The sequence below is a fragment of the Neobacillus fumarioli NBRC 102428 genome (assembly GCF_001591485.1).
In the GTDB taxonomy this organism is placed as follows: Bacteria; Bacillota; Bacilli; order Bacillales; family Cytobacillaceae; genus Neobacillus; species Neobacillus fumarioli.
On sequence record NZ_BCUZ01000001.1, the window covers coordinates 57,672 to 111,404 of the forward strand.

Annotated in this window: 53 protein-coding genes (1 of these 53 cut by a window edge); 2 read left to right on the plus strand and 51 right to left on the minus strand. The window is 41.4% G+C overall.

Going from position 1 to position 53,733, the window contains the following annotated elements; translation table 11 throughout:
* From ylqF to BFU02S_RS00365, 21 genes are all read right to left on the minus strand, one after another.
* Positions 1–491 carry the 5' portion of a ribosome biogenesis GTPase YlqF gene (ylqF, locus tag BFU02S_RS00265; protein WP_066365016.1) on the minus strand. It extends 382 nt beyond the left edge of the window, so 491 of the gene's 873 nt are visible here — the first part of the coding sequence; its start codon is at positions 489–491; the stop codon falls past the left edge of the window.
* A gap of 36 nt (positions 492–527) precedes the next feature.
* Complete coding sequence (gene lepB, locus BFU02S_RS00270; RefSeq protein ID WP_066365017.1) at positions 528–1,088, minus strand: signal peptidase I; 561 nt, start codon at positions 1,086–1,088, stop codon at positions 528–530.
* Positions 1,089–1,265: 177 nt separating this feature from the next.
* Positions 1,266–1,610 (minus strand): 50S ribosomal protein L19, encoded by a 345-nt coding sequence (gene rplS, locus BFU02S_RS00275; RefSeq protein ID WP_066365018.1) that lies wholly within the window; start codon positions 1,608–1,610, stop codon positions 1,266–1,268.
* 138 nt (positions 1,611–1,748) lie between these two features.
* Positions 1,749–2,492 carry a tRNA (guanosine(37)-N1)-methyltransferase TrmD gene (trmD, locus tag BFU02S_RS00280; RefSeq protein ID WP_066365024.1) on the minus strand — a complete coding sequence of 248 codons (744 nt, stop codon included), beginning with the start codon at positions 2,490–2,492 and terminating at the stop codon, positions 1,749–1,751.
* Positions 2,489–3,007 carry a ribosome maturation factor RimM gene (gene rimM, locus BFU02S_RS00285; RefSeq protein ID WP_066365026.1) on the minus strand — a complete coding sequence of 173 codons (519 nt, stop codon included), beginning with the start codon at positions 3,005–3,007 and terminating at the stop codon, positions 2,489–2,491. Before rimM ends, trmD begins: the two co-directional genes overlap by 4 nt.
* A 7-nt stretch (positions 3,008–3,014) precedes the next feature.
* On the minus strand, positions 3,015–3,404 hold the full coding sequence (locus BFU02S_RS00290; protein WP_066365027.1) for a YlqD family protein: 390 nt from the start codon (positions 3,402–3,404) through the stop codon (positions 3,015–3,017).
* Between the two features lie 73 nt (positions 3,405–3,477).
* Positions 3,478–3,708 carry a KH domain-containing protein gene (locus BFU02S_RS00295; RefSeq protein ID WP_066365029.1) on the minus strand — a complete coding sequence of 77 codons (231 nt, stop codon included), beginning with the start codon at positions 3,706–3,708 and terminating at the stop codon, positions 3,478–3,480.
* 15 nt (positions 3,709–3,723) lie between these two features.
* Positions 3,724–3,996 (minus strand): 30S ribosomal protein S16, encoded by a 273-nt coding sequence (rpsP, locus tag BFU02S_RS00300; protein WP_066365031.1) that lies wholly within the window; start codon positions 3,994–3,996, stop codon positions 3,724–3,726.
* Positions 3,997–4,127: 131 nt separating this feature from the next.
* Positions 4,128–5,480, minus strand: a complete 1,353-nt coding sequence (gene ffh, locus BFU02S_RS00305) for a signal recognition particle protein (RefSeq protein WP_066365034.1) — start codon at positions 5,478–5,480, stop codon at positions 4,128–4,130.
* A 12-nt stretch (positions 5,481–5,492) separates the two neighbouring features.
* The gene (locus tag BFU02S_RS00310; protein ID WP_066365158.1) at positions 5,493–5,825 is read right to left on the minus strand and encodes a putative DNA-binding protein; all 333 of its coding nucleotides are present in this window, start codon (positions 5,823–5,825) and stop codon (positions 5,493–5,495) included.
* 86 nt (positions 5,826–5,911) lie between these two features.
* A complete protein-coding gene (gene ftsY / locus BFU02S_RS00315) occupies positions 5,912–6,901 on the minus strand; it encodes a signal recognition particle-docking protein FtsY (protein ID WP_066365037.1) in 990 nt (329 codons plus the stop codon).
* A 17-nt stretch (positions 6,902–6,918) separates the two neighbouring features.
* On the minus strand, positions 6,919–10,485 hold the full coding sequence (gene smc, locus BFU02S_RS00320) for a chromosome segregation protein SMC (protein ID WP_066365040.1): 3,567 nt from the start codon (positions 10,483–10,485) through the stop codon (positions 6,919–6,921).
* Between the two features lie 54 nt (positions 10,486–10,539).
* Positions 10,540–11,277 (minus strand): ribonuclease III, encoded by a 738-nt coding sequence (rnc, locus tag BFU02S_RS00325; protein ID WP_066365042.1) that lies wholly within the window; start codon positions 11,275–11,277, stop codon positions 10,540–10,542.
* A gap of 158 nt (positions 11,278–11,435) precedes the next feature.
* Positions 11,436–11,669: an acyl carrier protein gene (gene acpP, locus BFU02S_RS00330; protein ID WP_066365045.1), complete on the minus strand. Its 234-nt coding sequence runs from the start codon at positions 11,667–11,669 to the stop codon at positions 11,436–11,438.
* A 144-nt stretch (positions 11,670–11,813) separates the two neighbouring features.
* Entirely contained in the window at positions 11,814–12,557 is a 744-nt protein-coding gene (gene fabG / locus BFU02S_RS00335) for a 3-oxoacyl-[acyl-carrier-protein] reductase (protein ID WP_066365048.1), read from the minus strand.
* Positions 12,554–13,501 carry an ACP S-malonyltransferase gene (gene fabD / locus BFU02S_RS00340; protein WP_066365059.1) on the minus strand — a complete coding sequence of 316 codons (948 nt, stop codon included), beginning with the start codon at positions 13,499–13,501 and terminating at the stop codon, positions 12,554–12,556. The genes fabG and fabD overlap by 4 nt, the downstream gene beginning before the upstream one ends.
* Positions 13,502–13,513: 12 nt before the next feature.
* Complete coding sequence (gene plsX, locus BFU02S_RS00345) at positions 13,514–14,518, minus strand: phosphate acyltransferase PlsX (protein ID WP_066365061.1); 1,005 nt, start codon at positions 14,516–14,518, stop codon at positions 13,514–13,516.
* A gap of 12 nt (positions 14,519–14,530) precedes the next feature.
* Positions 14,531–15,097: a transcription factor FapR gene (gene fapR, locus BFU02S_RS00350; RefSeq protein WP_066365159.1), complete on the minus strand. Its 567-nt coding sequence runs from the start codon at positions 15,095–15,097 to the stop codon at positions 14,531–14,533.
* A gap of 261 nt (positions 15,098–15,358) precedes the next feature.
* Positions 15,359–17,416 (minus strand): ATP-dependent DNA helicase RecG, encoded by a 2,058-nt coding sequence (recG, locus tag BFU02S_RS00355; RefSeq protein ID WP_084360938.1) that lies wholly within the window; start codon positions 17,414–17,416, stop codon positions 15,359–15,361.
* Positions 17,417–17,589: 173 nt separating this feature from the next.
* Positions 17,590–19,272, minus strand: a complete 1,683-nt coding sequence (locus BFU02S_RS00360) for a DAK2 domain-containing protein (RefSeq protein ID WP_066365063.1) — start codon at positions 19,270–19,272, stop codon at positions 17,590–17,592.
* A 14-nt stretch (positions 19,273–19,286) separates the two neighbouring features.
* Positions 19,287–19,652, minus strand: a complete 366-nt coding sequence (locus BFU02S_RS00365; RefSeq protein WP_066365065.1) for an Asp23/Gls24 family envelope stress response protein — start codon at positions 19,650–19,652, stop codon at positions 19,287–19,289.
* Between the two features lie 288 nt (positions 19,653–19,940).
* Here BFU02S_RS00365 and rpmB point away from each other — a divergent pair, with 288 nt between their 5' ends.
* Positions 19,941–20,129 (plus strand): 50S ribosomal protein L28, encoded by a 189-nt coding sequence (gene rpmB, locus BFU02S_RS00370; protein ID WP_066365066.1) that lies wholly within the window; start codon positions 19,941–19,943, stop codon positions 20,127–20,129.
* 177 nt (positions 20,130–20,306) lie between these two features.
* Here rpmB and spoVM read toward each other — a convergent pair whose 3' ends face one another.
* The 17 genes from spoVM to BFU02S_RS00455 form a co-directional block, all read right to left on the minus strand.
* Positions 20,307–20,390 carry a stage V sporulation protein SpoVM gene (spoVM, locus tag BFU02S_RS00375; protein ID WP_038541024.1) on the minus strand — a complete coding sequence of 28 codons (84 nt, stop codon included), beginning with the start codon at positions 20,388–20,390 and terminating at the stop codon, positions 20,307–20,309.
* A gap of 104 nt (positions 20,391–20,494) precedes the next feature.
* Positions 20,495–21,145 (minus strand): thiamine diphosphokinase, encoded by a 651-nt coding sequence (locus BFU02S_RS00380; protein WP_066365069.1) that lies wholly within the window; start codon positions 21,143–21,145, stop codon positions 20,495–20,497.
* A 52-nt stretch (positions 21,146–21,197) separates the two neighbouring features.
* On the minus strand, positions 21,198–21,842 hold the full coding sequence (rpe, locus tag BFU02S_RS00385; RefSeq protein WP_066365071.1) for a ribulose-phosphate 3-epimerase: 645 nt from the start codon (positions 21,840–21,842) through the stop codon (positions 21,198–21,200).
* 2 nt (positions 21,843–21,844) lie between these two features.
* Positions 21,845–22,726: a ribosome small subunit-dependent GTPase A gene (rsgA, locus tag BFU02S_RS00390; RefSeq protein WP_066365073.1), complete on the minus strand. Its 882-nt coding sequence runs from the start codon at positions 22,724–22,726 to the stop codon at positions 21,845–21,847.
* Positions 22,727–22,783: 57 nt separating this feature from the next.
* The gene (pknB, locus tag BFU02S_RS00395) at positions 22,784–24,763 is read right to left on the minus strand and encodes a Stk1 family PASTA domain-containing Ser/Thr kinase (protein WP_066365075.1); all 1,980 of its coding nucleotides are present in this window, start codon (positions 24,761–24,763) and stop codon (positions 22,784–22,786) included.
* Positions 24,764–25,516: a Stp1/IreP family PP2C-type Ser/Thr phosphatase gene (locus BFU02S_RS00400; protein ID WP_066365078.1), complete on the minus strand. Its 753-nt coding sequence runs from the start codon at positions 25,514–25,516 to the stop codon at positions 24,764–24,766.
* Between the two features lie 4 nt (positions 25,517–25,520).
* Positions 25,521–26,609 (minus strand): dual-specificity RNA methyltransferase RlmN, encoded by a 1,089-nt coding sequence (gene rlmN, locus BFU02S_RS00405; RefSeq protein ID WP_066365081.1) that lies wholly within the window; start codon positions 26,607–26,609, stop codon positions 25,521–25,523.
* A gap of 5 nt (positions 26,610–26,614) precedes the next feature.
* A complete protein-coding gene (gene rsmB, locus BFU02S_RS00410; protein ID WP_066365085.1) occupies positions 26,615–27,964 on the minus strand; it encodes a 16S rRNA (cytosine(967)-C(5))-methyltransferase RsmB in 1,350 nt (449 codons plus the stop codon).
* Between the two features lies 1 nt (position 27,965).
* A complete protein-coding gene (gene fmt, locus BFU02S_RS00415) occupies positions 27,966–28,910 on the minus strand; it encodes a methionyl-tRNA formyltransferase (RefSeq protein WP_066365089.1) in 945 nt (314 codons plus the stop codon).
* Positions 28,907–29,392, minus strand: a complete 486-nt coding sequence (def, locus tag BFU02S_RS00420; protein ID WP_066365093.1) for a peptide deformylase — start codon at positions 29,390–29,392, stop codon at positions 28,907–28,909. The genes fmt and def overlap by 4 nt, the downstream gene beginning before the upstream one ends.
* Positions 29,393–29,462: 70 nt before the next feature.
* The gene (gene priA / locus BFU02S_RS00425; RefSeq protein WP_066365096.1) at positions 29,463–31,874 is read right to left on the minus strand and encodes a primosomal protein N'; all 2,412 of its coding nucleotides are present in this window, start codon (positions 31,872–31,874) and stop codon (positions 29,463–29,465) included.
* Positions 31,861–33,084, minus strand: a complete 1,224-nt coding sequence (coaBC, locus tag BFU02S_RS00430; RefSeq protein WP_066365099.1) for a bifunctional phosphopantothenoylcysteine decarboxylase/phosphopantothenate--cysteine ligase CoaBC — start codon at positions 33,082–33,084, stop codon at positions 31,861–31,863. Before coaBC ends, priA begins: the two co-directional genes overlap by 14 nt.
* 167 nt (positions 33,085–33,251) lie before the next feature.
* A complete protein-coding gene (rpoZ, locus tag BFU02S_RS00435) occupies positions 33,252–33,476 on the minus strand; it encodes a DNA-directed RNA polymerase subunit omega (RefSeq protein WP_066365102.1) in 225 nt (74 codons plus the stop codon).
* Between the two features lies 1 nt (position 33,477).
* Positions 33,478–34,092 (minus strand): guanylate kinase, encoded by a 615-nt coding sequence (gmk, locus tag BFU02S_RS00440; RefSeq protein ID WP_066365105.1) that lies wholly within the window; start codon positions 34,090–34,092, stop codon positions 33,478–33,480.
* A 12-nt stretch (positions 34,093–34,104) separates the two neighbouring features.
* Complete coding sequence (remA, locus tag BFU02S_RS00445; protein ID WP_066365107.1) at positions 34,105–34,365, minus strand: extracellular matrix/biofilm regulator RemA; 261 nt, start codon at positions 34,363–34,365, stop codon at positions 34,105–34,107.
* 62 nt (positions 34,366–34,427) lie between these two features.
* Positions 34,428–35,303 (minus strand): YicC/YloC family endoribonuclease, encoded by an 876-nt coding sequence (locus BFU02S_RS00450; RefSeq protein WP_066365108.1) that lies wholly within the window; start codon positions 35,301–35,303, stop codon positions 34,428–34,430.
* Positions 35,304–35,374: 71 nt separating this feature from the next.
* Positions 35,375–38,053, minus strand: coding sequence for a calcium-translocating P-type ATPase, SERCA-type (locus BFU02S_RS00455; protein WP_066365111.1), 2,679 nt, complete (start codon positions 38,051–38,053; stop codon positions 35,375–35,377).
* 192 nt (positions 38,054–38,245) lie between these two features.
* Between BFU02S_RS00455 and BFU02S_RS00460 the strand changes: the two genes are divergently transcribed.
* Positions 38,246–39,958 carry an Rqc2 family fibronectin-binding protein gene (locus BFU02S_RS00460; RefSeq protein WP_066365113.1) on the plus strand — a complete coding sequence of 571 codons (1,713 nt, stop codon included), beginning with the start codon at positions 38,246–38,248 and terminating at the stop codon, positions 39,956–39,958.
* A 71-nt stretch (positions 39,959–40,029) separates the two neighbouring features.
* Here BFU02S_RS00460 and pyrE read toward each other — a convergent pair whose 3' ends face one another.
* The 13 genes from pyrE to BFU02S_RS00525 form a co-directional block, all read right to left on the minus strand.
* A complete protein-coding gene (gene pyrE / locus BFU02S_RS00465) occupies positions 40,030–40,662 on the minus strand; it encodes an orotate phosphoribosyltransferase (protein ID WP_066365116.1) in 633 nt (210 codons plus the stop codon).
* The gene (gene pyrF, locus BFU02S_RS00470; RefSeq protein WP_066365118.1) at positions 40,659–41,375 is read right to left on the minus strand and encodes an orotidine-5'-phosphate decarboxylase; all 717 of its coding nucleotides are present in this window, start codon (positions 41,373–41,375) and stop codon (positions 40,659–40,661) included. Before pyrF ends, pyrE begins: the two co-directional genes overlap by 4 nt.
* Positions 41,347–42,288 carry a dihydroorotate dehydrogenase gene (locus BFU02S_RS00475; RefSeq protein ID WP_066365121.1) on the minus strand — a complete coding sequence of 314 codons (942 nt, stop codon included), beginning with the start codon at positions 42,286–42,288 and terminating at the stop codon, positions 41,347–41,349. Before BFU02S_RS00475 ends, pyrF begins: the two co-directional genes overlap by 29 nt.
* Positions 42,285–43,055, minus strand: a complete 771-nt coding sequence (locus BFU02S_RS00480; RefSeq protein ID WP_066365124.1) for a dihydroorotate dehydrogenase electron transfer subunit — start codon at positions 43,053–43,055, stop codon at positions 42,285–42,287. The genes BFU02S_RS00475 and BFU02S_RS00480 overlap by 4 nt, the downstream gene beginning before the upstream one ends.
* On the minus strand, positions 43,052–46,258 hold the full coding sequence (gene carB / locus BFU02S_RS00485) for a carbamoyl-phosphate synthase large subunit (protein ID WP_066365126.1): 3,207 nt from the start codon (positions 46,256–46,258) through the stop codon (positions 43,052–43,054). The genes BFU02S_RS00480 and carB overlap by 4 nt, the downstream gene beginning before the upstream one ends.
* Positions 46,251–47,339: a carbamoyl phosphate synthase small subunit gene (locus tag BFU02S_RS00490; RefSeq protein WP_066365128.1), complete on the minus strand. Its 1,089-nt coding sequence runs from the start codon at positions 47,337–47,339 to the stop codon at positions 46,251–46,253. The genes carB and BFU02S_RS00490 overlap by 8 nt, the downstream gene beginning before the upstream one ends.
* Positions 47,336–48,622, minus strand: coding sequence for a dihydroorotase (gene pyrC / locus BFU02S_RS00495; protein ID WP_066365129.1), 1,287 nt, complete (start codon positions 48,620–48,622; stop codon positions 47,336–47,338). The genes BFU02S_RS00490 and pyrC overlap by 4 nt, the downstream gene beginning before the upstream one ends.
* Positions 48,582–49,523, minus strand: coding sequence for an aspartate carbamoyltransferase catalytic subunit (locus BFU02S_RS00500; RefSeq protein ID WP_066365131.1), 942 nt, complete (start codon positions 49,521–49,523; stop codon positions 48,582–48,584). Before BFU02S_RS00500 ends, pyrC begins: the two co-directional genes overlap by 41 nt.
* 157 nt (positions 49,524–49,680) lie before the next feature.
* Positions 49,681–50,997, minus strand: a complete 1,317-nt coding sequence (locus BFU02S_RS00505; protein WP_066365134.1) for a solute carrier family 23 protein — start codon at positions 50,995–50,997, stop codon at positions 49,681–49,683.
* Between the two features lie 163 nt (positions 50,998–51,160).
* On the minus strand, positions 51,161–51,703 hold the full coding sequence (gene pyrR, locus BFU02S_RS00510; RefSeq protein ID WP_066365143.1) for a bifunctional pyr operon transcriptional regulator/uracil phosphoribosyltransferase PyrR: 543 nt from the start codon (positions 51,701–51,703) through the stop codon (positions 51,161–51,163).
* 177 nt (positions 51,704–51,880) lie between these two features.
* Positions 51,881–52,786, minus strand: coding sequence for an RluA family pseudouridine synthase (locus BFU02S_RS00515; RefSeq protein ID WP_066365144.1), 906 nt, complete (start codon positions 52,784–52,786; stop codon positions 51,881–51,883).
* Positions 52,758–53,264 carry a signal peptidase II gene (lspA, locus tag BFU02S_RS00520; protein WP_066365146.1) on the minus strand — a complete coding sequence of 169 codons (507 nt, stop codon included), beginning with the start codon at positions 53,262–53,264 and terminating at the stop codon, positions 52,758–52,760. The genes BFU02S_RS00515 and lspA overlap by 29 nt, the downstream gene beginning before the upstream one ends.
* Positions 53,265–53,335: 71 nt before the next feature.
* Positions 53,336–53,617, minus strand: coding sequence for a hypothetical protein (locus BFU02S_RS00525; protein WP_066365148.1), 282 nt, complete (start codon positions 53,615–53,617; stop codon positions 53,336–53,338).
* Positions 53,618–53,733: the final 116 nt, after the last annotated feature.

A 53,733-nucleotide genomic window follows, 5' to 3' on the forward strand; every position in this document is an offset into this window, starting at 1 on the left:
CCAACTTTAATCCATTGTTGTGATCTGGTTACACCCGGAGTATTTCCAGTTTTAGCGATGTTTCTTTTCACCAAGCGGTTGATCAGCGTTGATTTACCCGAATTAGGAATTCCAACAATCATTGCCCGAATCGCTCTCGGTTTTACTCCTTTAGCTTTTAACCGGTCAAATTTTTCCTGCAAAATTTCCTTTGACACTTGCACAATTTCCTTTAGCCCTTCCCCAGCTTGAGCATTTACAGCCAACGATCTGAATCCTTGTCCAGCAAAAAAGGAAATCCATTCCTTCGTCACCTCTTGATCAGCCATATCAGCCTTATTTAATAAAACAAGCCTCGGCTTGTGATGGATAATTTCATCAATCATCGGATTTCTTGATGAATACGGAATTCTGGCATCGATCAATTCAAAAATAATATCCACTAATTTTAATTTTTCCGTGACTTCTCTGCGGGCCTTGGCCATATGGCCGGGAAACCATTGAATCGTCAAAGTGCCACCTCCTTTAAAAGCGTAAGCTTTAAAAAACTATTCTGCCGTTACAATATGTGCATCTTTTGGCGGCCAATAAACAATACTTGCCTTACCAATGACTTTGCTCATTGGAATAGCACCAATATGACGGCTATCTTTGCTGAAACGGCGGTTATCCCCCATGACAAATAATTCACCCCGCGGTACTGTATCTCGGCCAATTTTCTCCTTTAATGTAAACGGCTCAGTCAAAGGACCGTCTGTCACTTGTTTTTTATACTCATCCAAATAGGGCTCTTTATATGCTTTTCCATTTATATACAAAGTATCTTTTTTATACTCTAGTCTGTCTCCTGGAAGTCCAATAACTCGCTTTATGTAATCTTTGCCTTCAGGGGCATGAAAGACGATGATGTCAAAACGATGCGGTTCGCCGATTTTATAAGCAAGCTTATTCACAATCATTCTGTCTTGATTCTTTAATGTCGGCATCATTGAAAGACCGTCAACTACAATCGGTGCAAATAGAAACCAGCGGATTAAGCCTGCCAGGATCACAGCAATCACTAGAGCTTTCGTCCATTCCCAAAGTTCATTTTTCTTTTTTTTCGCCATCCATAGTCCCACCAATCTTTGCATAAAAATATCCTATAGGGTTATTGTACATAACTTGAGGTCATTTAACACAATGGGAAAGTCGTTTTAATAAAACTTTAATAAAAAAAGCATTTAAGAGACTATATTCAGATGTATAAAAAAAGAGCTTGCATCGCAAGCTCTTTTTTGTGCAAATTAACGAATTTCTTTAATACGAGCTTTTTTACCACGAAGGTTACGCAAGTAGTAAAGTTTCGCACGACGGACTTTACCGCGGCGTACTACTTCAAGCTTCGCAATTTTTGGTGTATGCAGCGGGAACGTACGCTCAACGCCTACCCCATAGGAAACTTTACGAACAGTGAAAGTTTCACTGATTCCACCACCACGACGCTTAATCACAACACCTTCGAACAACTGAATACGCTCGCGGGATCCTTCGATAACTTTCACATGTACACGTACAGTGTCACCAGGGCGAAACTGAGGAAGGTCAGAACGTAGTTGTTCCTTTGTGATTTCTTCAATTAGTTTATGCATCGTTTTCAACTCCTTCCAACAGATGCTCATGCAAAGACTCTCTAACATGCAGCGGAACATCGTTTTAAGACCAAATCTGACAACGGTCAGCTTAAGTCACAAGAAGTATAATAACATAATTGCTCGGCAATCGCAATACTACTCCAATTCTTTTTTTATTTCTCTCAACCATTTTTCTTGTTGTTCTGTCAGTTCTATTTTATCTAATAGATCAGGTCTTCTTGACAGTGTCCGTCTCAATGCTTCTTTATTGCGCCATTCTTCGATCAGCTTATGATTGCCTGACAGCAGTACCTCTGGCACCTTCATTCCTCGAAAATCTGCCGGTCTTGTATAATGCGGATGCTCTAAAAGTCCGGTGCTGAAAGAATCTTTCATATGTGATTCCTGATTTCCCAATACTTCCGGAAGCAGCCGGACAACACTGTCAATAACCACCATCGCTCCCAGCTCACCTCCAGTCAGTACATAATCGCCAATTGAAATTTCATCAGTGACAACATATTGGCGGATTCGTTCATCATACCCCTCATAATGGCCGCAAATAAAAATGAGATGCTCCTCTTTGGCCAGTTCCTCCGCGATACATTGCTCATAGCGCCTTCCCTGAGGGCAAAGAAGAATTACCCTTGGATTTGTTTTTCCCGCGTTTTCTTTCAAAGCGGAAACTGCATCAAAAATCGGCTGTGGAGTTAATACCATGCCGGCTCCGCCTCCATATGGGTAATCATCTACTGAGGCATGTTTGTTATCAGCATATTCGCGAAAATTGATAACATTGTATTGAACTACCTTTTTTTCAACTGCTTTATGTAAAATGGAGTGACCCAACACCCCGGTAAACATCTCTGGAAACAATGTAAGGATATCAATTAGCATCATGACAGCAGCCCTTCCATCGGTTCAATGACAACTACTTTTTCTTGCACATCCACTTTTTTGACCACGTCGTGAATATAAGGAATCAATTGTTCTTTTCCGTTTTTATCTTTTACTACCCATACATCATTCGCTCCAGGAGTCAGGATTTCGATGATTTTGCCAATTTCCTCCCCGTCTGTGGTCACCACCATGCAGCCGATGATTTCATGAAAATAATATTCATCTTCGGCAAGCTCGCTTAATTGTGATTCCGGTATTTTCAAAATACCATCACGAAATTTCTCAACCTCGTTAATGTTTTCATAGCCTTCAAACAGAAGCAAATCAAAATTTTTATGTTTACGGTGCTTCTTAACCACTAACTCAATGGGAGTTGCGGATTTTGGCATAAATAAAAACAAATGATTTCCTGTTTTATAGCGTTCCTCTGCAAAATCTGTCTTTGAGATAACCCGGACTTCACCATGTATGCCATGGGTGTTGACAATCTTTCCGACATTAAACCATTTTTCCATCTTTTGTTCACCTTCTTATTTCCTCAATGATGCCATCTTTGATTATAATAACAGGCTGCCCGCTTATAGCATCCCAATGATCTCCAACTTTTATATCTACTAGAGCTTGCATTTCAGTTTCTTTTAACTCACTTCCAATCGGAAGAATATGTAATTGTTCGATTTGAAAATCAATCAGCTTTACTTTTTCACGGCGCAAGCTAATTTCTTTTTCAAATTGTACTTTCAAGGAACCTGGTGAAAAGGTTTTGGTGTTTTCCAATCGCTTCATTTCAAAATGAAGTTGGTCGCACTCTTTCTGCAGTTGAAGTTTTCGCGCATGATAGGTTTCAAAGAGTTTTGCCTTGCTTTTCTCTGTTAAAACCTGCTTCACCACAACAGTTTGAATAATCTGCATATTATTTCCCCCTATAGGCTTTTTATACAAAAAAGGGAGGATTATTGTTCCTCCCTTTCTCTGATGCAAAAAGCTATTCACCAATTTCAAGAAAAATTTTCTTATGTTGTGATGATCCTGCTGCATAAACAACAGTTCTAATGGCCTTTGCAACACGCCCTTGCTTGCCAATTACTTTTCCCATATCGGTCTTGTGAACGTAAAGACGATAAACGACTTTTGCGTCTTCTTCAAATGTTTCAACACGAACTTCATCGGGAACATCGACAAGCGGTTTTACAATCGTTTCGATTAATTCCTTCATGGGCCTGCCAAAAAATTATTTGCTTAATTTTGCATTATGAAATTTTTCCATGATGCCTTGTTTAGAGAACAAGTTACGTACTGTATCAGATGGCTTTGCACCATTTTGCAGCCATTTTAGCGCTAATTCTTCGTTAATTTCTACTAATGCTGGATTAGCGACTGGATTGTAAGTACCAACTGTTTCGATGAAACGTCCGTCACGTGGAGAACGAGAATCTGCTACTACAATACGATAGAAAGGGGATTTTTTAGCTCCCATACGTTTTAAACGAATTTTTACTGCCATTTTAATAAAGCACCTCCGATTAGTTTCACACAAGATAGTATAATATCAAGTCTTTTATAATTTGTAAAGTGTTTTTTCTTTACACACAGTATTTCCAATATTTCACGCTAATAAAACTAATAATCCAATAATCAAAACGGATTAAATGGAAATTTAAACCCGCCTTTTTTCTTGATCTTTTGTTGCATGCCCGTCATTTGCTTCATCATTCTTTTCATATCCTCAAACTGCTTCAGCAGGCGGTTTACTTCCGGGACAGTACGGCCGCTACCCTTGGCTATCCTGCGTTTACGGCTTGAATTCAGAATTTCGGGATGAAGCTTTTCTTCTTTTGTCATAGATCTAATGATCGCCTCTACATGGGCAATCTGTTTCTCTTCAATTTGTATATTGTTTATTCCTTTAATTTTGTTTGCCCCAGGAAGCATCTTAAGCAGTTCATCAAGTGGACCCAGTTTGCGGACCTGGCCAAGCTGCTCCAGGAAATCATCAAGAGTAAATGTGGCCGTGCGCATCTTCTGCTCTAATTCTTTAGCTTTTTCTTCATCAACAGATGCCTGCGCTTTTTCAATAAGGGTCAGCACATCACCCATCCCTAAAATCCTGGAGGCCATCCGTTCAGGGTGAAACGGCTCCAAAGCATCCATTTTTTCTCCGAGACCGACAAATTTAATCGGAGTTTGCGTTACAGCGCGGATGGAGAGAGCTGCCCCGCCTCTTGTGTCGCCGTCAAGCTTCGTTAACACAACTCCGGTTAACCCGAGAGTGTCATTAAAGCTTTGCGCAACATTAACGGCATCCTGGCCTGTCATGGCATCGACAACAAGAAAAATTTCATCAGGTTTGACCAGTTCTTTTATATCTTTCAGCTCGTTCATCAATGCTTCATCTACATGAAGGCGGCCGGCTGTATCAATTAACACATAATCATGATGTTCTTCTTTTGCCTTGGCAATTGCCTGTTTCGCTATTTCCACCGGACTGACTTGATCACCAAGAGAAAACACCGGCATATTGAGTTGTTTCCCCAGCGTCTCCAACTGCTTAATGGCAGCGGGACGATAGATATCAGCAGCCACTAACAGAGGTTTTCGATTATATTTCTTGCGAAGCAAGTTCGCCAATTTCCCGGTTGTTGTGGTTTTCCCTGCCCCTTGCAGACCGACCATCATAATAACGGTAGGAGGCCTGCTTGCGACAGCAATCTTGCTTTGCTCTCCGCCCATTAAAGCTGTTAATTCTTCATTAACGATTTTGATAATTTGCTGCCCAGGGGTCAGGCTCTTTAAAACTTCCTGTCCGACAGCCCGTTCACTTACTTTTTTGACAAAATCTTTGACAACTTTAAAGTTTACGTCCGCTTCTAATAATGCAAGGCGAACTTCCCGCATCATTTCTTTTACATCTGCTTCAGAAACTTTCCCCTTGCCGCGGATTTTCTGAATGGTACTCTGCAGTCGGTCGGCTAATCCTTCAAACGCCATTTGTGCCGCCTCCTAATCTAAGTTTTCAATCTTGGCAATAGTGTCTAACATTACCTGTTTTGATGGATGCACTTCTTCAAGCAAGTCTTTGAGTTGGTTTAAAAGGTTCGTACGCTCTTGGAATTTTTCAAATAAACGCAGCTTTTCCTCATACTCCTCGAGCATTGCTTCGGTACGCTTTATATTATCATACACAGCCTGTCTGCTGATCTCATATTCTTCGGCAATTTCCCCAAGTGAGTAATCATCCAAATAATAGAGAGACATATAGCTTTGCTGCTTTGGTGTTAACAACGAATTATAAAAATCATAGAGAAAATTCATTCGTGTTGTCTTTTCAAGCAACATAGGTCTCCTCCCTGTTGTAAAGTGAAAAGCCTTTACAATGAAGTTTACACAGCTTGCCATTCCCTGTCAAGAAAAGCTCATCATCATTCTTCAGCTTTTTCTACTTGCTCTGCAAATAACCCGTAGACATACTTTTCTGCATCAAATTCCTGCAAGTCATCCATTTTTTCTCCCAGCCCAACAAATTTAACAGGAATTTCTAATTCATTTCGTATCGCCAGGACGATACCTCCTTTGGCGGTTCCGTCCAACTTTGATAAAACGATACCGCTGACATTTGTCGCTTCTTTAAAGGTTTTCGCCTGAATCAGGGCATTCTGGCCTGTTGTCGCATCAAGAACAAGCAGCACCTCATGCGGTGCCCCGGGAATTTCCCGCTCAATGACCCGTTTTACCTTCTCCAATTCCTTCATCAAGTTTACTTTATTTTGCAGTCTTCCCGCTGTGTCACAAAGCAATATATCTGCTTTACGGGATTTAGCCGCTTGAATGGCATCGTACATCACTGCTGCCGGGTCAGAACCCTCACCATGTTTAATCGTTTCAACGCCGACCCGTTCTCCCCAAACCTCAAGCTGTTCGATCGCACCGGCCCGGAACGTATCTCCTGCAGCCAGCAGCACTTTCTTACCTTCCGTTTTAAATCTATAAGCAAGCTTGCCAATTGTAGTCGTTTTACCGACACCATTTACGCCGACAAATAAAATGACTGTTAATCCATCCGGCTGAATATTTAGCGCAGAAGATTGTTCGCCTGCAGAATTATAGATATTTACCAACTTCTCAGAAATGACACTTTGCATTTCCTCTGGATCTTGAATGTTCCGCCGCTTTACTTCCATCTTCAATTCATCAATTAATTCCATTACTGTTTCAAAGCCGACATCTGCCTGAATCAGGATCTCCTCTAATTCTTCAAAAAAATCTTCATCGACTTTGCGGTATCTTGCAATTAAGTCATTCACTTTGCCGGAAAAGCTGTCCCTTGTTTTCGTCAAACCTTCCTTAAACTTTTCGGTAACGGAATCTGTCGATTTTGTAATCTTCTCTTTTAATTTCTTAAAAAAACTCATCGTTTCACTTCCTTTAATTATGATTCTACCAGTTCCTTTGTGTCCTCCAGCCGGACAGATACGAGTTTGGAAACTCCTGATTCCTGCATTGTTACACCGTAAAGAACATCTGCTCCCTCCATCGTTCCTTTCCGGTGTGTGATCACAATAAACTGGGTTTCGGAGCTGTAGCGTTTTAAATATTGGCTGAAGCGGTGGACATTTGCTTCATCAAGTGCCGCTTCTACCTCATCCAGAATACAGAACGGAACAGGGCGTACCTTTAAAATGGCAAATAATAGAGCAATTGCTGTTAAGGCACGTTCTCCTCCCGATAGCAGCCCGAGATTTTGCAGTTTTTTCCCTGGAGGCTGGGCGACAATTTCGATACCAGTATTTAAAAGGTCATCAGGAGCCGTTAAAATCAGATCCGCTCTCCCGCCGCCAAATAGCTCACGGAACACTGGTTCAAAAAATGTGCGAATCCCTTGAAAAGTCTGTTCAAAGCGCCGCTTCATTTCCTCATCCATCTCTTCAATTACTTGAAAAAGGGTATCCTTTGCTTCCTGTAGATCTGATTTTTGCTCGGTTAAAAACTCATACCGTTCTGAAACCCGTTCATACTCTTCAATTGCGCCAATATTGACATTACCGAGTTCCTCAATAGCAAGTTTGATTAACTTGACCTTTTTGCGGGCTTCTTCGGGCGATACAGTTAATGGATACTGCTCTTTTGCCCCTTCAAAAGATAATAAATACTCTTCTCTCAAATGGGCCAGCCGGTTTTCTAGCTCTACATCCAGACGGTTAAGCTTCACTTCTTCGTCCTTTAAGACAACTGTTAAACCTTTATGAAGCCGTTTCAGTTCTTTTGCTTCTAGCTCTAGGTCCTCTAGAGCATTATTAAGTAAAAGGCGTTCCTGACGTCTTTCGGTAATTAATTGGATCGTCGCCTCTTTATCCTCTTGTTTTCGTTTGGCTTCTTCTTCTAAGTTCAGCTCTCCAGTCTGACTATTGGTCATTTCAGCAGATAAAAGCTCGAGATCTTCTTTAATTATCTCAAGTTTTTGTTCACTTTCGTGTAAATCCTGCTGTGTTAGAGTAAATCGTTCTTTCAAATGCAAGAGCTGTTCATTTTTCGAAGCGAAATCAACTTTTAGTTCGTTGATTTCATTAATCAGTGTTTCCTTCGAAGTTAAATCCTTAGTTTTCTGTTCCGTTAAGATTGTAATTTGACGTTCAAGCTCGGCAATTTTTAGTATGCTGGCTTCCATTGCTCTAGATATTTCTGCTTTTCGATTGATAAACGTTTTTCGCTCACTGGAAAGTTGTTCTTTTTCCAAATCGTAAATGGCAAGCCGATCATTTATATTTTTTTCTTCAAGCTCGGCTTCACGAAGATCACCCTTAATGGTTTGTTCTGAGAGCCTTAACTGCTCCCCCTCTTTGCGCAGGTCTTCAAGCTCTTTTTCCGCCATTTGAACTTTTTCTTTCAGCGTTTTAACTGCCCGCTCTAATTCAGCAGTTTTCTCCTCCATGATCAAAAGCTTGCTTTTTAAATCTTCGAGCTCCGTTTTTCTTGATAACAATGAGGATGATTTTTGCTTAACGGCTCCCCCGGTCATGGAGCCTCCGGGATTTACAATATCACCATCAAGCGTTACGACACGAACACGGTATTGCAACATTTTAGCTAGTTCATTCGCGCCTTTTAAGTCTTTGGCGATGATGACATTGCCAAGAAGATTGTTCATGATTTCAAGATATTTTTCGTCAAAAAGAACGAGGCTGACCGCACTTCCAACGAAGGCAGGGTGCCCTGCAACCACCGAGATTTGAGAGCTAGCGAGCGAACGTCCTTTCATAATGCTTAAAGGAAGAAATGTGGCCCGTCCAAATCCATGCTGTTTCAAATATTGAATGGCTGCCCGGCCGTTTTCCTCTGTATCGACTACAATATGCTGCAGGGCTCCGCCTAAGGCTGTTTCAATAGCTGTTTCATATTGTTTTGGCACCTTTACCAGCTCGGCAACAGCCCCTTCAATTCCCTTTAGCTTTGTCTTTCGCGCCTTTAAAACTTCCTTGACACCTTGAAAGAAACCGGAGTAATCTTCTTCCATTTCCTCAAGCATTTCTTTTTTGGACTTGACCTGCTGCAGAAGATGATAGGCTTCATATAATGTTTTTTCCTGTTTTTGATAATGATTTTTTACGTTCTCAGCTTTGCGCTGCTGCTGGCGGAACATAACCACCTGATCAGCCAGCCTATTTTGGATTGCTTCTAACGCTGCCTGAATTTCCGCTTTTTTATTTAATACTTTTCTTCTTTCTTGAAGAAATTTTTCATTTTCCTCATTAAGGCGCAAATTTTTCCGGTCTTGCTGCTTTAACTGTTCCTCAATATGTTTTAAGTCATTTTTTGCTCGGGCCTGTTCATTTAAGAGTTCAATATACTCCCCTTTTAAGCTTTCAATTTTTTCATCCATATTTTCAGAAAAGAATTGAAGCTTTTCGTTTTTTTCCTTTAGTTTTGTTTTTAATGCTTTTACTTCCTTCTCGGTCCGGCTGATTGCCTCCTCCTGTGAATCTCGATTTTTTTTAAGAAGAGCGATGCGCTCGGTTAACTCGATAATGGATTGCTGTAACTGTTCTTTATTTTGCGCAGCATTTTTCTTCCGTTCTTTTAGAACTTCCTTCCGTCCCTCAAGCTTTTCCAGTTCTTCACTGGCACGAAGCAAAACATTTTGCAAATCAGTAATCGATTCATCTAAAGCGGCTGTTTGGTCCCTCGTTTCAACGATTTTTGCCTCTTTCAATTGCAGTTCAGCTAAGAGGCTAAGTTCCTTCTGCTGATATTCTTCTAACTGTTTGGAAAGCGCCTCCCATTTTTGATTCAGTTCTTCAATTTCAAATACGGTTAAAGCGACTTCAAATTTTTCAAGTTCTTCCTTTTGGTCTAAATAATCCTTTGCAATTGAAGCTTGAATTTTCAACGGTTCTACTTGGCTTTCCAATTCATGCAAGATATCGTTGACACGATTTAGATTATCCTGGGTTTCAGCCAATTTCATTTCAGCCTTTTTCTTGCGTGTTTTGTATTTTAGAACACCGGCCGCTTCCTCAAAGATCATCCGTCGGTCCTCTGCTTTACTATTTAGAATTTCCTCCACTTTTCCTTGGCTGATAATTGAAAAAGCTTCTCTTCCCAAGCCGGAATCCATAAATAAGTCAATTATATCCTTGAGCCTGCATGGTTGTTTATTAATGAAAAAATCACTATCACCCGAGCGGGAGACTCTTCTTGTCACACTTACTTCATTGTAATCAATTGCCAGACCCTGATCCTGATTATCTAATGTCAACGTCACTTCAGCAATATTTAGCGGTTTTCGGGAATCACTGCCGGCAAAGATAATGTCTTCCATTTTACTGCCGCGAAGAGATTTTGCTGATTGTTCCCCCAATACCCAGCGAATCGCATCGGTAATGTTGCTTTTACCGCTTCCATTGGGACCGACTACTGCTGTAATTCCGGGGACAAAATCTACACTAATGCGATCTGCAAAAGATTTAAAGCCAATTATGTCCAACCGTTTTAAAAACATGCTATTATCCTCCCTAAATGCCCGGGATTTCTCCTCTTTAACATTTTGTCAATTCTAAGTTGTTTTTCCTTGCAACACTTCTAAGGCCATTTGTGCAGCATGCTGCTCCGCTTCCTTTTTCGATTTTCCTGTACCAATCCCCAGCTCTTTCCCATTTAGTGTAACCTTGGAAACAAACTCTTTGTTATGGGCTGGGCCTTTTTCCTGGAGAACACGGTATTCAATCACACCTGTTCCATCCCGTTGGATCAGTTCCTGCAATTGACTTTTAAAATCCATCACATGAGAAAAAGCACCGGCATTGATTTTCGGAAATACGATCGTTTGAAGGAAGGTGATGACGGTCTCCAAACCTTGATCCAAATAAAGAGCCCCTATAAAAGCTTCAAATACATCGGCAAGCAGTGCAGGCCGTTCCCGCCCGCCCGTCATTTCTTCCCCCTTGCCCAATAAAATTAATTTGCCAAATTCAAGTTCATTGGCAAATGATACAAGTGAAGGTTCACAGACAATAGCAGCCCGCAGTTTTGTCATCTCTCCTTCCGACATCGTCGGATACTTTTTAAAGAGAAATTGCGATACTGTCAATTCCAAGACAGCATCCCCTAAAAATTCAAGGCGTTCATTATCTTCAAATATTCTCTTCCGATGCTCATTCACATAGGATGAATGAGTAAATGCTTGTTTTAATAATTTTACATTTGCAAAACTGATTCCAATAGCTTTTTGAAAATCTTTAAATTGATTTTCTATTTTATGAAGTTCCTTTTCCCGATCATTTTTTCGTATCATCTTTCTCCACCTTGTGTAAAATATACCCCTTTTTACTGTTAGTTTAAGTAAATATTTATCAAAACGCAAAGAAACTTGGCAGTATGGAAATCCGCCAAGTTCTATTTTACAGAATAAAGCCCCGTTTGAAAACGGAGCTTTGAATGAATCTAACGAGATTACTTGTGGCTATTTATGTAGTTCACAGCATCACCAACTGTGCTAATCTTTTCAGCATCTTCGTCAGAAATTTCCATGTCGAACTCATCTTCTAATTCCATTACTAGTTCCACTACGTCAAGGGAATCAGCACCAAGATCATCTTTAAATGAAGCGTCAAGCGTAACTTGAGATTCATCTACTCCCAAACGGTCAACGATGATTTTTGTAACGCGTTCTAATACCTCTGCCATGCTACTTCACCTCCCCTCAAGCTATTATAGAGTATTTTCATAAATAATACACCATATATTTATAAAAATTGTCCAGCGCCTATGAGCTCGATGGTCTACAGCCAATCCGGCAAGACTCACGCCCCTGAGAATGCGCTTTTCAATCTACATAACCATTCCGCCGTCAATATGCAGTGTTTGCCCAGTCATATAAGCTGCATCGTCTGATGCAAGGAACGAAACGGCTTTAGCAATATCTTTTGGTTCGCCAAAGCGGGAGAGCGGAATCTGCTTTAGCATTTCAGCTTTAACTTCTTCTGGCAGTTTGTCCGTCATATCGGTTGTGATGAACCCTGGAGCAATTGCATTTACCGTAATATTGCGACTTGCGAGTTCTTTTGCTGCCGTTTTCGTTAACCCAATGACTCCAGCTTTAGCTGCTACATAATTCGCTTGGCCAGGGTTTCCGTTGACCCCGACAATGGAGGCGATATTGATAATCCGTCCTTGGCGTTGTTTCATCATTTGCCGAGTTACAGCTTTTGTGCAAAGGAAGACGCCTTTCAGATTAATGTTTATAACATCATCCCATTCTTCCTCTTTCATTCTCATTAATAAATTATCTTTCGTAATCCCGGCATTATTAACAAGAATATCAAGTTTGCCAAAAGTGTCAATTACAGCCTTTACCATATCAGCCACTTCAGAGGAATTTGAAACATCACATTTTACTGCGAACGCTTCCCTGCCAAGTGCTTTAATTTCATCTACGACTTCATTTGCTTTTGCTTCACTACCCGAGAAATTTACTGCTACATTTGCTCCCTGTCTTGCCAAATCAAGAGCAATTTCCCGGCCGATTCCCCGCGATGCCCCGGTTACAAGAGCTGCTTTTCCTTCTAAATTCATAGATTTTCCTCCTTTAGTGCTTCAATGACGGCTTGGGCGCTTTCTTCATCTGAAACAGAATAGGTTTTAACAGATTTATCAATCTTTTTAATCAGTCCTGAAAGAACTTTTCCCGGACCAATTTCAATAAAGGTGTTGACACCCAGGGCAATCATTTTTTCCACAGAATCCTCCCAAAGAACCGGAGAATAAAGCTGCTCGACTAATTTATCCTTGATTTCGTTAGCGGAAACCATCGGTTCAGCCGCCACGTTGACAACAACTGGAATGGCAGCATCTTTCATCGATGTCTGATCTAAAACTTCACGCAATTGGTCAGCAGCCGGTTTCATTAATGGAGAATGGAATGGACCGCTGACTTCAAGCGGTAAAACCCGCTTTGCTCCTGCCTCTTTTGCCTTGGATCCTGCGAGCTCAACACCCTTGCGAGTACCGGAAATAACAATCTGACCGGGGCAATTTAAATTTGCAAGAGATACAGGAAAACCAGATTCTGTTATTTCATTTGTGACATCAGCCAATTTGCCTCGATCAAGCCCTAAAACAGCTGCCATCGTACCTTCGCCATTTGGAACAGCATTTTCCATGAACTCGCCGCGTTTTCTTACTGCATATACTCCTTCTTCAAACGTAAGGGCACCAGCAGCAACAAGTGCAGTATATTCTCCAAGGCTGTGACCCGCTGTATAGTCCGCCTTAATTCCTGATTGTTTAAAAAACTCTAAGATCGCAATACTGGTTGTTAACAGTGCCGGCTGTGTATTAATTGTCAGTGTTAATTCTTCTTTTGGTCCTTCAAAAATCAGCTTGCTCAAAGAAACATTTAATGTTTCATCAGCCTTTTTAAAATAGGCCATTACCTCTGGGTGCTTTTGTGCGAGGTCTTTGGCCATCCCTACTGTTTGCGAGCCTTGGCCAGGAAAAACAAAAGCAATTTTACTCATTCTCGACTCCCCTTACTGTTCAATTTTTGCAGAATTTGCTTCTTCTACCGATTTTCTAATTAAGTCAACAACATGATTGGCAACCATTTCTCTCGTTTGTTTAATGGCAATAAAAATAGATTGGGCATTGGATGATCCGTGGGCTTTAATAACTGGAGCCTTTAGGCCAAACAAAGCGGCACCGCCGTATTCGGAATAATCCAATTTTCCTTTCAACTGTTTTAGATTTGGCTTAAGAATTGCAGCACCTAATTTACTTGTAAAACTGCTCATTAATGATGACTTAAGCATTTTCATAATAAATAGTGCGGTTCCTTCCAGCGTTTTAAGCACCATGTTTCCGGTGAAGCCGTCTGTCACGACAACGTCAGCAGCACCATCAAGCAGATCTCGTGCTTCTACATTGCCGATAAAATTAAGATCTGCATTTTTTAATAGATCAAAGGCAAGTTTCGTGAGCTCATTGCCTTTCTTTTCTTCCGTTCCAATATTTAATAGACCTACCCTCGGATTTTTAATGCCTCTTACTTTTTCACTGTAAATGGAACCCATGATGGCGTATTGCTGCAAATGTTCCGGTTTGGCATCTGCATTTGCCCCGACATCCAAGAGCAGGAATCCTTCTCCGCCAATGGTAGGCAGTGTAGGCGCCAATGCCGGGCGATCAATCCCCTCAATTCTGCCTACTATAAATAGACCAGCTGCCATTAAAGCTCCTGTATTTCCCGCCGAAAGACAGGCATCAGCCAATCCGTCTGCTGCCAGCTGTGCTGTCAGAACCATGGACGCTGTTTTTTTGCGTCGAACCGCTTTTACCGGTTCATCAGTTCCAAGAATCAGTTCTGTCGTATGTAAGATTGAAATTCTTTCGTGGGCTGTTAAGATTTCGTTTATTTTTGCTTCGTCCCCTACAAGGGTGATATGTAAATCGGGAAATGTTTGAACGGCTTTCATAGCGCCTAAAACAATTTCTTTAGGTGCGTGATCCCCGCCCATTGCATCTATTGCAAGTTTCATTTAACTCATCCTTTAAAGATTTTTTGACCGGTACATTTCAAACTTTCCAACAAAGACAAGTTCATTATTGACAAAACTTGATACTTCTACAAATGTCCTGCCGGTTTTCTCATCAATCTTTGTCACTTTTGCTTTGGCAATTACCCGTTCATGCAATTTCACAGACCGTTTAAATTGCAGATTTGCTTTTGCCGTTAATGCCAATTCATCGTTAATGACAGCAACCGCAAGTGAGTTGGCCTGGGCAAAAACATGATGGCCCCTGGCAATTTGGTTGCGTTTAAATACATGTTCTTCTTTGACATCAAATATGGAAATGGCGCTTTGATCTAATTCTATATCAATAATTTCTCCAATTACTTCATCAATTGGCAGCGAACGAACCTCACTTTCGAAGCGTTTTTCTGCTACCGTTTTAATCCGTTCCCGAAGCTCCGGAATTGACAGTTCTAACCGGTCCAAGCGGATAGTCTGTACACTTACTTGAAATTTCTCTGCCAGTTCTTCATCGGTAACAAAGGGATTTTCTTTTATTGTTGCGGTTAATAATTGCTGGCGCTCTTTCTTGCTTCTTCGCATCATATACACCGTCCGAGCTCTTATGACTAGGTACTAAGAGTAGTATATAAGTTAAGATAGCAGATTGCAAGAAGAAAAAGCGAAGTATAAAGTTGACTTCGAAAATTATCCAGCTCCACAAGAAATGCTTCGACAACATCAGCATCGCACGCCTAGCTCCTCGAGACAAAAACCAGATGCACTAAAAGTCCAAAAACCAGACTTTTAGTGCAGAAAAACATTTGCCTGTCGGGGCTGACCAAGGCGCTTGCGCTTTTCCTTTTAGTCCAGCTTTTCTCCCGATAATACGCCAGATTCTTCAAGCTGTTTTCTTAAACTCAAATAATCAGGGGAAGTCCAGAAGGCTTCTGATTGAATCAATATAGCAGCATCGTTCCTGGCTGTTTCAAGTGCACGGTAATCATGGACCATGTCCGCTATTTTAAATTCAGGAATACCGCTTTGTTTTTTCCCGAAGAAATCACCGGGTCCTCTCAGCTCCAAATCCTTTTCACTTAAAACAAAACCATCATTCGTTTCAGTCATAATTTTCATGCGTTCCTGGCCGACCTCTGATTTTGGGTTGGCCAGCAAAATGCAATAGGATTGGTCACTGCCGCGCCCAACACGTCCGCGCAACTGATGAAGCTGTGATAAACCAAAGCGCTCAGCATCATAAATGACCATGATGGTAGCGTTTGGAACATTGACCCCTACCTCTACAACGGTCGTTGAAACTAGAACTTGAACTTCATTTGTACTGAATGCCTTCATGACCGCATCTTTTTCATCAGAACTTAAGCGCCCGTGCATAAGGCCTACCTTAAAACGGTTTTGGTAGTACATGCTTAAATAGGCATGGACATCAATTGCATTCTGCACGTCCAATTTTTCCGACTCCTCTATTAATGGACATATGCAATAGGCCTGGTGCCCTTTGACCAACTCTTTCTCAACAAAGGCCAGAACCCGTTCCAGCATTTCCGGCTTTGCCCAGTAGGTTTCAATTGTCTTTCTTCCTGCCGGCATCTCGTCAATAATCGATACATCCATTTCCCCAAAGACCGTAATTGCCAATGTTCGTGGAATCGGAGTAGCAGTCATAAATAGTACATCGGGGTTCTCCCCTTTTTCTCGTAAAACACGGCGCTGCTCAACGCCGAAACGATGCTGTTCATCTATAATCACCAGACCAAGATGGTTAAATGTTACCTCATCCTGAATCAGAGCATGCGTCCCAATTAAAATATCAATCTTTCCTTCCATTAATGCCTCTAAAATTTCTACTCGCCGTTTTCCTTTAATGGAACTAGTCAAAAGCGCACACCGAACAGCAAAAGGTTCCAACAGTCGGGTTAAAGACTCGGCATGCTGCTCAGCTAAAATTTCCGTCGGAACCATTAAAGCACCCTGAAATCCTGCGGTTACAGCTGCGTATAGGCATATGGCGGCAACAACCGTTTTTCCAGAACCTACATCCCCTTGTAATAATCGGTTCATGCGATAAGGAGATTTCATATCCTTTAAAATTTCATTTACGACACGCTTCTGTGCATTCGTTAACGGAAAAGGCAGGTTATCAATAAAATCTTGCAATTTTTTTAGATCATAACATAGACTAATGCCTTGTGAATGTTCTCGTTCAAACTTTCTCAACCCTTGCATTTTTAACTGAAATAGTAAAAACTCCTCATAAACAAACCGTCTTCGTGCCTGTTTAATATCTTCTTGACTGTTTGGAAAATGCATCGCCTTAATTGCATCATGGCGGCCCATTAGACGATATTTCTTCAGTATCGAAGAGGGAAGAGTTTCTTCAATAAAACCTCCATATTGCTGTAAGGCCAGTCCAATAAATTTCCGCATTCCTTTTGTCGTTATTTTCCCTTTTAAGGAATATATCGGTTCGAAATCATTTTGTTTTCTATTTGGGCCAATTTGCAGTTCATTTGCTGTAATGGTCTGCCTGTGGGCATCCCATTTTCCGGTTACAGTAACAATTTCACTCATTTTCACTTTATTTTTTAAATAGGGCTGATTAAAAAAGACAGCCTTTATCAAATACGTTCCGACCAGCAATCTGATCGTAAGCTTCGACTTCTTCCTGCCATAATAGATAAGAGAAGGTTCACTATGAACCTTCCCTTCCACGGTTATTTTCTCATCATGCGGAACCTCTGTTAGGTCGCGCAGGCGGTAATCTTCATAACGATAAGGAAAGTATTCCAATAAGTCTTGGATCGTCACAATCTTCATTTCCGAGAGCATTTCGGCAGTTTCTGCTCCGATTCCCTTTAATACTGTTACAGATTGGTTAAGTTGTGAATTCACTTCTCTCATGCCGGCATCCCAAAGTTCCTGGTTTTTATCACTTAATCGTCGGGACAACCGCCAACCCTCCCTGTGCTGTTTCTTAATAATCTTAAATATATCAATGGAAAATGAATTATGGTAATAAAAAAAGAAGGGGCTTGCACCTTGCAATTCAAGTCCCCTTCTATTGTAGCCGTTCCCTATTCAATTGAAAAGATATAAGAATATAATGGCTGCTTGCCATTATGCACCTCAATTTCAACATCAGGGAAATGCACCGTAACAAATTGCCTAAGCTTGGCCACTTCTTCTTCCGCAATATCATCCCCATAAATAATAGTTAAGATTTCAGATTCGTCATCCATCATTTGCGTAAGCAAGTCTTCGGCTGCTTTTCTTTTGTCTTTGTTCTTTACTATAATTTTCCCATCGAATATCCCTAGAAAATCATCTTTTTCAATATCTAGACCATCCATTTGAGTATCGCGGACAGCAAAGGTAACTTCCCCTGTCTTAACGTGTGCAAGTGCCCTGTTCATAGCTGTTTCATTTGTTTCTACATCCCGGCTTGGATTAAACGCCATTAGCGCAGAAAGCCCTTGGGGAACCGTTTTGGACGGAATAACATGAATTTCTCCTTCCTCCACTTCTGCAGCCTGCCTTGCCGCCATAATAATGTTTTTATTATTGGCCAAAATAAATACCTTTTTCGCATTAACTTCCTGCACAGCCTTTACAATATCCTCTGTACTTGGATTCATTGTTTGGCCGCCTTCAATAACCGAATTAGCTCCCATGCTTTTAAATAATTCCGTAATCCCAGCTCCCATTGAAACTGCAACAATTCCATACTCGCATTCCTCTTCTATCCTTCGTTTCCGTTCTGCAACAAGAGGAGTTTGCGACTGGCCGACTATGCCAGTGTGCTGCTCGCGCATGTTTTCAATCTTCATATTGATTAAATCGCCATATTGCTGGCCAAAAGTTAGTACCTCGCCAGGTTGTTCTGAATGAATATGAACTTTTACAAGCTCATCATCCGCCACGACCAGCAATGAATCGCCAAACTTACTTAAGCCGCTTCTAAATGTTTCTTCATTAAACGGCAGGGTCGACCGTTTATCCGGCGTAAACTTTACCATAAACTCCGTACAATAACCATATTCAATATCTTCTGTATTCATATGGCTTTGGGCACTTTTGCGATGCTGGGCATTTACCAATTCCTCCATTGAAGGAAGAAGTTCAGGTGAATCGGAAAGCTTTTCTCCCCTTAGCTGTGCAAGAAACCCTTCGTAAACCAAAACCAGCCCCTGTCCACCGCTATCGACAACCCCGACTTCCTTTAATACGGGAAGAAGATCGGGAGTACGTCTTAACGATGCTTTTGCTTCTTTTAAAATTTCCTCCATGATGACGATAAGATCATTGGAATATTGAGCCGCCTGGGTGCCTTTTTTTGCTGCATCTTTCGCCACTGTTAAAATTGTGCCTTCAACCGGTTTCATGACTGCTTTATAGGCAGTTTCTACTCCGGCCTCAAAAGCTTGAGCAAAATCTTTCGCATTAATTTTATCCTTCGATTCGATTGATTTCGAAAAACCGCGGAACAGCTGAGAAAGGATCACCCCAGAGTTGCCCCGGGCTCCCATCAAAAGACCTTTGGAAAAGTGAGCTCCAACCTTACCTATATGTTCCTGTACATGTTGTTTTACTTCCTTGGCCCCGGAAGTCATAGATAAATTCATATTCGTACCAGTATCACCGTCCGGGACGGGGAAAACGTTTAAGGCATCTACCATTTTTGCATTGACCGCCAAATGGTTAGCAGCTTGAATAATCATTTCAGCAAAACGTTTTCCATCTAAAGATGTTATAGACACTAAAAGCTTCCTCCTTACAACGGATTCGTGACACGGACTCCCTGAACGTAAATATTTACTGAATCAACGGCAAGTCCAACTGTTTGATCTAGCGTATATTTAACTTTTGATTGCACGTTATGGGCAATCTCGGAAATTTTTGTTCCATAACTGACAATAATGTACATATCGATATGTAATTCGCTATTCTCCTGACGGACGATGACCCCTCGGGCAAAATTTTCCCGCCTTAATATTTCTGAAATACCGTCCCTTATTTGATTCTTTGATGCCATGCCAACAATACCATAACATTCGATGGCAGCTCCTCCGGCGATGACAGCAATTACTTCATTTGAAATATCAATTTGGCCGTACTTTGTTTTTAGTTCCACAGACATTTATTCCTTCCCCCTTTGGAAATATGCTCTTTGATTACAGTCATTTTACTATAGTCACCGTAATATGGAAAGTTATTCTTGTTTGATTACCAGTACAGTTACTAAAAGATAATGTGTCAAGGATTTTTTCTTGAAAGCTTTGGAAACACCTATTGCAATTCAATTCTTTGTATGATAAATTATAAAGGTATGTTTAGGCGCATAATAGGGCCGATCATTATTTTTACAGATGAAAACATCTGTTATTCTTTTTATGCAAAGCTTTTAGCGGTTAAGGAGGGAAAACATATGCCACGTAAATGTGTTATAACTGGAAAGAAGACTTCATCTGGTAACTCACGTTCTCACGCTATGAACGCAAGCAAGCGTACATGGGGTGCCAACCTGCAAAAAGTGCGTATTCTTGTTGATGGGAAGCCAAAACGTGTTTGGGTTTCTGCAAGAGCGTTAAGATCTGGTAAAGTCGAAAGAGTATAATCTTTACGGGGCATCCTGAAAACAGGATGCCCTTTTTAGCTTTGATTTTATCCCGAGGAGATAGGCGCTAAGCTGGACAATTTTCGAAGTCGTACTACTTATTTTTAAATGAAAAGCACCCATTGTGGGTGCTTTATGTTTATGATAAGGTATTTTGGATTTCAAATATTTATGTTTCTATTCGTTTTTCTTAAACACACCAATCATTGCCCGGACAATCCCGCCTAAAAATTTTGGCAGCTTAATTGTATAAAATTTCATACTGTCCCTCCTCACAAATCTCACGTCTCGCTTCTCTCTTGTCACGATTTTCGTACGCCTTACCATATTATTCAAACGAACGAAATCAGTACCTTCAAGCAAGCCTATTCATCACGGCTTCTTATCACTATTAATATGCCTTCGGAAAATGAAAAAGTACCATAATCATTGATAAGTTCATTACTTATACATAATGTTGAACCGAGAGAAATATGACGGTTTTTCAAAGGATATTTAAACCCTTCGAGGGTGAGATTTGAAACATGTTGAGTTAACGGGACAAAAGATATGTAAGTTTCGCTTTTCTTTTTCTTTAGTTTATGGACTCCCGGCCCTGCCAAAAACACCGTATTAAAACGGTCAATAAGGTAAATGTCTGCAGGGTGATTTGTCTGAAGCGGGGGATATAATAGCTGAACATTGGCTAACATATGATCCATTCTTCCCCCGGTTGCCCCAAAGAGCCGGATGGCCTCGGGGTTTTGGGCCAAAGCCCAGTTTAATGCCAATTCCATATCTGTTTCATTCTTTTCCGGCTTATACCGCTTCATTTCTGCAACAGTATTTTCAATCAATGTGAATTCTTCCGGTGAAACAGAATCAAAATCACCAAAGGCAATTTTGGGTGTAATCCCTCTGTTTAACAGGTGAAAAACACCGCGATCAGTACCGGCCCATATAACGTTTTCTTCATTATAATCATGTAAATCAGGCAAAAGATGTTCCGGGCCGCCTCCAAGTATATTAATAATCATAATAATGACTCCTTTAATAGTTAAAAAGCCGGTGTTGAGCCGGCTTTCCTAATTATCCCCTTATGGTTGAAATGGCTTTTTCATAATCCTCTGTATCATAAATCGCTGACCCTGCTACAAGGACGTTTGCGCCGGCTTCAATGCATTTTCTTGCTGTTTCGGAATTGACACCGCCGTCTACTTCGATTTCGATGGATGCCCCTTTTTCGTCAGCCATTTGTTTTACTTGTCTAATTTTATTGAGAACTTCCGGAATGAATTTTTGTCCGCCAAATCCAGGATTGACCGACATTAGTAATACTAAATCAACATCCTTGATGATATGCTGGATTGTATCGACTGGTGTAGCCGGATTTAATACCACTCCGGCCTTCACCCCTAATGATTTTATTTTTTGAATGGTACGGTGAAGATGTCTATCAGCTTCGACATGGACTGTTAAATAGTCTGCCCCTGCCTTTGCAAAGGCTTCAATATATTGGATGGGATTTTCGATCATTAAATGCACATCAAGCGGAAGCTTTGTAATGGGACGAATGGCCGATACAATCAATGGGCCAATCGTGATATTGGGCACGAAATGGCCATCCATCACATCTACATGAATGTAATCGGCTCCTGCTTTTTCAACTGCTAAAATTTCTTCCCCTAATTTTGAAAAATCAGCGGAAAGAATGGATGGTGCTATTTTTACCATAGTTAATACCTCGGCTTTCGATCTTTAATTTCCTTTAGAAAATCCAGATAATGTTCATAACGATATGTTGGAATATACCCCGACTCTACTGCTTGCTTGACCCCGCATTTTGGTTCACTAAGGTGCAGGCAGCCGCGAAATTTACAATGTTCACTCGCCTGCTCGAGTTCGGGAAAACAAGAAGTTAACTCATCTGCTTCAATATCGGTGAAGTCCAAAGAGCTGAACCCAGGTGTATCTGCAACAAGGCCATTGCCAATTCTGATTAATTCAACATGTCTCGTCGTATGCCTGCCCCGCCCTAAATGAGAGGAAATATCATTTGTTTTTAAGTCAAGATCCGGTCTTAATACATTTAATAATGAAGATTTTCCTACACCCGACTGGCCCGCAACGACTGATATTTTATCTTCAATATGGGGATACAATTGTTCAATCCCTTTTTCCGTTTCGGATGATGTCAAAATGACTTCATAACCTGCCGATTTGTAATCATGGACATATTTGGAAATCATCTGCTGCTTATTATCATCTGTTAAATCCATCTTGGTGATACAAATAAGTGGTTTAATATGATTGTATTCGACTAAGACAAGAAAACGATCCAATAATACGGGACTAAAATCAGGCTCGACCGCGGAAAAAACGAGAATAGCCTGATCTACATTCGCAATCGGCGGGCGGACTAATTCGTTTTTCCGCTGTTTCACTTCTAAAATATAACCTTCTGAATCATTTTCTGCTTGAAAAACAACTTCATCACCAACTAAAGGAGTGATTTTATTTTTCCGGAACACCCCTCTGCCGCGGCACTGGATTAAATCATCATCGTGCAACACATAGTAAAAACCGCTTAACGCTTTCACAATTTTCCCTTCAGGCATAGCAGCACTCCTTGCTTTTGTTACTTACAGCACAGTTTTGAAATTAATTCCAAAACTTTATTGGGCATCGTTATAATTAATAACCTCATCGATAATAACCTTACTATCACGAATAACTTTATATCCGGCCTTCCCACCGTACGGGATACTTAATTCAATAGACACTGTTTTGTTTCCTGTAATATCAAATGTTTGTGCAGGTTCTGTCATACTGTGATTCATATCTTCAATGTAAATCTGAACCTGCTGCTTCTGTCCCGGTTCACCAGGAACTGGCGGATCATAAGGAATCGTAATTTCTTTTGTTACATTTTTTGGCGGTTTTACCTCTTTCCCCTTGGATATGACTACGGTTACCTTGTCACCTTTATTCAATTGTGTACCCGGTGCCGGTTTTTGGGACAACACCATTCCAGCCGGAATATTATCATCATATTTTTCTTGCGAGGCATCTAATGTGAGACCTACTAACGAAGCATAGTCTTGGGCCCCTTTTAAATTGTATTGTGTTAAATCCTTTAAAGTAATTTTTTCAGGTCCTTTACTAACTTTAAACTCTAAAATAGTGTCTTCAGGAACCACTTTCTTTCCTCCGGGAGGATTTTGTCCGATAATTGTTCCTGGATCACTGTCATCATTTTCTTCAACTTTTTTGATTTCTTTAAAATTTTGATCGTCTAATAAGCGCAGGACATCATCATACTGGCGGCCAGTGTAGTCAGATAATTCATATTTTTCCTTCCCTGAACTGATATATAGATTTATTTTTGTATTCTCCTTAACGGTACTACCCGCTTCTGGATCCGTTCTAATGACCTTGCCTTTTTTGATGACTTCATCAGGAAAAGCTATTTTCTTATTGACACCAATTCCATTTGCTTTCAGAATTGAAATTGCCTTATCCGCGTTCATACCCGTTACATCGGGAATTTTAATATCTTTGGCTGACATCATTCCCGGTAAAACCACAACGGCTAATACACCAAGTAGGACAAGAATAAGAAAGGTTGAGATTAGAAAGATCGGCCATTTTTTTCGCTTATTCTTGATTGGTTGATCTTTTGGTTCTAAATTCTTTTCATTGATTGATATTTTTTCCTGATGATGCACCAAGGTTTCATCGAAATTTTCCGATGTTTGATCATTTGTTATGACTGGTATTGCCTTTGTCACTTCGTCATCAACCGGAAGGACAAACTTGGGCTCATCCATTCTTTCCGGGTCAAGTGCTGTGCTTAAATCCTCCGCCATTTCTTCTACATTGTTATACCGATGAAACGGATCCTTTGCCGTTGCTTTTAATACGATATTTTCTACACTTTGCGGTATATTAGGATTCCATCGCTTTACAGATGGTGTTTCCGATTGAAGGTGTTTTAAGGCAATTGAAACAGCAGATTCACCAGAAAAAGGGAGTCTTCCGGTTAATAACTCAAACATCACAATTCCAAGGGAATAAATATCAGATTTTACATTTGCCATACCACCGCGCGCCTGCTCAGGTGACAGATAATGAACAGATCCTAAAACGGAATTTGTCTGGGTAATACTCGTTGCACTTAAAGCCATGGCAATTCCGAAGTCTGTTATTTTAACATTGCCATTTTGATCTACTAAAATATTTTGCGGCTTAATATCGCGATGAATAATATGATTTTGATGGGCATGGGATATCGCTGAAGCGAGCTGTGACATAATCCGAACAGCATCTTCTACCCTGAGTGGGGAATTTTGTTGTATGTATTGTTTTAATGTTTGCCCATCAACATATTCCATGACAATATAATATAGGTCATCTTCTTCTCCAACATCGTAAATTTCAACAATATTTGGATGAGCAAGACTTGTCGCTGATTGTGCTTCTCTATGAAATCTTCGGATAAATTCTTCATCATTTGCAAAATCAAGGCGTAGCATCTTTACGGCAACATCACGGTCAAGAATGATATCATGAGCCAGGTAGACATTTGCCATACCGCCGCCGCCAATAATATTGAGGATTTTATAGCGGCCGCTCAATCTTTTACCGATTATCATTTATTGATCACCCTTGCTGTTTCCAGAGAACTCGACAATAGCCAGTGTTATATTATCTTCTCCGCCATATTCGTTTGCTAGTTGTATAAGAGTGCTTGCTTTTTCGTTTAAATCCGTATCATTACCAAGAATATCAGCCATTTCATTTTCACTGACCTTATTTGACAAGCCGTCTGAACACAATAGAAGAATATCTCCTTCTTCAAAAGTGATCGTTTTAATATCCATTTCTACTATTCTTTCCGTTCCTAAAGCCCTTAGTAATACATTCTTGCGTGGGTGATGCTCGGCATCCTCTTTTGAAATCTGCCCTGTTTTGACCAGTTCATTCACAAGTGAATGATCCTCGGTTATTTGCGTAAAACCGGATTCATTTAAAATATAACCACGGCTGTCACCGATATGAGCCATCGTTAGAAAACTGTCAGTCGCAATAGCGGCAACAATGGTAGTTCCCATTCCATCGCATTCTAAATGATTTGCCGCATGATCAAACAGCATTCCATTCACCTTTGATATTTGTTCCATCAACCATTTCTCGGCGTCACCGGCAGTTGTAATTCCTTTGGAAGCTTCCCATTCCTGCTTTAATTGTGATAATGTCATTTCGCTGGCAACATCACCTGCACGATGTCCGCCCATGCCGTCGGCTACGACGGCAAGACGGTTTCCATCCAGATTAATAAAGACGCCGCCAGCATCCTCATTATGTGGACGCACTTTGCCTTGGTCTGTTTGAAAAACAGCCTTCATATCTTCACCTCGTCTCCTCTTTTCTTTCCTTTGCGCGAAGCTGGCCGCAGGCCGCAGCGATATCAGATCCTTGCTCTCGGCGAATGGTCACATTAATCCCGCGGTCTTTAAGGGTACGTTCAAATGCGAAAATCTTATCTCTTGGAGTACGTACATAGTCTCTTTCAGGTACATAATTAACGGGAATCAAGTTAACATGGCATTTCAGCCCTTTAATCAGTTTAGCCAATTCCTCGGCATGTTCGATAGAATCATTTACGCCGCCAAACAAACCATATTCAAAACTGACACGCCGTCCGGTTTTATCGATATAATACCTTACAGCTTTCATCAAGTCATCAAGTTTAAAAGCCTTATTAATGGGCATTAACTTTGATCTTAATTCAGTATTAGGTGCATGCAGTGAAATAGCGAAATTAATTTGCATATTCTCATCCGCGAACTTGTAGATCTTTGGAATAATCCCGCTTGTGGAAACAGTTATATGCCTGGCTCCAATATTAAGTCCCTTATCGTGATTGATAATTTTCAAAAATGAGAGCATATTATTATAGTTATCAAACGGCTCCCCAATCCCCATAATAACCACTGAACTGACACGCTCATTCGTTTCGTCAAGCACCTTTTGCACTTTTACAACCTGTGCAACAATCTCACCGGCTTCTAAATGTCTTTTCAAACCACCTAGTGTGGAAGCACAAAAGGTACAGCCTATTCTACAGCCAACCTGTGTCGTTACGCAAATGGAGTTGCCGTAATCATGGCGCATCAACACGGTTTCAATCGAGTAGCCGTCATGCAGTTCAAATAGAAATTTAATCGTTCCATCTGCAGATGTTTGCTGCACTACTGTTTTTAACGTAGTAATTGTAAAATATTGTGCAAGCTTGTCACGCAGTGCTTTTGAAAGATTGCTCATATCTTCGAAAGAGATGACCCTCTTCTTATAAAGCCAATCATAAATTTGTTCGGCACGAAATGGCTTTTCCCCGTTCTCTTCAAGCCAATTCTTTAATTCTTGAAGTTCCAATGAATAAATTGATTTCTTATTTTCCAATTCTTCAGCTGTCTTTACCCGATTTGTCTGTTCCAACTACTCTACACCTTCTTCTTTCTTAAAACTGCAATATAGAACCCATCCGAGCCAAAATCCTGCGGGAAGATTTGCAAATCGCTGCTTGTAATCAATGGCTGTATGGCTTCCGGCATTCGCTTCTTAAAATCGACATCCTCTTCAAAATCCGGATGATTTTGCAAAAAAGCCTTAACTGTTTCCTCATTTTCTTGTTTATCTACGGTACATGTACTATAGACAAGGATACCGCCTTTTTTGACTAACGGAGCAACGGCTTGAAGCAGATTTTGCTGCACAATGCTTAATTGCTCAATATCATGCTCCTTCTTTGTGTATTTTATATCCGGTTTTCTTCTCATCACTCCAAGCCCTGAACAAGGGGCATCAAGCAACACTCTATCAAATGATTCCTCTTCAAAACGCTCACCCGCTTTTCTTGAATCTAAAACAAACGTTTGGATATTGTTTAATCCTAACCGGTTGGCATTGTCTTGAATTAATTTCACTTTGTGCTTATGAAGATCAAGAGATATCACTTGTCCATTTGCATATAATTTTTCAGCAATATGCGTACTTTTCCCTCCAGGGGCAGCACAGGCATCTAAAACCGTTTCATTGCCGGTAATCCCCAATGCATAGGCAACGAGCATCGAACTTTCATCTTGAATGGTAAGAAAGCCATTTTTGAACATTTGTGAAGAAGCCAAATTTCCTTTTAAAGAACGGATAGCTTCCGGTATAACGGGACTCTTTTCAATTTGAAATCCTTCTTCTTCTAGGAGAAGTATAATTTCTTCACGGGAAATTCTTGCCAAATTGACACGAGCTGTTTGAAGGGGAGCCGTTAAATTAACTTCACACATTGCTTTTGTCTTTTCAAAACCGAACTGTGCAGCCCATCTTGAAACAAGCCACTTCGGGTGGCTAGTTTCAGTCGCGAGTCGTTCGATTGGATCGGTGATCGTATCCAAAGAAGGCAGTCCCTCTCGCTGGATGGACCTTAGCACAGCGTTCACAAAGCCAGAGATGCCTTTATGGCCACGGTTTTTAGCTATTTCCACCGCTTCATGGATGGCCGCTCTGGCAGGTATTTTATCAAGGAAAATCATTTGATAAAGTGTTAGTCGAAGTAATTGCAAAACCCAATTTTCCATCTTCTTACTTTTGTTGATAAAAGGTTTTAAGTAGAAATCAAGAAGATTTCTTCTTTGCAGTGTTCCATAGGTTAATTCAGTTAATAGCGCAATATCTTTTTGTGATAGTAAGTTTTGGTTAATCTTATTATTAAGGAGCAAATTACTGTACGATTGTTTTTTTTCAATGGCAGTAAGAATGTCCATTGCCGTTTCACGTACATTTTGTTTAAATGTCATATTAATCTCCCAATTTCATTCCTAATGTAAGTTTTGCACCGGCTCCTTGTAAAAATTGCCCGCTTGTCATTTTCTTTTTCCCGGAAGGCTGCAGTTCAGTCACTTTGATCGCTATATCATTGCCGGTAGAGACAGTAAATCCGTCTGTTTCGATTTTTATAATGGTTCCCGGATTCTCACCTATTAAGCCTTCCCTTTTCTCAGCCTTCCAAATTTTTAACACTTGCCCTTCCAGTGTTGTATAGGCGACAGGCCATGGATTTAAACCACGAATTTGATTATAGATTGTTTCCCCGGGCATCGTCCAATTAATCTTTTCCTGTTCCCGCTTAATATTTGGAGCAAACGTTGCTTGCCTCTCATTTTGCGGAATGGGGGTCAACTTTCCTGCCAAAAGAAGCGGCAAGGTTTCCGAGAGCAGATTCGCGCCGGCAGCGCTCAATTTATCATGAAGGGTTCCAACATTATCTTCCTCTGTAATCGGTACTTCAACTGTTGTTAAAATATCGCCGGCATCTAATTTTTCAGCCATATACATAATGGTCACACCGGTCTTTTGCTTTCCTTGGATAATAGCATAATGGATCGGGGCTCCTCCGCGAAGCTCCGGCAAGAGTGATGCATGGACGTTAATACAGCCGTATCGAGGGGCGTCCAGCAGTTCTTTTGGCAAAATTTGTCCAAAAGCCGCTGTGACGATTAAATCTGGCTTTAAAGCAAGAATTTTACTTAATTCTTTGTCCTCTCGGATTTTTTCCGGCTGAAAAACAGGAATGGCATGATTTAATGCTGCAGTCTTTACCGGAGGGGGAGTTAATACTTTCTTTCTACCTACTGGACGGTCCGGCTGGGTGACGACACCAATGACATCATACCCATCTGCAATAATTTGTTTTAAAATTGGGACAGAAAAATCCGGGGTCCCCATAAAAACAATTTTCGTCATTCACTTTCTTCTCCTTCTAATTCCTCTTCTTCAAGATAACGTGTTACTTTAGAAGTAAACAAGATTCCATCAAGGTGATCAATCTCGTGTTGAATAGCCCGTGCGAGAAATCCTTCTGCTTCAAGCTGATATTTTCTGCCTTTCCGGTCAAATGCTTCAATTTTGACATACTCCGGTCTTGTCACTTCTCCGTACAACCCGGGAAAGCTTAAACAGCCTTCAGGCCCTGTCTGTTCCCCCTCTTGTTTTAAAATACGCGGGTTGATCATTTCGATTGTTCCCGAATCATCATCTATATCGACAACGGCGATTCTTGCATCCAGGCCGATTTGCGGTGCAGCAAGGCCGACGCCGTCAAATTCAATCATCGTATCGTACATATCATCAAGTATTCTTGCTAACTTTTTATCAAACTTTACTACTTCCTGGCACTTCCGTTCGAGAATTTCCGCCGGGTAGTAAACAATTTTCCTGATGGCCAATTCATTTCCTCCAATAAGCATCTATTTAAAGATGTTCTGATTCATTTAATACTTTACATTTTCACCCAGATTACATAAGGATAAACGGGTTGACGTCAATTGACACATGCAGTCCATTTTTCGCATGGTTTTGATGCTGGTCAAGAATTGTTTTTAACGTCTTTGTCAAGTTCGCTTCCCGCTTGTATTTTATCAGACATTGATAGCGATATCTATTATTAATCCTTGGAATAGGAGAGGCTGCCGGGCCCAGGACAACAGCTTGGCTGGACAGCTGGGAACGGACATATGTGACGATTTTTTCGGTTGCGGCAACTGCTGCCATCAACTCATCATGTGTAACCGTAATGATCGTCAAATAATAAAACGGCGGATAATGATGTATTTTTCGAACCATCATTTCCTGCTGATAAAACAAATCATAATTTTGTGTCTCAGCAAGCTTTATACTGTAATGATCCGGTGAATATGTCTGAATGATCACTTCGCCGGGCAACTGATGCCGTCCTGCTCTGCCGCTGACTTGTGTTAATAATTGAAAGGTTTTTTCCGATGAACGAAAATCGGGCAAATGCAACATCGTATCTGCTGAGAGCACCCCAACAAGAGTAATGTTGGGAAAATCCAATCCCTTTGCAATCATTTGCGTACCAAGTAAAATATCAGCTTTTCCATCCTGAAAATCCTTTAACAGCCGCTCATGTGCTCCTTTCCGGCCAGTGGTATCGACATCCATACGGATTACTCTAGCCTCGGGCAATATTTTCCCCAATTCATCTTCAACCTTTTGGGTTCCGGTGCCAAAATATCGGATATATTCACTGGAGCATTCCGGGCACACTTTCGGAACATAGCTTTCGTACCCGCAATAATGACATTTCATTCTGCTGCCTGCCCGATGATAGGTTAAGGAAATATCACAATTTGGGCAAGTGACGACAAAACCGCAGTCACGGCACATCACAAACGATGAATGTCCCCTCTTATTTAAGAATAATACAGACTGCTGCTTCTTTTCCAACCGGTCCTTTAATAATTCAAACAGCTTCCGGGAAAACATGGAGCGATTTCCAGCTCGGAGCTCTTCGCGCATATCAACAATTTCCACAGATGGCAACGGTTGGTTGTTCATTCTTACAGGCAGCGACAATAAGCGATACACCTTTTTTTGCGCTCGTGCAAATGACTCAAGCGATGGTGTCGCACTACCAAGAATAACCGGACAGTTATGGTTCCTTGCTCTTTCGATCGCAACATCTTTTGCATGATAACGCGGCATATCCTCTTGCTTATAGCTCGTTTCATGCTCTTCATCAATAATAATAATGCCGATATTCTCAAACGGGGCAAAAATTGCAGATCGGGCCCCTACCGCTACCTTCACTTCTTTGCGCTGAATCTTGCGCCATTCATCATATTTTTCCCCGGCTGATAAGCCGCTGTGTAAAACCGCGACCAAGTCTCCGAATCTTCCTTTAAAACGATTGACCATTTGCGGTGTTAACGAAATTTCCGGAACAAGGACAATGGCCTCTTTTCCTTTTTCAATGACCTTTTGAATGGTCTGAAGATAGATTTCCGTCTTGCCGCTTCCTGTCACGCCAAAAAGTAAAAAAACCTCATGATGATTAGTTTCAATTGAGTTTAAAATCGGCTTTATCGCGTTCCTTTGCGCTTCTGTTAACGGTAAAGGACTTGTCCGTTCAAATGTGCGGTTTTTATACGGATTGCGGTAAACTTCTATTTCCTCTTCCCTTAGAAGTTTTTTTTCTACCAGCGTTTTTAACGTTGTAGAAGATACGTTAAGCTCTGATATCAGCTGCTTTACTTCGATAGGCTCATTGCAATGAATAAAGTAGTTTAAAACTTGCTTTTGCTTTTCTGCATTAGCAGGGAGCTCTTTTGCGGCCATTTGTAATTGGTCGGTGCTTTGGTGGGGCCGGACAATTTTCACCAGTTTTTTCTTCACTTTTTCTTTTACTTGATAAAGAACTTCCAGATGCCCCTTTGCTACTTCCTTTTGCATGAGCGGCACCAGCCGGTTATTCAGCACTTCCGCCCAATCTAGGCAATCCTTTTTTAAAAAAAAAGGATGTAATACACTTGGCAAATCTGTGGATTTAACTCCGGAGGCAAGTTTTACTTTTTTTTCATATTTTGCTTTTAATGCCGGAGGCAACATTACCTGATAGGCAGAAATTTTATAACAGAGGGTTTCTTCTGTCAGCCAATCGCCAAGCGCTAACAATTCCTGATTTAGTACCGGCTCCAGGTCCATTGGCTCAATGATTTCCCGGAGCTTTTGAAATTCAGATTCCGCTTTGATGTCAATGACAAATCCCTGGACATTCCGGGGGCCAAACGGGACAACAACCCGCATACCCGGCTGTATGGAATCTTGCCATTCAGCAGGAATAAGATAATCAAAAGCTCTGTCTGTCTGTTTGGCTGGAACATCGACAATTACACTAGCGACCTTCATATTTTTCCGTATCCTTTATCAGCGAGCAGATTTCCGCCAAAATTTTATCCGCAACGGCCATTTTAGACATCATCGGCAACTCTGTTACAGTACCGTCCCTTTTATAGAGGGTTACAATATTTGTATCTGTACCAAATCCGGCACCTTCAGCTTTTAGATTATTTGCGACAATCATATCAGCGTTCTTTGCAGTGAGTTTCCTCCTGGCGTATTCTTCAACATGATCTGTTTCCGCCGCAAAGCCTACCAGTATCTGATGTTTCTTTCTTTGGCCAAGCTCTAATAAAATATCTTTTGTTCGTTCAAGTTCTAATACGGAATCACCGGTCTGTTTTTTCACTTTATGGTCATAGGATCTTTTCGGGCGATAATCGGCAACAGCAGCTGTTTTAATTACGATATCGGAATCTGGATAAAAACTTAACACGGCATTATACATTTCTTCCGCACTTTCAACCTTGATCATTTGGACTCCATAAGGCTCCTTTAGCTGTACCGGACCGGAAACCAAAATAACATGGGCCCCTTGCTTTTTTGCCGCTTCTGCCAAACTATAGCCCATTTTTCCTGTCGAATGATTAGAGATGAAACGGACCGGGTCAATCTTTTCCCTGGTAGGACCTGCAGTAATCAAAACGGTTTTACCTTTTAACGGTTGATGATCCTCCTTTAAAAAATAATCCTGTATTAATGTAACAATTTTATCTGGCTCTTCCAGCCGTCCTTTTCCAATATAACCACAAGCAAGATAGCCTTCACTTGGCTCAATAAATTGGTATCCGTACTCGGCTAATACTGCGATATTCCTTTTTACTGCAAGATGATCATACATATGTACATTCATAGCCGGAGCAATCCATACTGGCCGAGTAGTAGCCAGTAATGTCGTGGTAATCATATTATCGGCAATTCCTCCAGCAAGCTTACCGATCGTATTGGCCGTTGCCGGGGCAACAAGAATGAGATCGGCCCAATCAGCAAGGTCAATATGGGCAATTACTTGCGGATTTTTTTCAGCAAAGATGTCTGTATATACTTCATGGCGGGATAATGCCTGAAAAGTTAATGGGGTGACAAATTTCGCTGCAGATTCACTTAAAATCACTTTCACCTTGGCGCCCGCCTGCACTAGCTTGCTCGTTAAAGCAGCTGCTTTATAGACTGCAATTCCTCCGGTCACACATAAAAGGATTTTTTTATCATTTAACATTTATATTCCCCCGCTTCTAGTACTTTCCCCTATCTTTATTATGCTAGAACCGCTCCATTTTTTCACCATTTTTCGCACTGGGTGTAGTCAAACTTTTTCTAAATATGAAAAAAATAAAAAGGCTGACGCTAAAAGGAGTTTTCCTTCATCATCAGACCTTTTACAGTTTATTGATTTCCGGCAGGCGCATCTGCTTTTCTTACAACCCGATAAGTTAAATCTCCGCTATAAATCTCTTCCAATGCTTTTCCGACAAACTTATGAGAAACGTACTTTGGCAGCCGTTCATCTTTATTTTGCTGCATCATACGTGCGCGTTTGGCAGCTACAGAAACAAGCGAATACTTTGAATCAATTCTCTCTAATAATGCATCAATAGAAGGGTATAACATTTTATTCATCCTCCAGTAATTTTTTATAGATATGTTCCACGCGTTCACGGCGGCAATGCTCCGCCATTACAATCGCTTTTATCCGCTCACAGGCATGTTCCACTTGATCATTTACAACGATATAATCATATAATTTCATCATTTCAATTTCTTCCCTGGCAGATAGCATGCGATTATGAATAATGTCCTCAGTTTCTGTCCCTCTTGTGACAATCCGATTCTTTAATTCCGTTAAGCTTGGCGGCATAAGGAAAATAAATAGTCCGTCTGGAAATTTTTCACGAACCTGCTTGGCACCTTTGACCTCAATTTCCAAAAAGACATCCTTTCCAGCTGCTAAAGTTTCACGGACATAATCGACCGGTGTACCATAATAGTTTCCGACAAACTCAGCATATTCTAACAGTTTCTCCTGCCTGATTAACTCTTCAAACTCTTCCTTTGTTTTAAAAAAATAGTCAACCCCGTCCACTTCACCAGCACGAGGTTTTCGGGTAGTCATGGAAATGGAGTATTCAAACGCCGTATCAGGCTGTGAAAAAATTTCTTTTCGTACCGTGCCCTTCCCAACACCTGACGGCCCTGAAAGAACAATTAACAAACCTTTTTCTTGCATGTTTAAAAAATCCTACCCTTCTTCTAATATTTCATCACGGTCTGTTAAACGATGTGCCACCGTTTCAGGCTGTACCGCTGCCAGAATCACATGACCGCTGTCCATGATTATTACTGCGCGGGTGCGCCTGCCATATGTAGCGTCAATTAATGATCCCCCTTCACGCGCCTCTTGAATAATACGTTTTATCGGGGCAGACTCCGGACTAACAATAGATATAATCCGATTGGCAGACACGATACTTCCGAAGCCAATATTAATTAATTTAACCACAAATTATCATCCAATCATCATTTATATATTTTGACCGTATCTTGCTCTTTATAATCAAAGCCTTATTCGATATTTTGCACTTGTTCTTTTAGCTTTTCAAGTAAACTTTTCATTTCGACTACTTTTTTCGCAATAGAGGAGTCATTTGCCTTTGAACCAATCGTATTTACTTCTCGATTCATTTCCTGAATAAGAAAATCAAGCTTTCTTCCGATTGGCTCCAGTTCATTCAGAGTTTGGACAAATTGTCCGATATGACTCTTCAATCGAGTTATTTCTTCATTAATATCAGCTTTTTCTGCAAATATAGCAGCCTCTGTCAGCAGTCTTGTTTCATCAAACTGCCCACCGGTAAATTCCTGCATTCGTTTCATTAAGCGGTCTTTATAGGATTGAACAACAATTGGTGCAAGCTTTTCCAATTCTGCTAAATCAATTTCTAATTGTGCAAGAATCCCCAGCAGATCTTTTTTAAGTTCTTCCCCTTCAGCAATTCGCATTTGCTTTAGCAAAACAGCGGCTTTTTCTGCTGCAGCTATCACCAAATTTTCCAATTCTTCATTACCGGTATCACTTTCTTCAATATTAATCATATCGGGCCGGCTAAGCAGATCTTGAAGAGTAATCGTGCCCTCAATTCCATAAATTTGTTTTGCTTGTTTCATGAACTGATAATATTCATCGATTAGTTTCCAATCTGCATGGACGCTTCGGGTTATGATGCCTTCCCCTTCTAAAGTTACATAAACTTCTACCCTGCCGCGGCGGATATGCTGGTTTAATTTCTTCTTTATTTTGTCTTCAATCTTCAATAGCTGCCTTGGCATGCGAATATTTATTTCACAAAAACGATGATTTACTGTTTTTATTTCCACGTTAACAGTAAATAACTCCGATTGTGCTTTTCCTCTCCCAAAGCCTGTCATGCTAATAACCATTTAATGCACATCCAATCCATAAAAAATCCAAAAGGTAATTGTGGATTCTACCTTTTGGATTATAACATAATTTATTTTGTTTTTCTTAATAAAAATGACCCTGCTAGTAAAAAAGTTGGAACAGAGGATAAGCCGATAATCAAGAGCCAATCCTTGGCAGCAATAGGAAGTGTGTGGAAAACCGGCTGAAGCGGCGGATAATAAATGACAATCAACATTAAGATAAGGGAAGAGACGACCGCCCCAACTAAAAATTGATTTCCGAACGGATTTCTCGACAAGACTGATCTTTCACTTCGGCAGTCAAAAACATGAATCAATTGAGCCATCACAAGGGTGGCAAAAGCAATGGTCTGCGCATAATCCAGCTGCTTAGGATCATTATGATAGATGATTATAAATGCCAGTAATGTCACAATTCCAATTAGGAAACCACGCGAGATTACTTTCCAGCCCAGCCCTCGTGAAAAAACCCCTTCATTTGGGCTTCTTGGTCCACGCTTCATCACGTTCTCTTCGGCTTTATCAAGTCCTAGCGCCATGGCTGGCAGTCCGTCCGTTACCAAATTCACCCATAGAATCTGAATGGGCAAAAGCGGGAGCGGCAATGCCAAAATCATCGCAAATAACATGACTAATATTTCCCCAACATTGGAAGCAAGCAAATAACGGACAAATTTACGAATATTTTCATAAATATTTCTGCCTTCTTTAATTGCCGCTTTGATGGTGGCAAAATTATCATCCAACAAAACAAGGGCGGAAGCTTCTTTGGCAACATCCGTTCCAGTAATCCCCATGGCAACACCGATATCGGCAGCTTTGATCGCCGGAGCATCATTCACCCCATCACCTGTCATTGCCACAATATGTCCTCTATTTTGCAAAGCATTTACAATTTTCAGCTTATGTTCCGGTGAAACTCTGGCAAATACAGAAACATCCTCAACAACCTCTTCAAGCTCTTCTACTGACAACTTTGATAATGCTTCACCATCAAATACCTTACTTTTTTTCGTTAAAATGCCGAGCTGTGCGGCAATGGCTTTTGCCGTAATCACATGGTCACCTGTAATCATCACAGTTTTAATGCCAGCTTCCTTGCATTCTGCTACCGCCTTTCTTACCTCCGGTCTAGGTGGATCAATCATCCCTTGTATCCCGATTAAGGTCAGTTTCTTTTCTGCCTCATGTTCACTTAAGATGACTGTATTAGCCGGGACAGGTTTATAAGCAATGGCTATTGTTCTTAGAGCCTGTGAAGCCAGGTGATTAATAGCATCCTTTACCTTTGCCTGGGTATCCTTATTTAAATATTGACTTTTCCCATCCCATAGAATCGCTTCGCTAACACCAAGGAGAACATCAGGGGCTCCTTTCGTCACAATAAAATGCCTGCCTTGTTTATCCTTTACATGAATACTCATCATTTTTCTTGCGGAATCAAATGGAAATTCATGAATAATTGTAAATTCATCTAACAGTTTTTTCCGCTGAAAACCTGCTTTCATCGCACTTACTAAAAGGGCGCCCTCCGTCGGATCCCCATCTAAGATATATTCTTCTCCTTTCTTCGTTAATTCGGAATGATTGCATAACATTCCGAATATCAACATTTGCTGTAATGCCTTTTCATCTTTGGGCAAAACAGTTTGGCCATTTTTATAAAAATTCCCCTTCGGCTGATAGCCAGAACCGTCTACCGTCCATGTCTGCCCACCACTCCACAAATGAGTAACCGTCATTTTATTTTGTGTCATGGTTCCTGTCTTATCAGAACAAATAACAGATGCACATCCTAGTGTCTCTACAGCCGGCAGCTTCCGAACAATGGCATTTTTCTTAATCATTTTTTGTACACCAAGTGATAAGGCGACGGTCACAATGGCTGGTAGCCCTTCAGGGATAGCAGCAACTGCAAGAGAAACACCGGCTAAAAACATCGTATAAATATCATGACCTTGGATAACACCGATCACAACAACAAGAACCGTGAGCATTAATGCTACCGAAATAAGAATTTTCCCTAATTGTTCTAAACGGCGCTGCAGCGGGGTTTCCTGGGATTCTGCACTTTGCAGGAGGCCGGCAATTTGTCCCATCGCTGTTTTCATACCGGTTGCCATAACAACCCCCACCCCGCTGCCTCTTGTCACCATCGTACCCATAAAGGCGATATTTTCCATATCCCCGATACCTGGATTTGGATTTGTCAAGCATTCTATATGCTTTGCAACGGGAAGAGATTCACCGGTCAGTGCCGATTCTTCAATTTCCAGGCTTTTGGATTCAATAATGCGCACATCGGCGCCAATTCGGTCACCGCTTGAAAATTTTAGAATATCGCCAATAACGATTTCTTTTGACGGAATTTTGCCCCACCTTCCATCCCTGAGTACATGAACCTGTGGGGCAGAAAGTTCTTTCAATGCTTCCAATGATTTTTCCGCACGTCTTTCTTGGAAAAACCCAAGAAAACCATTTATAATCACGATGGCGATAATGGCAATCGCATCAATATATTCCCCCAAGAGCCCGGAAATCAGGGTGGCGGCAAGCAGCACCAACACCATAAAATCTTTAAATTGACTAAAAAATAAGAGTAAAGCAGATTGCTTTTCTCCCGCGTCTAATTCATTAAAACCGTTTGTTTTAAGCCTATGCTTAACTTGTTCCTGTGATAATCCAGACGAAAAGTCGGTTTCTAAGGCCTTTTCTATTTTGCTGATCTCCATCTCATGGAACTTCATCCGACCATCTCACTTCCCCCTTAAATACCTAATCTAAAGACAGCTTATTCGGGGTCGTCCAAAAAAATGCTATGAGAATAGGAATAAGATGAAAATACAAAATACTGATTCAGCAGGCGAAAATGCGGCAGACAAAAAAATTCTAGGGTATACTTAAATAGAAAAATATGTTCGAAGTAAAGGATGTTTTCTATGTCATTTGATGGTTTATTTACAAAAGCCATGGCAGATGAACTATCTTCGTCCCTTAAAGGGGGCCGGATAAATAAAGTACATCAGCCTTATAAGAACGAAGTGATTTTAACAATTAGAGCAAACGGGGGCAATCATAAGCTTCTTTTATCTGCACATCCAAGCTATGCTCGGGTGCAGCTTACGGATGAGACTTATGATAACCCGGTTGAACCGCCAATGTTCTGCATGCTGCTTAGGAAACATATTGAGGGACATATACTCGAAGATGTATACAAAATCGAAAATGACCGGATTATGATTTTTGAAATTAAAGGACGCAATGAAATCGGCGATATTAGTTATAAACAGTTGATTGTTGAGATCATGGGCCGTCACAGCAATATCATTCTGGTCGATAAATCACGAAATATCATTCTCGACAGCATCAAACATATCAGCCATGCCGTTAACAGCTACCGGGCGATTTTACCGGGACATGTCTATGTTTTTCCTCCTGCACAAAATAAACTAAACCCTTTTTCGGCTACAGAAGAAGGTGTAATACGCGAACTTGATTTTAACGCTGGAAAACTTGACCGTCAGCTTGTTGAACACTTTGCAGGGATTTCCCCGTTGTTTGCCAAGGAAGTTATTTATCAATGCGGGCTCGCTAACCGCATGACCGTTCCGAAGACATTGACCAGGATGGTAAAACGGATTGAAAACAAAGAGCTTTCACCAGCAATAATGACCTCGTCCGAAAAAGAGGCCTTTTATCTTTTTCCGCTCGAACATCTAAAAGCCGAAGTTAAATGTTTCTCCTCTTTAAGCAAAATGCTGGATCGTTTCTATTTTGGCAAGGCTGAGCGTGACCGCGTCAAGCAGCAGGGAAATGATATTGAACGGTTAATTATGAATGAAAAAGAAAAAAATGAAAAAAAAATCGAAAAGCTTCAAGCCACATTAGCAGAAGCACAGCATGCCGACAAGTTTCAGCGTTATGGTGAACTATTAACTGCCAATCTTTATGCCCTTAAAAAGGGCATGAAGGAAATTGAAGTCCTTAATTATTATGATGATGCAGGGGGTACTATTATAATCCCGCTAGATCCGGGAAAAACCCCGTCGGAAAATGCGCAAAGATATTTTTCGAAATACCAAAAGGCTAAAAAGTCGATTCAGATTGTGATGGAACAAATAGACATCGCCAAACGTGAACTAGCCTATTTTGACAATCTGCTTCAGCAAATCGAGACAGCTTCACCAAAGGATATTCAGGAAATTCGTGAAGAACTTGTGGAAGGCGGATATATTCGTCAGCGGCAAAAACGGAACGTGAAAAAGCAGCAAAATGCTAAACCGGTCCTTGACCACTTTCAATCAACCGACGGCACGGAAATCATCGTCGGGAAAAATAATAAACAAAATGATTATTTAACGAACAAACTAGCGGCAAGGGACGAAATTTGGCTTCATACAAAAGACATTCCCGGATCACACGTTGTAATTCGGAGCAAAGAGCCATCTGAAGAAACAATACTTCAAGCAGCCATGCTGGCAGCTTATTTCAGTAAGGCACGAAATTCAAGTTCAGTGCCGGTCGATTATACAAGAGTCCGGTTTGTAAAAAAACCAAGCGGCGCCAAACCTGGATTTGTGATTTATGAAAACCAGCAGACGGTTTATGTTACACCGAATGAAGAATTAGTGCTAAAATTAAGAAAAACGTAAGCATCTCTTCCAAAAAACTTTCTCTATGGAACTGAGCCAAAAACTAAAGCCCCGGTAAACGGGGCTTTAGTTTATTCAAACTGCTTGCTCCATGCCAAAGGATCATTGCTCCAAGATAACAGGCTTTTCTGGTCTTCTTTACTGATATAACCCTTTTCAATAGCAACTTCCACCAATTCTACAAAGTTAGTTAATGAATAGCTTTGAATGTCTTCCTTGGCAAAAGCTTCTTTTCCTTTTTCAAGTCCATATGTAAAAATGGACACAGCTCCAAGAACTTTGCAGCCAGCTTCTCTTAATGCCTGCACTGCCGTAATGACACTGCCGCCGGTTGAAATTAAATCTTCCACAACGACTATACTTTGACCTTCGTGTACTTTTCCTTCAATTTGATTGCCTTTGCCATGACCTTTTGGCTTCGAACGTACATAACACATTGGTAAATTCAAAAGTTCACTAACCCAGGCGGCATGGGGGATCCCGGCTGTTGCGGTTCCGGCAATCATTTCAGCATCCGGGAAATGCTCTTGTATCAAGTTCTTTAAGCCTGAAGCGATCTCCTTTCTAACCTCCGGATAAGATAGGGTCAGCCGATTATCACAATAAATCGGAGCGCGAAGCCCTGATGTCCATGTAAACGGCTCGTTCGGCTTCAATGCTACGGCATTTATTTCTAAAAGCTTTTCAGCAACTTTTTGGTTCATTGTTGTACTCCCTTCCAAGCTTCAAGCCATTCTAGATAACTTTTTAACGGATCAGCTGATCGTGTTATGGAACGTCCGACCACAATCGCACTAACTCCGGCATTTCTAGCATATTCAGGTGTAGCTACACGTTTTTGATCCGCTGTCTCGTCCGATTGTCTGCGAATTCCCGGTGTGACGGTAAAAAAGTCAGTTCCCAGCTGTTCCCTAATAGAAGCCACTTCCCATGCAGAACAAACGACTCCATCCAAGCCGGACTCTTTGGTAAGGGTTGCATAATGCAAAACAGATTCTTTTAAGGTGACAGGGATGAGCTGTTCTTTATTCATTTGTCCTTCAGAGGTGCTTGTCAGCTGTGTTACAGCAATACAAGCTGGACGTTTGCTGCCTGCCGGCGTGCCGGCTTCTAGCCCTTCGATTGCTGCCTGCATCATTTCTTTCCCTCCTGCAGCATGAACATTTACAAGATCCACTTCAAACCGGGCCAGTCCTTTCATGGCACTTCTTACTGTATTCGGAATATCATGCAGTTTTAAATCGAGAAAAATCTGGTGACCAGCTTCTTTTAACAGCTGAATAATGGAAGGACCTTCTTGGTAATACAACTCCATTCCCACTTTGACAAACAGCCGGTGATCGCTAAAGGGGAGCAAGAATTTCCCGACTTCATCACCGTTAGCAAAATCAAGCGCGATGATAAGTGCGTTGTCCATGTTCTTTCCAGCTCCTTCCTTGACATTCACTGATATGTTCAAAACCCAGCCTATCCAATAAAGCTGGAAGTTTTTCAATAATATCCGGGCAGACAAACGGATCAACGAAATTCGCTGTGCCGACAGCAACGGCGCTTGCACCTGCATAGAAAAATTCGATCACATCTTCCGCCGAAGAGATTCCGCCCATTCCAATGATCGGAATGGAAACTGCCTGACTCACTTCATAAATCATCCGAATAGCAACCGGTTTTACTGCAGGACCTGATAAGCCTCCTGTACGATTGGCCAAAATCGGTTTTCCTGTTTTCATATCCAGTCTCATGCCGACTAATGTGTTGATCATTGTCAACCCGTCGGCTCCGCCGTCTTCCACCGCTTTGGCCATTTCAACGATATTCGTGACATTTGGTGACAGCTTTACATAAACCGGAACATCAGAAACTTCTTTTACTTTCCAGGTTAACTGCTTTGCCACCTCCGGGATTGTTCCAAAAGTAATCCCGCCATGTTTCACGTTCGGACAGGAGATGTTCAGTTCCAGCGCATGAACATTTGGCACTTTGGAAATTTCTCTCGCTACTGCCACATAATCTTCCTCAACTGATCCGGCAACATTGGCAATAATCGGTACATCATATTGTGAAAGCCATGGAAGCTCTTCGCCAACGACCTTTTCAAGACCGGGATTTTGGAGGCCGATTGCATTAAGCATTCCAGCGGCAGTTTCCGCGACCCTCGGTGTCGGATTGCCAAAGCGGGGCTCTACTGTTGTTGCTTTAATCATGATTGCCCCAAGAAGGCTTAAATCATAGAATTGACTATATTCGCGGCCAAATCCGAAGCAGCCGGAGGCCGGCATGATCGGATTTTTCAATTTTAAACCTGGCAGTTCTATATTTAATTTACTCAAATGAATACCTCCCCGGCACGGAAAACAGGTCCATCGCTGCAGACTTTTTTATAAGAAACACCGGACAGATCATTCGGCCTCTTACAGACACAGGCAAAGCAGGCGCCGACTCCGCAGCCCATCCGTTCCTCCAATGACAGAAACAGTTTCTTATTTGAATACTTTTGTTCGATTGCCCGAAGCATCGGGGTCGGGCCGCATGTATAGAGAATATCGAACTGTAAGTCTTTCATAATATCCGTGACAAATCCTTTAAAACCATAAGAGCCGTCAACGGTTGTAACGAACGTTTCACCATTCTGTAGAAATTCTTGCTCATAAAAAACGGCCGATTTTGTTTGAAAGCCAAGAACATGGATCACCTTGACGCCTTTTGCCTTCAATTGCTTAGATAGTTCATAAAGTGGCGGCACGCCAATCCCGCCGCCAACAAGAAGTGCCGTTTCCCCTGCTGATACTTCTTCAATTGGAAAACCATTCCCTAACGGACCGAGAATGTCCACTTCCATCCCTTCAACCATTTCCGCGAGAAGTGTTGTTCCTTTACCTTCCTTACGATAAATCATCTTTAATTGTCTGGCTTCTTTATCATATGAAGAAATGCTGATCGGTCTTCTTAATAATGGATCATGCTTGGCCACCCGAATATGCACAAATTGCCCGGGTTCAGAGATTTCCTTTACTAAATTTGCCTTGATCGTCAGCTCATAAATGTCTGCAGCAATTTCCCGCTGGCCAATAATTCGGCATAATTCTTTTTGGATCACGCAAACACGGCCTCCCTTTCTTCTGCTGCCATTGGTTCTGCCGAGAAGTTCATTGATTCAATTACTTTCAAAATCGCTTCTGCAGTATCTAATGAGGTCAAACATGGAACCCCATTTTCGACAGCCTCACGTCGGATTCTAAAGCCGTCACGCTCCGGCTGTTTTCCTTTTGTTAATGTGTTGATAATAAACTGAACTTCGCCATGATGGATCACATCTAACAAAGTCTGTCCCGTTGCTCCTATTTTCTTGACTACCTGTACGGGAAGGCCGGCATCTTCCAGCACTTGTGCGGTGCCGCTCGTTGCCATTAAACGGTAGCCAATTGCGGAAAACCGTTTTGCCAATTTTAAAGCTTCCTGCTTATCCTTATCGGCAACTGTAAACAAGACAGTCCCAAACTTTTGGATATTCATACCGGAAGCCACTAAGCCTTTGTAAAGAGCTTTTTCCAGAGTAACATCCTTGCCCATCACCTCACCGGTTGATTTCATTTCCGGTCCTAGTGAAATATCAACATCTTTTAATTTGGCAAAAGAGAATACGGGAACCTTTACAAATACACCCTCTTTTTCTGGAACGAGTCCAGGTGTATATCCTTGAGCAGGGATCGATTCACCTAGAATAGCTCTTGTCGCAATTTTTGCCATCGGAATGTTCGTAATTTTACTCAAAAATGGTACGGTGCGGCTTGACCTTGGGTTTACTTCAAGCACAAATACTTGATCTCCTGATAGAACGTATTGGATATTTAATAACCCGATGATGTTTAACCCTTTCGCCATTTTTACTGTATATTCTACCAGTGTTTTCTTCACGGCTTCGGATAATGTCTGCGGCGGATAAACGGCAATTGAATCTCCTGAATGGACACCAGCTCTCTCAATATGCTCCATAATTCCCGGAATCAGCACATTCTGCCCGTCACATACAGCATCCACTTCAATTTCCTTCCCGGTTAAATAACGGTCAATTAAAACAGGGTGCTCAGGATTCACTTTGACTGCATTTTTCATATAGTGCAGCAGCTCTTCTTCACGGTAGACAATTTCCATTGCCCGGCCTCCGAGAACATAGGAAGGGCGAACAAGAACCGGGTAACCGATTTCTCCTGCGATGATCAGCGCCTCCTCAACTGATAGCGCCGTTTTTCCAAGCGGCATCGGTATGTTTAATTCGCGAAGAGCTTGTTCAAATTTATCTCGGTCTTCCGCGCGATCCAAATTCTCTAGGCTCGTTCCCAAAATGGCAACACCATTCGCTTCGAGTTTAGCAGCTAAATTAATTGCGGTTTGCCCGCCAAACTGGACAACAACTCCGATTGGTTTTTCAAGGTCGATGATACTCATGACATCTTCAATAGTTAGTGGTTCAAAATATAGTTTATCGGAGATGCTAAAATCCGTTGAAACCGTCTCCGGGTTGTTGTTAATAATGATCGCTTCATATCCCGCTTCTTTAATTGCTTTTACAGAATGCACAGTAGCATAGTCAAATTCAATGCCCTGGCCAATGCGGATCGGTCCAGACCCAAGAACAACGACACTTTTTCTCCCGGGTACAATGGATTCATTTTCTTCTTCATATGTGCCATAGTAGTAAGGGGTTTCCGATTCAAATTCTGCCGCACAAGTATCAACCATTTTATAAACAGGTACAATACCAGAACGTTTTCGAAGCTCATAAATTTCTGCTTCGGTCCGTCCCCAAAGTTCGGCAATTTTTTTATCGGTAAAGCCCTTTTGTTTGGCTTCCAAAAGAAGCTCTTTGTCAAAGAGATTAGCGCGAAGCCGTTCTTCAAGTTTGATAATTCCTTCCATTTTCTTCAGAAAGAATAAATCAATCTTACTCCACTGATGGATCGTTTCAATCGTGATGCCGCGTTTTAAACCTTCCGCAATATAGAACAGTCTTTCATCTCCCGCTTTTTTAATCCGTTTTTCCAACAGTTCATCATCAATAGCTTCTGCCCCGGTCAATTCGAAATGGTACACTCCGGCTTCAAGAGAGCGGATGGCTTTTAGAAGCGACTCTTCAAATGTACGGCCGATCGCCATAACCTCTCCTGTTGCCTTCATTTGTGTCCCTAATGAACGGTTGCCGGATTCGAACTTATCAAATGGCCATCTTGGAATTTTGGTAACAACATAATCAAGTGCAGGTTCAAAGCTTGCATAGGTTTTGCCGGTTACCGGGTTCAACATTTCATCAAGCGTCAGCCCGACCGCAATTTTTGCTGCCAGCTTGGCAATCGGGTAACCAGTTGCTTTCGAAGCTAATGCCGAAGAACGGCTGACCCTCGGGTTTACTTCAATAACATAGTATTTGAAACTGTCTGGATCTAATGCAAGCTGAACATTACATCCCCCTTCAATCCCAAGAGCGCGGATAATTTTCAGCGATACATTTCTTAGCAGCTGGTATTCCCTGTCACTTAAAGTCTGGCTCGGTGCCACAACAATGGAGTCACCAGTATGAACTCCTACCGGGTCAATGTTTTCCATATTACAAACGACAATCGCATTGTCTCCAGCATCGCGCATGACTTCATATTCAATTTCTTTATATCCAGCAATACTCTTTTCCAGAAGACATTGATGTACTGGGCTGTTTTTCAGGCCGGTTTCTACAATTTCTTCAAGTTCTTCTTCATTATGACAGATGCCTCCCCCTGTTCCTCCAAGCGTAAAGGCAGGGCGGACAATTACAGGGAAGCCGATTTTCTCAACGAAAGCTTTTGCTTCGGCTAATTCATGAATAATTTCACTATCGGGTACTGGTTCATTTAGTTCGTTCATTAAGCTTCGAAACAGTTCACGGTCTTCTGCCTGATTGATAGCTGACAGCTTTGTCCCGAGGATTTCCACACCACATTCTTCAAGTACTCCGGATTTCGCCAGCTCAACAGCGAGATTAAGTCCTGTTTGACCGCCAAGTGTTGCAAGCAATGCATGAGGGCGTTCCTTGCGGATAATTCTTGAGACAAATTCAACAGTTAATGGTTCAATATACACGCGGTCCGCAATTTCAGTATCTGTCATGATTGTCGCTGGATTGGAGTTTACGAGAATGACGCGATACCCTTCTTCTCTAAGAGCAATACAAGCCTGAGCTCCGGCATAGTCAAATTCCGCTGCCTGTCCGATCACAATGGGACCGGATCCAATCACTAGAATGGAGTTAATATCTGTACGTTTAGGCATTGGTGATAACCTCCTTATTTGCTTCCATCAATTCGAGAAACTGATCAAATAATTGTCCTGCGTCTTCCGGTCCTGGAGAAGCTTCCGGATGATACTGAACCGTAAATGCCGGATAGTCCAAATGTTTTAGCCCTTCGATTGTTCCATCATTTAACGCGATATGGGTAACTGCAAGTCTAGTACTTTTAATCGATTCAGGTTCTACTGTATAACCATGGTTCTGGGATGTCATGGCAATTTTCCCTGTTGCCAAATCTTTTACAGGATGGTTGGAACCACGGTGGCCAAACTTCATTTTCACCGTGTTTCCCCCGCAGGCAAGAGCGAACAATTGATGCCCAAGGCAAATGCCAAACAGCGGAATTTTCCCTAATACACCTTTCAACATATCAATCGCTTCCGGAACATCTTTTGGATCTCCAGGCCCATTTGAAAGCATAATTCCGTCCGGACGAAGCTGAAGAATCTCCTGGGCTGTTGTATGGTATGGCACAACTACCACGTCACAGTCCCGTTTATTTAATTCTCGTAAAATGCCGTGCTTCATCCCAAAATCGACTAGAACAACTCTCTTTCCTCGCCCTGGGCTTGGATAAGGATTTTTTGTTGAAACCTGCCTTACTTGATCGATTGGAAGCTGTTTGCTTTTCAATGAATGGATGATATCTTCTGCATTTTTTTCGATGCTGCAAATGGCACCTTTCAATGTCCCGTACTGACGGATAATTCTTGTTAGCTTTCGGGTATCAATTCCAGAAATTCCTGGGATTTTTTTCATTACGAAGTAGTCGTCCAATGTATATTCGCTGCGCCAATTTGACGGAAAATCGCAAGCTTCTTTCACAATGAATCCTTTAACCGCAGGGTTGATGGACTCGAAATCATCGCGGTTAATTCCATAGTTACCAATTAAGGGGTAAGTAAGGGTGACAATTTGTCCGCAGTAGGATGGATCGGAAAGGATTTCCTGGTAACCTGTCATCCCTGTATTAAATACAACTTCACCAACTGTTTCCGTATCGGCTCCGAATCCTTCTCCGATAAAAATCGTTCCATCTTCCAAAATCAGCTGTCTTTTCACGCTGTCACACATCCTTTTTCCCAAACTATTTGTCCTTCTGAAATGGTCATAACCGGCCATCCTTTACATTTCCAGCCTGTAAACGGGGTATTTCTTCCTTTTGATAAAAACTCGTCAGGATTGATCGCCCGTTCTTCATCCAAATTTAAAATTACGATGTCAGCCGCTGCTCCCACTTCTATTGTTCCATATGGCAGGCCGAAAGCTTCTGCCGGCTTAATGGTTAAATAGGCAATTAATTCTTCAAGGGTTATAAGATTTTTCAACACCAATTCGGTATAGAGGAGCGGGAAGGCTGTCTCCAAGCCGACAATCCCGAATGGAGCAAGCACCATTCCTTCGCTTTTTTCAGCTTGTGTATGCGGTGCATGGTCCGTTGCGATAAAGTCAATGGTTCCATCAAGAAGCCCTTCGATTAATGCGGCACGGTCAGAATTAGACCTTAGCGGCGGGTTCATTTTATAATTGGCATTTAATCCCGGAATATCATCCTCCGATAATAGCAGATGATGCGGGGTCACTTCCGCTGTTACATGAATTCCGGCTCTCTTTGCATCCCTTACTACACGGACAGATTCTTTTGTACTGATATGACAGACATGATAATGACAACCGGTTGCTTCGGCTAAGAGAACATCCCGGGCAATTTGTACAGATTCGCAGACAGAGGGAATTCCGTTTAATCCATATTGTTTCGAAAAAGCACCTTCATGGACACAGCCTTTATTAATCAATGAATTTTCTTCACAATGAGCGACAATCGCCATATCCAACTCCCGCGCCTTTTTCATTGCCTCAAGCATCATTGCCGCCGACTGAACTCCTACACCATCGTCCGTAAAGGCGAAAGCACCTGCATCTTTCAAAGCCGCAAAATCAGTCAGTTCCTGACCAAGCTGTCTGGTAGTGATCGATGCATAGGGCAATACCCGGACATGAGCCGTTTCCTTGATCCGCTTTTGCAAGTTTTCCATTTGTTCTTTCGTGTCAGGTACCGGTCTTGTGTTTGGCATAGCAGCTACGGTTGTAAATCCGCCCCGGGCAGCGGCAAGTGTTCCAGTCGCAATCGTTTCTTTCTTTTCCCCGCCTGGTTCACGGAGATGGACATGGAGATCAACAAATCCCGGAGCAACGAAGAGTCCTGATGCATCTATCATTCGATCAACTTCCGTTTTAATTTCATCAGCGATTTTTGTGATCACACCATTTTCAATTAAAATATCAGCTTCGTTTTTTTCTCCGTTAGATGCTATGAAGCATGCGTTCTGAATTAGCAGTTTCATAGTTATTTCCCCCTTTAAGACTTTCAATTGACCGCTTTAATACAGCCATTCTGACAAATACGCCATTTTCCATTTGTTTGAAAATCCGCGACCGCTTGCACTCTACAAGACTATCAGCGATTTCAACATTCCGGTTGACCGGTGCAGGATGCATGATAATACTGTGCGGCTGCATCATCCTTTCTCTTTCCAATGTCAGCCCGAATTGGCGGTGGTATTCATTCGCAGTAAAACTCCCTTTTTGGCTATGACGCTCATGTTGTACACGAAGTAGCATAACAACATCTGATTCACGGATTGCCTCATCAATAGGTCGATAACTTGTAAGACTAAATTCCTGGTCGAACCATACTTCCGGACCGGAAAAAATCACCTTGGCCCCAAGTCTTGTCAAAGCATCTGCGTTAGAGCGGGCTACTCGGCTGTGTCGGATATCTCCGATAATCGCAACCTTTAATCCTGTAAATCTGCCAAATTCTTGATAAATGGTCATCAGATCAAGCAAAGACTGGGTCGGGTGGTGACCGCAGCCATCTCCGCCGTTAATAATCGGAATATTGACTTTTCCAACTAATTCATCAAAATAACGGTCTTGCTGATGTCTGATCACAATGATTTCTACACCAATTGCTTCCAACGTTTTCACTGTATCATAAAGAGTTTCTCCTTTTTGCACACTCGAGGTCAGCACTTCAAAAGGAATCACTTCTAAACCTAATTTTCTTTCTGCCACTTCAAAACTGGATTTTGTTCTTGTACTTGGTTCGAAAAATAAATTAGCTGTAAACATTTGTTTGTCAGGCTTCCATTGTTTCCCTGCCTTAAAATCGCTTGCTTCATTCAGAATTTGATAAATCTCCGACTCCTTTAATTCATTCGTTGTCAGTAAGTGTTGTAACATCCCATTCCCGCCTCTCGTTTTTGTAAAAAAACACCCTGAACCTTTTGGTCAGAGTGTTTTACTTCTTGCTTTTACGAGGAAAGACAGACATGTCTCTCTATTCCCCGCAAACACCCTTATAAGCCTCTCTGGACTTCTTTTAAAAGGTTTTCTTTTTTTATGCGGTTTTTTTATGATTTTCTTTTGTGTCTAATTCACCAAACATATTTGCATCTGCCGGCTGTCTGCCAGGGAGAATTAGATTCAAGACTACTCCAAAAATCGCTGCAAGAGCCATTCCTTGGATTTGGAATTGTTCGGTAATTTTTATAAAGGCACCACCTATTCCAACTACTAAAATAACCGATGCAATCACAAGATTTCGATTATTGCCAAAATCCACCTTGCTGTCTACCAGCATTCTTAAGCCTGATGAAGCAATGATACCAAACAGGAGAATCGAAACCCCTCCCATGACAGGTGTCGGAATGGAGTGGATTAAGGCTGATACCTTTCCAATAAATCCAAACAAGATGGCGAAAACGGCTGCACCGGCTATAACATAAACGCTGTAAATTTTGGTTATGGCAAGAACGCCGATATTTTCACCGTAGGTCGTTTTTGGCGGCCCGCCGATTAAGGAAGAAATCAGCGTTGCCGTCCCGTCTCCAAGGATAGAGCGGTGCAGGCCTGGATCCTTAATAAAATCACGCCCTACTACTTTACTAAGAACAAGCTGGTGTCCAATATGTTCCGATAAAGTAACGATCGCTACAGGAGCCATCAGAAGAACAATATCTACCGAAAATTTTACTTTATAACTAACAAACGGGAAGATGAAATTTGGAATTTCAAACCATGGTGCCGTAATAACCGGCTTGAAATCTACAATTCCTATCAGCAGTGAGTAAACATAGCCGACGATAATTCCGCCAAGGATCGGAATAAAACTTAAAAATTTCTTCCCGAAAATCGTGAATCCAATCGTTGCAGCCAAGGTTACAAGCGCTGCGGAAAAATGAAGCAAGCTGTATTTATGAGTAATCGGATTATTCATCGCCATACCTACAGCCGTTCCTGATACGGCTAATCCGATCACTATAATGACCGGACCGACAACAACCGGCGGTAGTAAATTCATGACCCATTTGTATCCAGCTCTCTTTATAATTAAAGAAACAATTCCATAGATGATTCCTGCCAGGAATGTTCCCACCATAGCTTCCCCAGGTCCGCCTGCCGCTTTAGCATAAATGATGGGAGCAATATATGCAAAGGATGATCCAAGATAAGCAGGAACTTTTCCCTGGGTGATCAAAAGAAACGCCAATGTGCCAAGACCGCTGGAGATTAAAGCAATCGCAGGGCTTAAACCTACAAGATATGGAACAAGAATAGTTGATCCGAACATGGCAAATAAGTGTTGCAGACTTAATGTCAACCATTGGGCGGGTTTCGGCTTATCATGTATATCCAAGATTGGTTTTTCGGTCATGCTTTCTCCTCCATTTTTAAATAAGTATTTTTTATTAGTCTGGCTTTTTCTTTATAAAAAAACCTCTTTGCACCAAAGGAACAAAGAGGAATAAACAACCGAATCTATCGACGTTTTTTCCCCTTTGCCAGCCTCGCAGGACTGCATTTAAAAGGGAATGTATTTATTTATCATATATACATACTTGATCAATCTGATCTACTTCAAGCAGCTCGACCACAATTCTTTCATTACTAGATGTAGGAATGTTCTTCCCGACATAATCAGCACGGATCGGCAATTCCCGATGGCCGCGGTCAACTAAGACAGCAAGCTGGATGGAGCTTGGACGACCAATGTCCATTAATGCATCTAAACCTGCTCTTACAGTTCTGCCGGTATATAATACATCATCTACAAGGATTACTTTTTTATCGCTAATTTCAAACTCGATATTAGATCCCTTAACAAGCGGCTCTTGAGTATTCGTTTTAATACTTAAATCGTCGCGATATAGCGTGATATCCAGTTCACCAACAGGAATGGGGCTGCCTTCAATTTCAGCTATTTTTTTGGCAAGACGCTTGGCCAAATAAATTCCCCTTGTCCGAATACCGATAAGAACGCAATGTTCAATTCCTTTATTTTTCTCAATGATTTGATGTGCAATCCTTGTCAATGCTCTTCCGATCGCCTGCTCGTCTAGAATAAGTGCTTTTTGCTTCATGGTATCACCTGCTTTTCTTAAAAATAAAACCTCCCGCCGCCGGCGAGAGGTAAACGTATGCTTACAAGGAGAACACAATGCTCCATTCTAGACCGTTCCTTCTCAGCCTCATAGGACCGAATTAAAGGCATATTCAACTATAGTTAGCATAACGTGATCGTTTCATAATGTCAACGATTATTTTCTTAATTGATCGACAAGCTGTTCTAAACAATCCGGAAGCGGTGCTTCAAATTCCAAATATTGATTAGTCCTTGGATGGACAAAGCCTAAAATTCCGGCATGCAGTGCCTGTCCATCAATATCCAACGTCTTTCTCGGTCCATACTTAGGATCTCCTACCAGCGGAAAGCCAATGTATTTCATATGAACACGAATTTGGTGCGTTCTTCCAGTTTCTAACTGACACTCAACAAAGGTGAACTCTTTGAAGCGTTCAAGCACATGAAAATGAGTGACAGCGTGTTTCCCATTATCAACAACCGTCATACTCTGACGATCTTTCGGATCCCTGCCAAGCGGTGCATCAATTGTACCATGGTCATGGGGGATTACTCCATGAACAATAGCTTTATATTTTCGTGTAACAGTTTTTTCAACAAGCTGATTAACAAGGCTTTCATGGGCCAAATCATTTTTGGCTACCATCAATAACCCGGACGTATCCTTATCAATCCGGTGGACGATTCCAGGTCGTAAAACCCCATTTATACCGGATAAATCTTTACAATGAGCCATTAGACCGTTAACCAAAGTTCCGGTCATGTGCCCTGGTGCAGGGTGAACCACCATTCCTCTTGGCTTATTAACAACTATGACATCTTGATCCTCATAGTAAATATCTAAATCCATTTCTTCCGGTATAACATCAAGAATTTCCGAGTCAGGTATCATGATTTCGATATGGTCATTGATACTGCATTTATAATTCGTTTTAACTTCCTTCCCATTCACCAGCACATTTCCTTCTTTGATCCACTGCTGTACCTGAGTTCTTGACCATTCTTCATCAAGACCGGAAATGACTTTATCAATCCTCTCTCCATTCTCCTCGTCAAGAATGATGTGTTCCATTTTCTCCATAAGTTTTCTCCTTTGTACCTCTCTCGTCCAACAACATTTGAATAATCAATAATGCTACTCCAATGACTAATGCGGAATCCGCAATATTAAAGACTGGGAAATTGTAGCCAAATATATAGGTGTGAATAAAGTCAACTACTTCTTTACGAAATACACGATCAATGAAGTTGCCGATTGCCCCGCCAAGCATCAATGCAAGCGACATTCCGAACAGCGGCTTCCCTTTTGCTGCTTTACGTAGATAATATGTAATCGCAACAATGACAATAATCGTGATCACATAAAATAACCACATTTGCCCTTGAAGAATTCCCCAGGCTGCTCCCCGATTGCGATGTGAGGTAATATACAAAACATGATCAATGACCGGAATACTTTCCCCATAAAACATATTTTTGACAATTAACCATTTCGTCAGCTGATCTAAAAGAATAACAAAAAGTGCAATTAAGTAGTACACTAAGAAATACCCCCACATTTAGCCTATACTTCTTATGAATTTTAGCATACTTAATTGCAAAAGGACAATGTTCCAGCTGCAAAAGAAGGTTAAATTGGTTTTTTCCAAAAGTTTTCGATTCTTTCTGTATCCTTTATTGACCTGATGGTTGGAATGGCAGTTAAAAATTCAGTTGGGAGTAATTCTCCGGAGATTTCACAATATCCAAAATTCCCTTCAGCCATTTTGAATAAAGCCTTATTCACATCAGCCAATTCATCTTCCAAAATCGCTGTCAGCCAATTCTTTTCTTTTTTAGCTGCCAAAGAATGTTCAATTTCGGTTTTTGTTTGACGGAGTTCCAATAATAGCATTTGGGTGTCAGCATTCATGTTGTTCCCTCCGTTGATTCATTGTTGTTTTATTATTACCACTAGGGCTTCGCTGACGCTGAAAAAGATTTGACATCATAGGAAAATAATAAAAGCCCTGCTTTAGCGGAGCTTTC

Bases quoted from the DNA above. Each gene is read 5' to 3' on its own strand.
- lepB (WP_066365017.1), bottom strand. From the start codon at position 1,088: ATGGCGAAAAAAAAGAAAAATGAACTTTGGGAATGGACGAAAGCTCTA.
- rplS (WP_066365018.1), bottom strand. From the start codon at position 1,610: ATGCATAAACTAATTGAAGAAATCACAAAGGAACAACTACGTTCTGAC.
- trmD (WP_066365024.1), bottom strand. From the start codon at position 2,492: ATGATGCTAATTGATATCCTTACATTGTTTCCAGAGATGTTTACCGGG.
- rimM (WP_066365026.1), bottom strand. From the start codon at position 3,007: ATGGAAAAATGGTTTAATGTCGGAAAGATTGTCAACACCCATGGCATA.
- BFU02S_RS00290 (WP_066365027.1), bottom strand. From the start codon at position 3,404: ATGCAGATTATTCAAACTGTTGTGGTGAAGCAGGTTTTAACAGAGAAA.
- BFU02S_RS00295 (WP_066365029.1), bottom strand. From the start codon at position 3,708: ATGAAGGAATTAATCGAAACGATTGTAAAACCGCTTGTCGATGTTCCC.
- rpsP (WP_066365031.1), bottom strand. From the start codon at position 3,996: ATGGCAGTAAAAATTCGTTTAAAACGTATGGGAGCTAAAAAATCCCCT.
- ffh (WP_066365034.1), bottom strand. From the start codon at position 5,480: ATGGCGTTTGAAGGATTAGCCGACCGACTGCAGAGTACCATTCAGAAA.
- ftsY (WP_066365037.1), bottom strand. From the start codon at position 6,901: ATGAGTTTTTTTAAGAAATTAAAAGAGAAGATTACAAAATCGACAGAT.
- smc (WP_066365040.1), bottom strand. From the start codon at position 10,485: ATGTTTTTAAAACGGTTGGACATAATTGGCTTTAAATCTTTTGCAGAT.
- rnc (WP_066365042.1), bottom strand. From the start codon at position 11,277: ATGATACGAAAAAATGATCGGGAAAAGGAACTTCATAAAATAGAAAAT.
- acpP (WP_066365045.1), bottom strand. From the start codon at position 11,669: ATGGCAGAGGTATTAGAACGCGTTACAAAAATCATCGTTGACCGTTTG.
- fabG (WP_066365048.1), bottom strand. From the start codon at position 12,557: ATGAATTTAGAAGGAAAAGCAGCTCTTGTAACCGGGGCATCGCGGGGA.
- fabD (WP_066365059.1), bottom strand. From the start codon at position 13,501: ATGAGTAAAATTGCTTTTGTTTTTCCTGGCCAAGGCTCGCAAACAGTA.
- plsX (WP_066365061.1), bottom strand. From the start codon at position 14,518: ATGAAACTTGCAATAGATGCAATGGGCGGGGATCACGCACCTAAAGAA.
- fapR (WP_066365159.1), bottom strand. From the start codon at position 15,097: ATGCGAAGAAGCAAGAAAGAGCGCCAGCAATTATTAACCGCAACAATA.
- recG (WP_084360938.1), bottom strand. From the start codon at position 17,416: ATGAGAGAAGTGAATTCACAACTTAACCAATCTGTAACAGTATTAAAG.
- BFU02S_RS00365 (WP_066365065.1), bottom strand. From the start codon at position 19,652: ATGTCTGTGGAACTAAAAACAAAGTACGGCCAAATTGATATTTCAAAT.
- rpmB (WP_066365066.1), top strand. From the start codon at position 19,941: ATGCCACGTAAATGTGTTATAACTGGAAAGAAGACTTCATCTGGTAAC.
- spoVM (WP_038541024.1), bottom strand. From the start codon at position 20,390: ATGAAATTTTATACAATTAAGCTGCCAAAATTTTTAGGCGGGATTGTC.
- BFU02S_RS00380 (WP_066365069.1), bottom strand. From the start codon at position 21,145: ATGATTATTAATATACTTGGAGGCGGCCCGGAACATCTTTTGCCTGAT.
- rpe (WP_066365071.1), bottom strand. From the start codon at position 21,842: ATGGTAAAAATAGCACCATCCATTCTTTCCGCTGATTTTTCAAAATTA.
- rsgA (WP_066365073.1), bottom strand. From the start codon at position 22,726: ATGCCTGAAGGGAAAATTGTGAAAGCGTTAAGCGGTTTTTACTATGTG.
- pknB (WP_066365075.1), bottom strand. From the start codon at position 24,763: ATGATAATCGGTAAAAGATTGAGCGGCCGCTATAAAATCCTCAATATT.
- BFU02S_RS00400 (WP_066365078.1), bottom strand. From the start codon at position 25,516: ATGAAGGCTGTTTTTCAAACAGACCAAGGCAAAGTGCGTCCACATAAT.
- rsmB (WP_066365085.1), bottom strand. From the start codon at position 27,964: ATGACATTTAAACAAAATGTACGTGAAACGGCAATGGACATTCTTACT.
- fmt (WP_066365089.1), bottom strand. From the start codon at position 28,910: ATGACGAAAATTGTTTTTATGGGGACCCCGGATTTTTCTGTCCCAATT.
- priA (WP_066365096.1), bottom strand. From the start codon at position 31,874: ATGAAGGTCGCTAGTGTAATTGTCGATGTTCCAGCCAAACAGACAGAC.
- coaBC (WP_066365099.1), bottom strand. From the start codon at position 33,084: ATGTTAAATGATAAAAAAATCCTTTTATGTGTGACCGGAGGAATTGCA.
- rpoZ (WP_066365102.1), bottom strand. From the start codon at position 33,476: ATGTTATACCCTTCTATTGATGCATTATTAGAGAGAATTGATTCAAAG.
- gmk (WP_066365105.1), bottom strand. From the start codon at position 34,092: ATGCAAGAAAAAGGTTTGTTAATTGTTCTTTCAGGGCCGTCAGGTGTT.
- BFU02S_RS00450 (WP_066365108.1), bottom strand. From the start codon at position 35,303: ATGGTTATTAGCATGACAGGCTTTGGGAGAGGAAAAGCACAATCGGAG.
- BFU02S_RS00455 (WP_066365111.1), bottom strand. From the start codon at position 38,053: ATGAAGTTCCATGAGATGGAGATCAGCAAAATAGAAAAGGCCTTAGAA.
- BFU02S_RS00460 (WP_066365113.1), top strand. From the start codon at position 38,246: ATGTCATTTGATGGTTTATTTACAAAAGCCATGGCAGATGAACTATCT.
- pyrE (WP_066365116.1), bottom strand. From the start codon at position 40,662: ATGAACCAAAAAGTTGCTGAAAAGCTTTTAGAAATAAATGCCGTAGCA.
- pyrF (WP_066365118.1), bottom strand. From the start codon at position 41,375: ATGGACAACGCACTTATCATCGCGCTTGATTTTGCTAACGGTGATGAA.
- carB (WP_066365126.1), bottom strand. From the start codon at position 46,258: ATGCCTAAACGTACAGATATTAACTCCATTCTAGTGATTGGATCCGGT.
- pyrC (WP_066365129.1), bottom strand. From the start codon at position 48,622: ATGAAACTGCTAATTCAGAACGCATGCTTCATAGCATCTAACGGAGAA.
- BFU02S_RS00500 (WP_066365131.1), bottom strand. From the start codon at position 49,523: ATGTTACAACACTTACTGACAACGAATGAATTAAAGGAGTCGGAGATT.
- BFU02S_RS00505 (WP_066365134.1), bottom strand. From the start codon at position 50,997: ATGACCGAAAAACCAATCTTGGATATACATGATAAGCCGAAACCCGCC.
- pyrR (WP_066365143.1), bottom strand. From the start codon at position 51,703: ATGAAGCAAAAAGCACTTATTCTAGACGAGCAGGCGATCGGAAGAGCA.
- BFU02S_RS00515 (WP_066365144.1), bottom strand. From the start codon at position 52,786: ATGGAGAAAATGGAACACATCATTCTTGACGAGGAGAATGGAGAGAGG.
- lspA (WP_066365146.1), bottom strand. From the start codon at position 53,264: ATGTGGGGGTATTTCTTAGTGTACTACTTAATTGCACTTTTTGTTATT.
- BFU02S_RS00525 (WP_066365148.1), bottom strand. From the start codon at position 53,617: ATGAATGCTGACACCCAAATGCTATTATTGGAACTCCGTCAAACAAAA.